Origin of the sequence: Actinoplanes palleronii (assembly GCF_016862315.1) — a bacterium.
GTDB lineage: Bacteria > Actinomycetota > Actinomycetes > Mycobacteriales > Micromonosporaceae > Actinoplanes > Actinoplanes palleronii.
The window spans coordinates 1-41661 of sequence record NZ_BOMS01000125.1 but is presented as its reverse complement, the minus strand read 5'-3'; the positions used below and the strand labels follow the sequence as shown (position 1 = coordinate 41661).

36 protein-coding genes are annotated in these 41661 nt (G+C 72.7%); 17 read left to right on the top strand and 19 right to left on the bottom strand.

Annotated features, from left to right (window positions below):
* Positions 1–48: 48 nt before the first annotated feature.
* Positions 49–924: an STM4014 family protein gene (locus Apa02nite_RS37600; RefSeq protein ID WP_307872021.1), complete on the top strand. Its 876-nt coding sequence runs from the start codon at positions 49–51 to the stop codon at positions 922–924.
* A 753-nt stretch (positions 925–1677) separates the two neighbouring features.
* On the opposite strand, the gene Apa02nite_RS37595 is transcribed toward Apa02nite_RS37600, so the two are convergent.
* The 3 genes from Apa02nite_RS37595 to Apa02nite_RS37585 all read right to left on the bottom strand — a co-directional run bounded on the left by Apa02nite_RS37595 (position 1678) and on the right by Apa02nite_RS37585 (position 5651).
* Positions 1678–2835 (bottom strand): DUF6745 domain-containing protein, encoded by a 1158-nt coding sequence (locus Apa02nite_RS37595; protein WP_203829295.1) that lies wholly within the window; start codon positions 2833–2835, stop codon positions 1678–1680.
* A gap of 607 nt (positions 2836–3442) precedes the next feature.
* Positions 3443–3760 (bottom strand): DUF8820 family protein, encoded by a 318-nt coding sequence (locus Apa02nite_RS37590; protein ID WP_203829294.1) that lies wholly within the window; start codon positions 3758–3760, stop codon positions 3443–3445.
* Between the two features lie 40 nt (positions 3761–3800).
* Positions 3801–5651 carry an NAD-binding protein gene (locus Apa02nite_RS37585; protein ID WP_203829293.1) on the bottom strand — a complete coding sequence of 617 codons (1851 nt, stop codon included), beginning with the start codon at positions 5649–5651 and terminating at the stop codon, positions 3801–3803.
* A 135-nt stretch (positions 5652–5786) separates the two neighbouring features.
* Here Apa02nite_RS37585 and Apa02nite_RS37580 point away from each other — a divergent pair, with 135 nt between their 5' ends.
* On the top strand, positions 5787–6887 hold the full coding sequence (locus tag Apa02nite_RS37580) for a sigma-70 family RNA polymerase sigma factor (RefSeq protein ID WP_239164814.1): 1101 nt from the start codon (positions 5787–5789) through the stop codon (positions 6885–6887).
* 158 nt (positions 6888–7045) lie between these two features.
* Positions 7046–7405, top strand: a complete 360-nt coding sequence (locus Apa02nite_RS37575) for an anti-sigma factor antagonist (protein ID WP_203829291.1) — start codon at positions 7046–7048, stop codon at positions 7403–7405.
* A gap of 45 nt (positions 7406–7450) precedes the next feature.
* On the opposite strand, the gene Apa02nite_RS37570 is transcribed toward Apa02nite_RS37575, so the two are convergent.
* Positions 7451–8188, bottom strand: coding sequence for an STAS domain-containing protein (locus tag Apa02nite_RS37570; RefSeq protein ID WP_203829290.1), 738 nt, complete (start codon positions 8186–8188; stop codon positions 7451–7453).
* A gap of 154 nt (positions 8189–8342) precedes the next feature.
* Between Apa02nite_RS37570 and Apa02nite_RS37565 the strand changes: the two genes are divergently transcribed.
* Complete coding sequence (locus tag Apa02nite_RS37565; protein WP_203829289.1) at positions 8343–9335, top strand: NAD(P)H-dependent flavin oxidoreductase; 993 nt, start codon at positions 8343–8345, stop codon at positions 9333–9335.
* Between the two features lie 115 nt (positions 9336–9450).
* Entirely contained in the window at positions 9451–9954 is a 504-nt protein-coding gene (locus Apa02nite_RS37560) for a hemerythrin domain-containing protein (RefSeq protein ID WP_239164813.1), read from the top strand.
* Positions 9955–10004: 50 nt separating this feature from the next.
* Here Apa02nite_RS37560 and Apa02nite_RS37555 read toward each other — a convergent pair whose 3' ends face one another.
* The 3 genes from Apa02nite_RS37555 to Apa02nite_RS37545 all read right to left on the bottom strand — a co-directional run bounded on the left by Apa02nite_RS37555 (position 10005) and on the right by Apa02nite_RS37545 (position 11736).
* Positions 10005–10187 (bottom strand): hypothetical protein, encoded by a 183-nt coding sequence (locus Apa02nite_RS37555; RefSeq protein ID WP_203829288.1) that lies wholly within the window; start codon positions 10185–10187, stop codon positions 10005–10007.
* 33 nt (positions 10188–10220) lie between these two features.
* Entirely contained in the window at positions 10221–10604 is a 384-nt protein-coding gene (locus Apa02nite_RS37550; protein ID WP_203829287.1) for a hypothetical protein, read from the bottom strand.
* Between the two features lie 100 nt (positions 10605–10704).
* On the bottom strand, positions 10705–11736 hold the full coding sequence (locus Apa02nite_RS37545; protein ID WP_203829286.1) for an alpha/beta hydrolase: 1032 nt from the start codon (positions 11734–11736) through the stop codon (positions 10705–10707).
* Between the two features lie 78 nt (positions 11737–11814).
* On the opposite strand from Apa02nite_RS37545, the gene Apa02nite_RS37540 reads away from it, so the two are divergent.
* The gene (locus tag Apa02nite_RS37540; protein ID WP_239164812.1) at positions 11815–13227 is read left to right on the top strand and encodes a protein adenylyltransferase SelO; all 1413 of its coding nucleotides are present in this window, start codon (positions 11815–11817) and stop codon (positions 13225–13227) included.
* A gap of 107 nt (positions 13228–13334) precedes the next feature.
* Here Apa02nite_RS37540 and Apa02nite_RS37535 read toward each other — a convergent pair whose 3' ends face one another.
* From Apa02nite_RS37535 to sigK, 4 genes are all read right to left on the bottom strand, one after another.
* Positions 13335–14909, bottom strand: coding sequence for a molybdopterin-dependent oxidoreductase (locus Apa02nite_RS37535; protein ID WP_203829285.1), 1575 nt, complete (start codon positions 14907–14909; stop codon positions 13335–13337).
* On the bottom strand, positions 14909–15553 hold the full coding sequence (locus Apa02nite_RS37530) for a fasciclin domain-containing protein (RefSeq protein WP_203829284.1): 645 nt from the start codon (positions 15551–15553) through the stop codon (positions 14909–14911). Before Apa02nite_RS37530 ends, Apa02nite_RS37535 begins: the two co-directional genes overlap by 1 nt.
* 92 nt (positions 15554–15645) lie before the next feature.
* On the bottom strand, positions 15646–16407 hold the full coding sequence (locus Apa02nite_RS37525; RefSeq protein WP_203829283.1) for an anti-sigma factor: 762 nt from the start codon (positions 16405–16407) through the stop codon (positions 15646–15648).
* Positions 16404–17030, bottom strand: a complete 627-nt coding sequence (gene sigK, locus Apa02nite_RS37520; protein ID WP_203829282.1) for an ECF RNA polymerase sigma factor SigK — start codon at positions 17028–17030, stop codon at positions 16404–16406. The genes Apa02nite_RS37525 and sigK overlap by 4 nt, the downstream gene beginning before the upstream one ends.
* 452 nt (positions 17031–17482) lie before the next feature.
* On the opposite strand from sigK, the gene Apa02nite_RS37515 reads away from it, so the two are divergent.
* On the top strand, positions 17483–17845 hold the full coding sequence (locus tag Apa02nite_RS37515; RefSeq protein WP_203829281.1) for a DUF1304 domain-containing protein: 363 nt from the start codon (positions 17483–17485) through the stop codon (positions 17843–17845).
* A gap of 3 nt (positions 17846–17848) precedes the next feature.
* On the opposite strand, the gene dhaK is transcribed toward Apa02nite_RS37515, so the two are convergent.
* From dhaK to Apa02nite_RS37490, 5 genes are all read right to left on the bottom strand, one after another.
* Positions 17849–18844, bottom strand: coding sequence for a dihydroxyacetone kinase subunit DhaK (gene dhaK / locus Apa02nite_RS37510; protein WP_203829280.1), 996 nt, complete (start codon positions 18842–18844; stop codon positions 17849–17851).
* Positions 18841–19446, bottom strand: coding sequence for a dihydroxyacetone kinase subunit DhaL (gene dhaL / locus Apa02nite_RS37505; RefSeq protein ID WP_203829279.1), 606 nt, complete (start codon positions 19444–19446; stop codon positions 18841–18843). Before dhaL ends, dhaK begins: the two co-directional genes overlap by 4 nt.
* Positions 19443–20201 carry an HAD-IA family hydrolase gene (locus tag Apa02nite_RS37500; protein ID WP_203829278.1) on the bottom strand — a complete coding sequence of 253 codons (759 nt, stop codon included), beginning with the start codon at positions 20199–20201 and terminating at the stop codon, positions 19443–19445. The genes dhaL and Apa02nite_RS37500 overlap by 4 nt, the downstream gene beginning before the upstream one ends.
* Positions 20198–21058: a class II fructose-bisphosphate aldolase gene (locus Apa02nite_RS37495; RefSeq protein ID WP_203829277.1), complete on the bottom strand. Its 861-nt coding sequence runs from the start codon at positions 21056–21058 to the stop codon at positions 20198–20200. The genes Apa02nite_RS37500 and Apa02nite_RS37495 overlap by 4 nt, the downstream gene beginning before the upstream one ends.
* A gap of 66 nt (positions 21059–21124) precedes the next feature.
* Positions 21125–22411 (bottom strand): tetratricopeptide repeat protein, encoded by a 1287-nt coding sequence (locus Apa02nite_RS37490; RefSeq protein ID WP_203829276.1) that lies wholly within the window; start codon positions 22409–22411, stop codon positions 21125–21127.
* 218 nt (positions 22412–22629) lie between these two features.
* Here Apa02nite_RS37490 and Apa02nite_RS37485 point away from each other — a divergent pair, with 218 nt between their 5' ends.
* From Apa02nite_RS37485 to Apa02nite_RS37475, 3 genes are all read left to right on the top strand, one after another.
* On the top strand, positions 22630–24039 hold the full coding sequence (locus Apa02nite_RS37485; RefSeq protein ID WP_203829275.1) for a DUF4331 domain-containing protein: 1410 nt from the start codon (positions 22630–22632) through the stop codon (positions 24037–24039).
* A 92-nt stretch (positions 24040–24131) separates the two neighbouring features.
* On the top strand, positions 24132–24737 hold the full coding sequence (locus Apa02nite_RS37480) for a sigma-70 family RNA polymerase sigma factor (RefSeq protein ID WP_203829274.1): 606 nt from the start codon (positions 24132–24134) through the stop codon (positions 24735–24737).
* On the top strand, positions 24734–25756 hold the full coding sequence (locus Apa02nite_RS37475) for a maleylpyruvate isomerase family mycothiol-dependent enzyme (protein ID WP_203829273.1): 1023 nt from the start codon (positions 24734–24736) through the stop codon (positions 25754–25756). Before Apa02nite_RS37480 ends, Apa02nite_RS37475 begins: the two co-directional genes overlap by 4 nt.
* Positions 25757–25759: 3 nt before the next feature.
* On the opposite strand, the gene Apa02nite_RS37470 is transcribed toward Apa02nite_RS37475, so the two are convergent.
* The gene (locus tag Apa02nite_RS37470; RefSeq protein ID WP_203829272.1) at positions 25760–26458 is read right to left on the bottom strand and encodes a helix-turn-helix transcriptional regulator; all 699 of its coding nucleotides are present in this window, start codon (positions 26456–26458) and stop codon (positions 25760–25762) included.
* 244 nt (positions 26459–26702) lie between these two features.
* Between Apa02nite_RS37470 and helR the strand changes: the two genes are divergently transcribed.
* The 7 genes from helR (at position 26703) to Apa02nite_RS37435 (ending at position 39351) form a co-directional block, all read left to right on the top strand.
* Positions 26703–28841 carry an RNA polymerase recycling motor ATPase HelR gene (gene helR, locus Apa02nite_RS37465; protein ID WP_203829271.1) on the top strand — a complete coding sequence of 713 codons (2139 nt, stop codon included), beginning with the start codon at positions 26703–26705 and terminating at the stop codon, positions 28839–28841.
* Between the two features lie 319 nt (positions 28842–29160).
* Positions 29161–30039, top strand: coding sequence for an ABC transporter ATP-binding protein (locus Apa02nite_RS37460; RefSeq protein WP_067698789.1), 879 nt, complete (start codon positions 29161–29163; stop codon positions 30037–30039).
* Positions 30036–30704 (top strand): ABC transporter ATP-binding protein, encoded by a 669-nt coding sequence (locus tag Apa02nite_RS37455; protein WP_067698787.1) that lies wholly within the window; start codon positions 30036–30038, stop codon positions 30702–30704. The genes Apa02nite_RS37460 and Apa02nite_RS37455 overlap by 4 nt, the downstream gene beginning before the upstream one ends.
* Entirely contained in the window at positions 30701–33826 is a 3126-nt protein-coding gene (locus Apa02nite_RS37450) for an FtsX-like permease family protein (RefSeq protein ID WP_203829270.1), read from the top strand. Before Apa02nite_RS37455 ends, Apa02nite_RS37450 begins: the two co-directional genes overlap by 4 nt.
* A complete protein-coding gene (locus tag Apa02nite_RS37445; protein WP_203829269.1) occupies positions 33823–36510 on the top strand; it encodes an FtsX-like permease family protein in 2688 nt (895 codons plus the stop codon). Before Apa02nite_RS37450 ends, Apa02nite_RS37445 begins: the two co-directional genes overlap by 4 nt.
* 385 nt (positions 36511–36895) lie before the next feature.
* Positions 36896–38842 (top strand): elongation factor G, encoded by a 1947-nt coding sequence (locus tag Apa02nite_RS37440; RefSeq protein WP_203829268.1) that lies wholly within the window; start codon positions 36896–36898, stop codon positions 38840–38842.
* Positions 38839–39351, top strand: a complete 513-nt coding sequence (locus Apa02nite_RS37435; RefSeq protein WP_203829267.1) for a hypothetical protein — start codon at positions 38839–38841, stop codon at positions 39349–39351. Before Apa02nite_RS37440 ends, Apa02nite_RS37435 begins: the two co-directional genes overlap by 4 nt.
* 35 nt (positions 39352–39386) lie before the next feature.
* Here Apa02nite_RS37435 and Apa02nite_RS37430 read toward each other — a convergent pair whose 3' ends face one another.
* Positions 39387–40826, bottom strand: a complete 1440-nt coding sequence (locus tag Apa02nite_RS37430; protein WP_203829266.1) for a hypothetical protein — start codon at positions 40824–40826, stop codon at positions 39387–39389.
* Complete coding sequence (locus tag Apa02nite_RS37425) at positions 40826–41101, bottom strand: hypothetical protein (RefSeq protein ID WP_203829265.1); 276 nt, start codon at positions 41099–41101, stop codon at positions 40826–40828. The genes Apa02nite_RS37430 and Apa02nite_RS37425 overlap by 1 nt, the downstream gene beginning before the upstream one ends.
* Between the last annotated feature and the right edge of the window lie 560 nt (positions 41102–41661).

Here is a 41661-nt window from a genome sequence, read left to right as displayed (position 1 = left end):
CGGGCCGATCGCGGGCCTCGGGCCGATCGCGGGCCTCGGGCCGATGAACTGGATCTGCTTGCCGGTGGCGACGGGCGGGGCGTTCGGGAGGCTGAGCATGGGGAGATCCTGGGTGGCGCGGCCGCGTTCGCGGGTCTCCGAGAGGCTCTCGGGATCGTCGCGGCCGGCGGTGGGACGCTGCTGAACCAGCCGGCTGACATCCTGACCATGACGGCGAAGCCCGAGTGTCACGCCGCGCTGACCGCGGCCGGCGTTCCGGTGCCACCGGCGCTCGGACCGGTCGACGGTTACGCGTCGCTGCGCGCGGCGATGACGTCGGCCGGGTGGAACCGGGTCTTCGTGAAACCGGCCTACGGCTCCTCGGCCTCCGGGGTCCTGGCCCTGGCCGTCGGCGGGCCGCGGATCATGGCGGTCACCTCGGTAGAACTGAGCCAGGGCCGCCTCTTCAACAACCTGCGGGTGCGCCGCTACGACGACGAGGCCTCGATCGCCACGATCGTGGACCGGCTCGCCCCGGACGGCCTGCACGTCGAACGCTGGTATCCGAAGGCCTCCCTCGGCAACCGGGTCCTCGACCTGCGGGTGGTCGTGATCGCCGGACAGGCCCGGCACGTCGTCGTCCGGACCAGCCGATCCCCGATGACGAACCTGCACCTCGGCAACGCCCGCGGCGACGTCACAGCGATCCGCGCCGCGGCGGGCGAGCAGGCCTGGTCGGCCGCGATGCGCTCATGCGTCCGCGCCGCCGCCTGCTTCCCGGACACCCTGCACGCCGGAGTCGACCTGATGTTCCGAGCCGGCTGGCAGGACCACGCGATCGCCGAGGTGAACGCGTTCGGCGACCTCCTCCCGAACGTCCTCACGGAGGACGGCCTGGACACCTACGGCGCCCAGGTAGCCGCAGTCCTCCCCCGTCTCCGCTAGGCCTCATCTCGGCGAACCCGGGCCACCCTGCCGGATGATCGAGACAGGCTCTCCACCAGCAAAGATCCAACGGCGGGCATCACCATCCTGATGTACCCAACCGCGTCCCCGGCCGGACCGCCCCCCATGCCGCTCAGCGTTCAACCTTCGGCCGGCGGGAGCACCCCATCGGTGCCTGCGGGGCGCCAGGGAACCACGACCGGCCCCGGGCGAGGCGACCCGGCGGGCCGTTGGGACGGCCATCGCGACCGCCGAGGCGGCCAGAGCACGCCATCGCAACCACCAGGGCGGCCAGAGCAAGCCATCGCAACCGCCGGGGCGGCCACGCGACCGCCGGGGCGGACAGAGCACGCGATCATCGCCGACCCTGCGGTGCGGAACACGATCACCCGCACGCGACCGGCGGCAGCACCCGATCGGGTTGCGTCTGCGCCTACCGGCCACGCGAACGGGGCGGCAGACGCACGCAAACCCAGACCGCGTGCGCCCACCGCCCACCCAAGGGCGGTAGGCGCACGCAAACCCGCACCGCGGACACCTACCGCCCACCCGCGGGGCGGTAGGTGCACGCAAACCCAGACCGCGGACACCCACCGCCCACCCAAGGGCGGCAGGCACACACAAACCCGCACCGCGGACACCCACCGCCCACCCAAGGGCGGTGGGCGGGCGCGCCCGGCGGCCGGGAGCTGTTCCGCCCACTCGGCGGCTGGCTGGAAGGGACAGCTCCTGGCCGCCGGGCGCGGCTGTGGGTCAGGTCTGGACCATGGGGTGGTATTCCTCGGCGGTCAGGGCGAAGGTCCAGGCGACGCCCTCCCGGGCGGTCCTCGTCTGCGGCGGGACGCGGAGCCAGTAGACGCGGCTGGTGCCGTCGGGCTCCGGGGTGGCGTTGATGACCTCGACCATGACCAGGGGCTCGTCGCCGGGGAGGTCGAGAAACCACAGGGTGCCGGTCTCGTCGGCGTTCAGCTGGCGAGCGCCGGCGTCGCGGAGGTAGCGCTCGTAGCCGTAGTGCTCCAGCATCACCCGGCGGATCTCGGCGTTGTCCTCACGCTGGATGCGGTCGACGGTGAGCGACGGCAACTCGGCGGCCAGGGTGGCCGGGATCGGCATGCCGCGCCAGGCCCACAGGCCCCAGCCGTCGGGGAACTCCATGGCGGCACCCTCGCCGCGGTGCAGCCGGCCGACGTTGTCGCGGGCCAGCAGACCCGGCCGCTCGGTCAGCACGGCGGCCAGCTCGTTCGCCCACCACCAGCCGGTGTGCCGGGCCACCTGGGCCAGACCGGTCAGGCCGCGGGTCAGGCCGGCCTCCGGGAGCAGCCGGTCGGCGGCCTCGAACGTGCTCAGCCAGGTGCCGTCGTGCTGACCGTAGATGGCGTCGAGCACCGGGCGGCGGACCGCCCGGCCGGTCTCGCCCGGGAACTCGGTGGCGATGTCCTCGCCGAGCCGCAGCCGCAGCCGACCGGCGATCAGGTCCATCACCAGCGCCCACGAACGGCGGCCGGCGGCGGCGCTGAGCTGGGCCCAGCCGTCAGCGCCCAGTGCCTCGACCGCCGCCTGGCGCGCGGCCGCCCACGGCTCGGTCCGCACCCGGCGGCGCAGCGACCGGCCGGCGGTCTCGCCCGGTGTCCAGCCCTGGCGGCGCAGCTCGGCGTGCGCCTCGGCGAACCAGGCCGGGTCGTCCGGGCCGGGCCCGGGCGCGCCGGCGAGCAGCGCCACAGCCGCCGCGCCCGCGCGCGGCGACCCGAACCAGTAGATCCGCTCGGGCGGGGTCGCGCCGGCCAGCCGGTATGCCTCGCGGACCCCGGCCTCCGCCTCGGCCCGCACGGCCGGAGCGGTCTCCACGGCCGCGGCCAGCCACTGGTCCTCGACGGCCGCGGCCATCGCCTCCTGCTCGTGAGTCAGCTTCATCGCGAACCTTTCAGGGAACCCCGGCCTCAGCCGCGGAGCGGAAACGAAACCTTGCAGAGCGGATCAGCGACCAGACGCCGCCAACGAACGGAACCCTGGCGGAGCGGGCCAGCGACAGCCCACTCGCCGTCGAGGCCGAGCGGATGTCGCCCGGAGCGCAGGAGCCCGACGCGCGAGGGCGAAGACGACCCGAGCACAGGAGCCCGACGCGCGAGGGCGAAGACGACCCAAGCGCAGGAGCCCGACGCACAAGGGCGAAGACGACCCGAGCACAGGAGCCCGACGCGCAAGGGCGACCGGGGCGCAGGAGCCCGACGCGGCGGCGCGGGTCCGTGTCATTGCTGCCGGATTCAGCCGCAGGGAACTGGCAACGCGTTGGCCCGGGCACCCGGCGGCCGGCCGGAGAACTCGTAACCCTCGTGGTCCATCGGCCGGAACCCGGCCGGAAGCGCCACCCCCACCCGGCCGGCGAACGGCCCTGCCACCCGGCGGCCAGGGGGAAACCCGAATCCGTCGTGGGCCGGCACCCGACGGCCTGGCGGAAGCCCGAACCCGTCGGCCTCCACGATCCCGCGGCTGCGGAGAAGGCGGTCGGTGAGCGTGGCCATCAGTCGGCGACCGGACGGAACGCGCCAGGAATGTACTCCCGCTGGCGGACGACCCGGTAGTGCCCGGCGGGGAGCGCGATCGGACCGTGCTCCTCGTGCGAGACCCGGCCGTGCGTCGGCACCTCGACGAACATCCGCTCCGGGTCGTCCAGATCGGCGACCAGGCGCAGGCCGGGACCGCCGACCACGTGGGCGTGCCCGGTCGCCTCGCCGCGCGCCAGCACCATCCGGCCGCGGCGGTCGTGGGGCACCGGCGCGCACGCGGGCACCTCGGCCTGGTCCACCGGGATGATCAGCACATCGCCCTGCCGGTACATCGGGACCTCCAGAAAGAGCTCGTCTCGGACAGGAGAGAAGCTATCGCCGGGGTACGACATTTTCGGAGCCGACCGCAGCGGAGCCGCCCGGCACCGGACCGCTGCCGCCCGGCGCCAGGCCGCTGGTCGACAACGCGTCCCTCCGCAGCACCTGCAGCAACTCCTCGTAGGGCCCGATCAGATAGGCCTCGTCCCCGGCCGCGAACCGGGTGTCCCTCCGTGGTGGATGCTCCAGCACTCCGCGATCGGCGACCCGGCGGATCGCCACCACCCGGGTACGCGCCGACAAATCCTGCATGGCCAGCCCGTCCAGCCCGCCACCCGGCGCCACCGTCAGCCGCCCGACCAGCATCAGCTGCGCGCCGACGTAGAACGTGGCGAGCACGTCCAGCCCGAGCGCCGCCCCGACGAACCATGGCGCGGCCAGCGCCGCCGTGGACCGGGCCAGCCCCAGGCCGAAGGTGCGTTCGACGGTGGCCGCGAGCGTACGGTCGAAGAGTCGCAGCACCACCGGGACCTCGCCCCACCGCTCGCCGAGCCGGTCCCGCACGGCCAGGCCGGTCTCCAGGTTGACCAGGTCGTCGTTGGTGAGCACGGCGACCGCGCGGGCCGAGCCGAGCTGGACCCGGTCGAGGGTCCGGGTCAGCGTGGCGTCCGCGATGATCACCGGTACGCCGCTGTCGCGCACCTGGTCGACGTAGCGGTTGTGCTCGTCGGACTCGATCACCACGACCTCGGTGCCGGTCGCGCGCAGGCGTTCCACCACGCGGACGCCGACCGAGCCGATGCCGATCACCACGACGTGGTCGGTGAGCCGGTCGAGCAGGCGGTCGCCCAGCGCCTCTTGGATCTTGATGGAGACCAGGACGTTGGTGAGCAGGGCGATGAACGTGGCGGCGAAACACGCCCCGAGCACCATCAGGGCGATCGCGAAGCAGCGCAGCCAGGGCTCCTGGTCGCGGAAGTTGAAGTCGCCGTAGCCGACCGTGGCGATCGACTCGACCGAGAAGTACACCGCGTCGAGCAGGGACATCCGCGTGCCGTCCGGCTCCCGGTAGCCGAGCTGCAGGATCAGGATCGACGTGTTCAGCAGCAGGATCAGTGCGATCAGGGCGTACAGGAATCGCCGGTCCAGCGCGCGCCAGACGGACCCGATCAGATTCAGCCCTCGTGCCCACCGACCGGGTCCGGCGTCAGCCGGGTCCTCGCCGCCGTCGATCACGCCGGCCGCGGTGAGTTCGTCCGGGGAGGCCAGCAGGGTGACCAGGTCACCGGGCCGCACCGGGTGGTCGCGGCCGGGACAGATCACCACGTCGGCGCCGGTCGCCGGGGTGACCGCGAGCGGGGCGAGCGAGCCGTAGCGGGAGCGCAGCGTGCCGGTGAAGTCCGCGGTGACCTGGGCCGCGACGAACGGGTGGCCGTCCAGGTCGAGTTCGTGGGTGCCGGTCCGCAGGCAGGCCTCGACGACCGACGGCGCGGACAGCCCGGCCACGTCGAGGACGCTGATCTGCATCGCCGACATAGCCCGGCCGACCGCCGGATTGCGCAGCTGGACCACCACCCGCACGTCCGGGCGCCGCTCGCGCATCAGCAGCGCGGCCTCCAGGGTGTGCAGGTCGTCGGCGAGCACGCAGATCACCGCGACCGCGCCGGGCAGGCCGGCCTCGTCGAGGGTCTCCTGCAGGCGCGGGCTGCCGACCACGACCGGCACGCCCCAGCCGCGGACCACCCGGACCAGCCGCGGGTCCGCGTCGTCCTCGACCACGACGACGCGGACGCCGGCGTGGTAGAGCTGCTCGACGGTCCGCAGGCCGACGTCGTCGAGACCGCAGACGATGATGTGCCCGGACCAGTCCGCGGCGCCGGTGTCCGTCTCCGCTTCGCCGGCCATGCCGATCACGCTATCCAGGCGCTATCGGTCGCATGCCGGAATCGCGGTGAACGTCGAACCTGTGCCAGAATTGCCGGAATTCCGTAGGTTTGCCCCGCCGGTAAGGGGGCACAGCCCTGCAACGGGGGTGATGTGGTGCCGGACGTGTACGAGGACCTGGACGTCCTCGCGGACCGTTATGCCCGCGCCGTGCTCGTGGCGGATCCACCGGCCCGGCGGCGGCTGCGCGACCGGTTCGTCCGGGCGGCCCTGCCCTTCGCCGGGCGGCTGGCCCGCCGGTACCGCGGTCGCGGCGAGCCGGCCGACGATCTGGAGCAGGTGGCCCGGCTGGCGCTGGTGAAGACCGTGGACCGGTTCGATCCGGGGCGCGGCTCGTTCACGGCGTACGCGATCACGACGATCACCGGGGAGATCAAGCGGCACTTCCGGGACCACACCTGGGGGGTCCACGTGCCCCGCGGCCAGCAGGACCGGGTGCTCGAGTTCATCCACGCCCGTACCGTGCTGACCGCCGAACTGGCCCGCACCCCGACCGTCGCCGAGCTGGCCGGTCACCTGGGTCTCGAGGAGGCCGAGGTGGTCGGCGCGCAGACCTCGGCGGCCGCGCACAGCACCGAGTCGCTCAACGCGCCGCTCGGTGACGCCGACGGCGCCGAGGTGGGTGACCTCTTCGGTGACCTGGACGGCAAGCTGTCCCTGGTCGACGATCGGACCACCGTGGCGGGGCTGCTGTGCGAGCTGCCGGGCCGCGAACGGCGGCTGCTGGCCCTGCGGTTCTGGGGCAACCTGAGCCAGGCGGAGATCGCCGACGAGCTGGGCATCTCGCAGATGCACGTGTCCCGGCTGCTCGGGCGCACCCTGACCTGGCTGCGCGAGGCGATGCTGTCGGACACCCCGCCACCGTGGACCGGCGCCGGCGGGCCGGAGCACCGGGTGCTGGTCAAGGCCCGGTCCGGTGGCGTCCGGGCGGCGGTGCACGGCGAGATCGACCGGGACAACGCCGACCAGGTGCGCCGGGCGCTGGTCGCCGCGACCGTCGGCTGCGTCCGGGGGCGGCGGCTGACAGTGGACCTGTCCCGGGTGCCGCTGCTGAGCGCGGCCGGGATCGGGATGCTGGTCGCGGTGCGTGCGGTGGCCCGTGGCCGGGGCGTGCCGATGGTCCTCACCGGAGTGCAGCCGGCCGTCGCCCGGGTCCTCGTCATCGCCGGCCTGCGCGAGCTGCTGACCGAGGCGTAGCGGGCCGTCCGGTGTCCGGATTCCCTCGGACAGCCGACCGGAACGCCGACCCTGTGCGGATCGGGCCCGCCACGGTTAGGGTGACAAGTCCACGCCGTCGGTCCACACCGGGCCGTCGCCTGCGGGGACCCTGGCACAGCATTCCGGGCGGGGGAAAGATGACGGGCTCGTTCGCGGTGAGCAAGCACGACGACGGCGCGGGGGTCATCCGCCTCGCGGTCCGCGGTGAGATCGACGACGAGGTCAGCGACGCGCTGGCCGAGATAGTCGCCAACGCTGCCGCGCAGCCCGGCGTGACGATGCTGGTCATCGACTTGGAGAAGGTGCGGTTCCTGGCCGCGGCGGGCATCCGGGCGCTGCTGGAGGGCCGGGCCGCGGCGCTGCAGCACGGCCGGGCGTACCAGGTGGTCAATCCGCGGGGCGTGGTGCACGGGGTGCTCGCGACCACCGGGCTGCTCAGCCTCTTCCAGACCGCGGTCCGCCGCGCACCGGCCTCACGGGCGCGACTCGGCTCGTAGCCTACGGACGGACGCCCGATTGTTCGTACCGATAAAAATCGGTCGTCAGCGGGCTGGATCCGCACGTGCGAGGGTGGCCCAGACGACCTTGCCGCCCTCGGCCGGGACCGTGCCCCAACGCCTGGCGAATTGCTCCACCAGGAGAAGCCCGCGCGGCGCGGTCGTTGTCAGGGAAAACCCCTCTTCGGTACGGGGTGCAGCGCTCGACCCGTCCCGCACCGCGATGAGCAGACAGCGGCGCCCGAGCGAGAACCGCAGGTCGATCATCGTGCCGGCGTGCACCGCCGCGTTCGTGACCAGCTCCCCCGCCACGATCCGGGCCGGGTCGCTCAGATGCGGCAGATCCCACCGGGCGCACGCCTCCCCGGCCAGCCAGCGGGCGTGCGCGGCCGCGCCGGAGACCGGCAGCAGGCTGTCGGCCAGCCACGGCATCTGATCGCGGTGCTCGACCCGCAGCGCCTCGGTGGTGCTGGCGAGCACCGGCAGCCGGCCGTAGCGACCGGTGGCGAAGTGCTCGGCGATCTCGTCGCCCGGGTCGCTGAGCAGCAGCGGAGTGCCCGGCCACATGGCTGCCTGGCGGGCCACCGAGCCGAAGACGGCAAGCGCCACCGGCTCGCGCACCTCCAGGCCGGACAGCTCGGCGATCACCGCGTCGGGCTGCTCGACAAGGCATTTCAGCAGCGTGGCACGGATCTGCGGCGCGGTCTGCGCGCACAGGTCACCGGCGAGCCGGACCACGGTCCGGGTGCCCACCTGGCTGACCGTGCAGCTGATCCCCGCCATATCGCCATTCTCGCCGAGGTACCGGCAAATCCCGCATACGATTTGCCACCTGTCTTCCTGCCATCCGGCAGTATGCCCACTGGATGAGTTTCTACACCCGGCTCTGTCCTTCGGCTGACAGGATCACGCGGCCGGTCGTGCCATCGTCGGTCGGATGGAGCTGCGAACCAGGTTCACCGCGGAATTCGGACTGACCACACCGATCGCGCAGGCCGGCATGGCGTTCGTCGCCATGACGCCGGAGTTGCCGGTCGCGGTCAGCAACGCCGGAGCGCTCGGCGCGCTGGGCGTCGGCATGCTGCCCGCGCCGGCGCTCACCCAGGTCATCGCCGGGATCAAGGCGGGCACCGATCGGCCGTTCAACGTCAACTTCATCACCGGGTTCACTCAGGACGACCAGATCGACGCGGTGTGCGCGGCGGGTGTGCCGGTCGCGTCGTTCCACTGGGGACACCCGCCACGGGCCTGGATCGACCGGCTGCAGATGGCCGGGGTGCGGGTGTTCGAGCAGGTCGGAACGGTCGACGCGGCGAAGCGGGCGGTGGACGCCGGCGTGGACGTGGTGGTCGCGCAGGGCCTGGAGGCCGGCGGGCACAACTATGCGACGTTGCCGACGTTCGTGCTGGTGCCGCTGGTGGTGGACGCGGTCGCGCCGGCCCTGGTGCTCGCGGCCGGCGGGATCGCCGACGGGCGCGGGCTGGCGGCGGCGCTGATGCTCGGGGCGGACGGCGCGTGGATCGGGACCCGGCTGGTCGCCACCGACGAGTCCGGCGCGCACGAGGGGTACAAGGAGCGGCTGGTGGCGGCGGAGGCGACCGAGACGGTACGGACGTCGCTGTTCGGCCCGGAGACCCCGGAGTTCAACCCGATGCGGATCCTGCGGAACCGGGTGACCGAGCAGCCCCCGGCGGCCGACGCGGCCCGGCCGGTGATCGGGCGGACCAGCCTGGGCGGGCCGGAGATCGAGATCCCGCGGTTCTCGAACCTGGTGCCGACCCGCGCGACCAGCGGCGATCTCGAGGAGATGCCGCTGCTGGCCGGGCAGGGGGTCGGTCTGGTCGACGGGGTGAAGGGCGCGTCCTCGGTGATCGCCGACATCACCGCGCAGGCGGTGGACGTGCTGGGCCGCTACCGGCCGGTGATGTAGCCGTCCGGGGCAGCGTTACCTGGTGATGTGCGCGGCCCGGCTGGGCCGGCAGTGGGCCGGGGGAACCACGCTGTCCTGCCGGGCGGGGCCGGGCGATCGGTCGTACCCTGCTGGGATGGACGACATCACGGCACTGATCATGGAGGATCACCACACGTTTCGGGTGGGGTTCGCTCGGCTTGACGATGCCAAGGGTGCGGAGCAGCTGAAGGCTGTCTGGGAGCCGCTGGCACTGCATCTCGACATTCACGCGGACGCCGAGGAGGAGATCCTCTACCCGCACCTGCTCACCGACAGCGGTGGTGACGAGGCGGAAGAGGAGACCGACGACGCGATCAAGGACCACAACAAGATCCGCGACGGGATCGCCGAGGCGGGCAAGCACCCGGTCGGCTCGGACCCGTGGTGGGCCGGGGTGTGGCAGGCGCGCACCGAGAACAGTGAGCACCTGGCCGAGGAGGAGGACGAGGTGCTGCCGGACTTCCGCAAGCACGCGACTCCGGAACTGCGGGCCGAGCTGGGCGCGAAGTGGCTGAAGTTCTTCGCCGACCACCCGCAGGGCAAGGGTCTGGACTTCCACAACAAGGACCCGGAGAAGTACATCGAAGAGCACAGCTGACCGGTGCGGAACGGGGGCTGCCGACCGGGCGACCGGCAGCCCCGGCGAGGTCAGTTGTGGGTGGCCGCGAAGACGATCAGGCCGATGACGGCGATCGGGATCAGCAGGCCGAGCCAGGTCAGCGGGCGTTCCATCAGGCCCGGGCCGGGGTCCATCGGCGGGCGGCTGGGCGCGTACGGGTTCGGCTGCGGGGCCGGCAGGTTGGCGACCTTGCCACGGCGGAACAGGTTCATCAGCACCGTGAACGGGGTGATGATGAACGAGGCTTAGCCGTACCAGCCCTGCACCAGGGTGCGCGAGGTCATGTGGCGGAACACGCCGAGGCCGCAGTCCCGGCAGAACGGGCCCTCGTTGCTGAGGAACCGCATCACGATCAGCATTCCCTGGTGGCCGCGGAACTTGGCCTGGGCGGCCGGGATCGAGCCGCAGAACCGGCAGGCCAGCACCCCTTGCGGAGCGAACGTGGACTGCGGCGCCTGGTACTGGCCCGGCGAGGTGTACCCGGACGGGCCCGGCTGACCGGAGTACGGCGCCGGGATCTCCTGCGCGAGAGGCGCCGGCTGGCCCGGCTGCCCCTGGTAGGCCCCAGGGCCCGGGTAGGCACCCGGAGCGGGAAATCCGGGGGCGGACGGCGGCTGGGACATGGTCACCTCGTAGCGGTAAAGAACCTGTGAGCGCGTCAGGGTAACCGTTGATCAACCGCCGCCGCTGCCCCGCCCAGGTCTCGGTACCGCAACGTAAAACCAGTGGTCAGCGGGCCAGCCAGTCGGTCATCAGGTCCACGGTGCGCAGACCGGCGGCGGTGAACGGATCGTTCAGGGTGCCGTGCGGCGCGCCCGGGAGCAAGTGCACGGTCGTCTCGACGCCGGCCGCGCGCAGCTGCTCGGCGTAGAGCTCGCCGGAGCGGCGCAGGGTGTCCGCCTCGCAGTTGACGATCAGGGTGGGCGGGGTGCCTGCCTGGTCGCCGACGCCGGGGAACGCGTACGGGTCCGCCGTCCCCGCGGCACCCGCGTAGTGCACGCTCAGCTCCCGGATCCACTCCGGCGAGAAGTACACCGCGCTCGGCTCGTCCCGGATCGCGGCCAGCCCGGCCTCGTCCCAGCCGGACAGTTCCGGGTGCACCGCCGGGTACGCCAGCAGCACCGACGCCGGCGGCCGCCCCTGACCGTCCCGCAGCCGTTTCGCCACCCCGGCGGCCAGGCTGCCGCCCGCGCTCGCCCCGCCCAGGTGCATCTTCGCGGCCGGCACCCCGAGCTGCTCGGGATGGTTCACCGCCCACGCCCAGCCGGCCAGCACGTCGTCGGACGGCGCCGGATAGGACACACCGTGCAGCGCCTTGCGGTAGTCCAGCGACAGCACCGGCACCCCCCGCGCGGCGAGCATCAGCCCGGTCCAGTGCGCCTCGGGCATGGCCAGGTCACCCCAGACGAACGCCCCGCCGTGCACCCAGACCAGCGCGCACTCCGCGTCGCGGCCCGGCGCGCGGTAGAGCCGGGCCGGCACGCCCTCGATCGGCGGCGTGCTGACCTCGACCGTGGCCAGCTCGGGGAACCGGGCGAGCAGCTCGGCGTGGTTCGGACCGGAGTTCGGCATGTTGCCGGCGATCTCCAGCATCCGTACGAAGTCGGGCACCGGCGGCAACTCGCCCGCCGCGGCGCCACCGAGCACCGCCCGCTGCACCGGGCGCGGCAGGGTGCGCAGGGCCTTCATGGCATACCCGAGGAAGGTCGCCCGGGCGCGCGCCTGGCGCGGCAAAGCATCGCTGAGCTGGCTGTGAGTCACGGCCCCATCTTCCCCGGCGCCCGCCGCACGGTCGAGCCACGGCGTGTCGATCACGAAGCGGCGGGCTACCGTCGACGGGTGGACGTAACCTCTCCGGCCCTGACCCTCACCCATCGTTTCGCGGACGCGCTGCCGGAGATGGCGGTTCCGTGGCAGGCCGAGGACGCCCCCGCGCCCCGCCTGCTGGTCGTCGATCTCGAGCTGGCGGCCGAGCTCGGGCTCGACGCCGAGCAGCTCACCGTCGGCCTGCTCACCGGCACCGAGCCGCCCTCGGGCGCGACGCCGGTGGCGCAGGCCTACGCCGGGCACCAGTTCGGCGGCTACTCCCCTCGCCTCGGCGACGGCCGCGCCCTGCTGCTGGGCGAGATCGACGGACGAGACCTGCACCTCAAAGGCTCCGGCCGCACCCCGTTCGCCCGCGGTGGCGACGGTCTCGCCGCCGTCGGGCCGATGCTGCGCGAATATGTGATCAGCCGCGCCCTGCACGCCCTCGGCATCCCCACCACCCGCTCACTCGCGGTGACCGCCACCGGCCGCACCATCCGCCGCGAGGAGTTGCTGCCCGGCGCGGTGCTGGCCCGGGTCGCGGCCAGTCACCTGCGGGTCGGCAGTTTCCAGTTCGCCCGGGCGACCGACGACCTCGACCTGCTCAAACGGCTCGCCGACCACGCGATCAGCCGGCACTACCCGGCCGCCGAAGGCGACTACGTGGCCTTCTTCGACGCCGTGGTGGCCGCACAGGCGGCGCTGATCGCGCAGTGGATGCTCGTCGGGTTCGTGCACGGCGTGATGAACACCGACAACATGACCATCTCCGGCGAGACCATCGACTATGGACCGTGCGCGTTCATGGAGGCGGTCGACCCGGCCACGGTCTACAGCTCCATCGACACCGCCGGGCGGTATGCCTACGGGAACCAGCCCGGGATCGCCCAGTGGAACCTGGCGCGCCTCGCCGAGTCGCTGCTCCCGCTGTTCCACGACGAGCAGGAGCAGGCGGTCACCCTCGCGGTGGCGTCGCTGGAGCGTTTCGGGCCACACTTCGACACGGCGTGGACCGCCGGCATGCGGGCGAAGCTGGGGCTCACGACCGATCCGGATCGGCCGCTGCTGGATGATCTCGCGACGCTGCTGCGGGCCGCGCGGGTCGATTACACAAGCTTTTTCCGTACGTTGTCAGCAGCGGCCCGGGGCGAAACCGAGCCGGCCCGGGCCCTCTTCCTCGACCCGTCCGGTTTTGACTCCTGGGCGGAGCGCTGGCTGTCGCTGGCCCCGGACGCCGACGCGATGGACCGGGTCAACCCGGTCTACATCCCGCGCAACCACCTCGTGGAGGAGGCCCTGGCCGCCGCGACCGCCGGCGACCTGGAGCCCTTCCACCGACTGGTCGAGGCGGTGTCCGATCCGTATCAGGAGCGCCCCGGCCTGGCCCGCTACGCCGAGCCCGCGCCCGGCGACTTCGGTCCCTACCAGACGTTCTGTGGCACCTGAGTTTCCTCCGGCAGGTTCTGCGGCGGCTGAGCTTCCTCCGGCAGATTCTGCGGCGGCTGAGCTTCCTCCGGCAGATTCTGCCGCGGCTGAGCAGAACCGGACCGCGATCATCCGACGGTGACCGTGACGGTGTGCCATCCGGTCGCACCGTCCGGGAACGGGGTCGCCCGCTGCTCCGGCTGCACCGCACCGGTCTTGTCGGTGGCGCGCACCGCCAGGGAGTGCGGCCCCGCGCTCGCCTTCCAGCTGTAGCGCCACTGCACCCACGTGTCGATCGAGGCCGTGGGCAGCAGTTCCGCCTCCGACCAGGCGCCGCCGTCGACGCTGACCTCGACCTTGCCGATCCCTCGCTGCTGGGCCCAGGCGACGCCGGCGACGGTCACCGGGCCGGCCGCCATCCGGGCGAACGGTTTCGGCTTGTCGATCCGGGACGCGGTCTTCACCGTGCCCTCGGCACCCCAGCCACGCTCGACCCAGTACGCGTCGAACCGATCAAAAGTGGTCAGCTCGAGCTCGGTGACCCACTTGCAGGCGCCGGCGTATCCGTACAGTCCGGGGGTCAGCATCCGGACCGGGAAGCCGTGCTCGAGCGGCAGCGGCTCGCCGTTCATGCCGACCGCGAGCATGGTGTCCCGGCCGTCCAGGGCGGTCACCACCGGCGTGCCGATCGTCATGCCCTCGACCGAGCGGGCCACGATCTGATCCGCGCCGGCCTGCACGCCGGCCTCCCGCAGCAGCGCCGCGAGCGGCACACCGAGCCAGCGGGCGGTGCCGATGTACGGGCCACCGACCTCGTTGGACACGCAGTTCACCGTGATGTCCCGCTCGATCAGCGGTCGTCTCAGCAGGTCGGCGAGGGAGAGTTCGATCTCCCGGTCGACCATGCCGTGGATCCGCAGCGACCAGGTGGCCGGATCGATCCGGGGCACCGTGAGCGCGGTGTCGACCCGGTAGAACGTGCTGTTCGCGGTCGTGAAGCCGGGTGCGATCCCGCCCGGCAGCGGCGGCGCCGGGTCGGCCGCCGCGGGGAGCTCGAGCGCCTCGCGGGAGTTGCCGAGAGCCTTGTCGCGTTGACCGGTGATGCCCAGTGCGCCGAACTCGGCGACACCGGCGCCGGCCGCGAGCATACCGAGGCGCAACACCAGCCGACGATCAAAACCAGTCTCCGGTACGACAGGTGCCGCGACCGGTACTTCTGTCTCGGCGACCGGTGCTTTTGTCGCGGCGACCGGTGCTTCCGGCGCGGCCGCCTTCGCTACGGTTCGAGGGCGGAGCAGCCACCACAGGGTCGCCCCCGCCACCACCGCTCCGGCCAGGGCCGGGATACCGTCCCACACCACCGCCGCCGGCCGGGACAGCGCCGCGGCGACTCCCACCACTCCCAGCACCCCGGTGCCGACCGGGATCGCCCGGCGCCGGCGTGCCCCGAGCATCCCGGTCACCACCGCGAGCAGGAGCAGGACCAGGGAGATCACCGACAGCAGGACCGGCTTGTCGTTGGTGCCCAGCTCCCGTACGGCGAATTCTTTGACCGGTGTCGGCGTCGCGTCGATGACCGCACCGCCGACGACGACCAGCGGTCCGGCGCCGGGCCGGGCCGCGGCCGCGATGAGTTCCGCGACCGCGATCCCGAAGCCCGCGGCGACCATCCCGCAGACCGCACCGCGTAGTCGGCCCGTCATCAGCTCTTCGGCATCAGGACGGAGTCGATGATGTAGACGTTGGCGTTCGCGGTCTGCACGTTGCCGCAGATCACCGACGCCGTGCCGCCGACCATGAAGTTCTCGCCGCTGCCGGTGACCGTCAGGTCGTCACCCTGCAGGGTCTTGTGGGTGCCGGCCAGGTCCGCCGGGGTCAGCTTGCCGGGCACCACGTGGTAGGTGAGGATGCTGGTCAGGGTCTTCTTGTCGGCCAGCACCTTCTTCAGGTCCGCGGCCGGGATCTTGCCGAACGCGTCGTTGGTCGGCGCGAAGACGGTGATCCCGTCGGCGGAGTTCAGCGAGTCGACCAGGCCGGCCTGCTTGACCGCGGTGACCAGGGTGGACAGCAGCGGGTTGCCGGACGCCGCGGTCGCGACCGGGACCTGGGCCATCGCCTGGAAGCTGCCCTTGTTCGACGCGTCGGTCGGCACCGCGGCGCAGCCCGCACCGAAGTTGACCATCGAGTCGGTCGCCATGCTCGGTGCCATGCTGGGCGCCGCCGTGGTCATCGTCGGCGCCGCAGCGGCAGTGTCGTCCTTGGTGCTGTCCGAGTCGCTGCCACAGGCACTCAGGGAGATCGCGAAGAGCGTGGCGGCGGTCAGAGCGGTGAACTTGATGGCGCGCATTGGTCGTTCCTCCAAATATCGGGTTTTTTCACCCTTGTTCCGGGACCTTCACCCTTTATTCGGAGCGACCCATCTGCCGGATTGGTGGAACCTCAGAGAAGTTTCACGGCGGCCACCATCGGGACGGTGGGCGTGACCGAACCACCCGGCGGCTCGATCGTCACGCCCACATCGGACGCCGACGCGATGCCCTCGACCACCTTCACCACCTGGGACTGACCGACGGCGAGAGCGCCCTCGGAAATCGGGGTCGAGGACCGGACCGTCCACAGCTGGAAGACGTGCCCGTCCGCCGGGGCGGCGTCCGCGTCCAGCAGGATCACACCCGCGTTGTCCTGCTTGGAGAACGCCACGGTGACCCGGCCGCCGTCACGCAGCTGCTCGCCGCGGACCTCGACGTCGGGCGAGCCGAGGATGCCACGCACCCGGGACTCCTGATCACGAACAGCCTGGGCGGTGGCCTGCTCACGGCGTACGCGATCGTCTTGCACTTGATAGGCGATCGTTCCCGCGGCAGTCGCCGCGACCACGACGGCGGCCGCGGCCGACAGCAGGTGACGGCGGGTCATCCGGCGGCGCTCCCCCGCCGCGGCGGCCGCGACGACAGTGGGCGCGGGTGCCTGCGGGGGCAGCTGCCGGGTTGTCTTGATCTCGGCGAGGACGTTCTCGCGCATCCTCGGCGACGGCACCGACCAGGTGCCACCGGCCAGCATGGCGGCGGTCTCGCGGAACTCGTCGACCTCGGTGCGGCACGTCTCACACTCGGCGAGGTGGCGATCAAAAGCGGCCCGCTCGATGTCGTCGACAGCGTCCAGAACATAGGCGCCGGCCAGTGAGTGTATGTCGGCGATCATGCGGTCACCTCCGCGCCCAGGCAGTCACGGAGCCTGATCAGCCCGTCCCGCATCCTCGTCTTGATGGTTGCCAGTGGTGACCCGAGCAGCTCCGCGACCTGCGGATACGAGTATCCCTGGTAGTAGGCCAGGTTGACCGATTGGCGTTGCAGCTCGGTGAGGCCCTCCAGGCACGACCGCACGTGGCGCCGCTCCAACCGCCCGGACACCTCGTCCTCCACCGAGTCGTAGGGGGTGTCGATCGCCGCCGCGCCGGCCTTCATCGTGCGATCGGTAGCGGACTGCTCGGAACGCACCCGGTCAACCGCCCGCCGGTGCGCGATGGTGAACATCCACGAGGTCGCCGAGCCGCGCGCCGGATCGAAGCGGGCCGCGTTGCGCCACACCTCGACCAGCACCTCCTGGGCGACCTCCTCGGCCTGCCCGGGGTCTCGCAGCACTCGCCGGACCAGGCCGTATACCCGCGGCGCGACCAGGTCGTAGAGCCGGGTGAACGCTTTCTCATCACCGCGAGCCACCGCCCGCAGCAGTTCGTCGGGACCCGCCTTCTCCGGATCAGGCTGATCCGGATCGGGCACCGGGGTGAGATGCTCCGCCCGGCGGCCCCTGCCGCGCTCCACCATGAATGTCCGCCCTTCGCCGCATACAGTCCTTCGACGCGGATTCGGAGCCGAGTCGCCACCGGATGGGTCCGGGCGCATCTCAATCTCACCACGCTACGCGGTACGGGCCGTCCGGACTGACCAGGTCACCCCAGACGCTGCGTGTGAAGTTCAGGCGCGCAGCGCACCGAAACTCCCCACACAACCAGCAACCCACCGCTACGTGTGAAGTTCACGCGCGCACCGCACCGAAACTCCCCACACAACCAGCAACCCACCGCTACGTGTGAAGTTCAGGCGCGCACCGCACCAAAAGTCCCCACACAACCAGCAACCCACCGCTACGTGTGAAGTTCAGGCGCGCAGCGCACCAAAAGTCCCCAGGCAGGCAGCAACCCACCGCTGCGTGGGGAGTTTGGGCGGGTAGTGCACCGGGACGGGGCGCTCAGCACGGGTTAGGTAGCCTCACCGCCATGATCGTTGTTGGGAACGTCCTGGTCGGGCTGGTCGCGCTGATCCACGTCTACATCCTCGTGCTGGAGATGTTCCTGTGGACCAAGCCGCGGGGGTACAAGGCGTTCGGCCTCACCCCCGAGTTCGCCGAGCAGACCAAGACGCTCGGGCTGAACCAGGGGCTCTACAACGGGTTCCTGGCGGCCGGCCTGATCGCGGGTCTGATCGCCGGCGGTGACACCGGGTTCGCCGCGAAGGTGTTCTTCCTGGTCTGCGTCGCGATCGCCGGCGTGGTCGGCGCGCTGACGGCGAGCAAGCGGATCCTCTACGTGCAGACCGTGCCCGCCGTCCTCGCACTGCTCTTCGTGATCTTGGGACATTAAGCCCTAGAACGGATTCACCGGGGCATCCGCCGGAGCAGCGAGCAGGGTCTCGATCTCGTCGTCCAGCCGGACCAGGGTCAGCGAGGCGCCGGCCATGTCGAGTGACGTGCAGTACTCGTTCACGTAGCTGCGCCCGACCCGGATCCCCCGCTCGGCCAGGCGCTGGTGGGCGTGCCGGTAGAGCAGGTACAACTCGCTCACCGGCGTGCCACCCAACCCGTTGATCATCAGGGCGACCCGGTCACCGCTCTGGTAGGGCAGGTCCGGGACCACCGCGTCGAGCAGCGCGTCCACGATCGCGTCCGCGTCGGTCAGCCGGCGGCGCTCCCGGCCCGGCTCGCCGTGGATGCCGACCCCGAACTCGATCTCGTCGGCGCCCAGCTCGAACAGCGGTGAGCCCTTGGCCGGCGGGGTGCACGCGGTCAGCCCGACCCCCATGGTCCGGGTCACGTCGTTGACCTTGCGGCCGATCCGGATCAGGTCGTCCAACTCGGCGCCCTGCTCGGCGGCCGCGCCGACCGCCTTGATCACGAAGAAGTTGCCGGCCACGCCGCGCCGGCCGACGGTGTAGAGCGAATCGGTCACCGCCACGTCGTCGTTGACGGTCAGGATCTCGGTGCGCAGACCGTCGGCGTCGGCCATCTCCTTGCCCATGTCGAACGCCATCCGGTCCCCGGTGTAGTTGTTGACCAGCAGCAGCACGCCTTTCGGGGTGGCCAGCAGCTTGGTCGTCTCGTAGACGTAGTCCATCGGCGGGGCGGCGAACACGTCGCCGGGGCAGGCCGCGTCCAGCAGTCCCCGGCCGACCACCATGACGTGCGCCGGTTCGTGGCCGGACCCGGAGCCCTGCACGATCGACACCTTGTCGGTCCGGGGCGCGTCGGCCCGCATGATCAGGTTGTAGGCCGGGACGTACCTGAGGGTGTCCGGGTGGGCGAGCGCGAGGCCCTCCAGCATCTCGGGCACGAAGTTCTTGGGGTCGTTGACGAACTTCTTCATGATCCGGTTACCTCCGGTTGCCACACGTCACTGATGCGTTCGGCGATGACCGCCACCGCCATCGCCCCCGCGTCCACCGATCCCCGGCTGCGTTCGCCGGTGTAGGCCGCCCGGCCGCGTTTCGCGACCATCGCGCTGGTCGCCTCGGCCGCCTCCCGCGCGGCCCTGGCCGCCGTGGCCAAATCGCCCGACTTCTCGAGAGAGTCGGTGAACGGCACCAGCGCGTCGAGCAGCGTCTTGTCGCCGACGTCGGACTGCCCGCGCGCCTTGATCCCGTCGATCGCCGCGCGCAGCATGGCCGCCACGCGCGCCCGGTCGAGCGGTTCGCCCGCCGCCGCCCCCGCACGCAGGAACGCGGTCCCCCAGATCGGCCCGGACGTGCCACCGATCCGCGACGCGATGGTCATGCCGCAGCGTTTCAGGAAAGACCCGGCATTCGTACGATCGAGGTCCGCCCATCCGTCCAGGAGCTTCTCGAAACCGCGCGCCAGCGAATAACCGAAGTCGCCGTCGCCGACCACCGAGTCCAGGTCGCCGAAGTACTTCTCGTTGGCGATGGCCGTTTCCGCGATGGTCCGCACCACCAGTTCCGTGCCGTTCACGCCGGCCCTCCCAGGCACGCTCGCACGTCGTCGAGGGTCAGGAAGTCACCCGGCGTGGCCGCACTGCGGTTCACCAGGACCTCGATCGGTGGCAGCCCCGGGTCGCCGAGCCCCGAGACGACCAGCGCCGCCGTGCCGAAGTCCTCGTCCCGGGTGTAGTCGTTCACGGTCACCAGGCAGCGCAGCCCGGCGCCGGTCGCGGCCCGCAGCCCGATGGCCGAGTCCTCGATCACCAGGGTGTCCGCCGGGTCCAGGCCGAGCCGTTCGACGGTCAGCGCGTAGATCGCCGGGTCGGGCTTCTTGGCCGCCACCACGTCACCCGCGAAGACCGGCACCCGGGAGGCGACGTCGTAGCCGGCCGCGCGGGCCAGCACCGCGCGTACCGACGCTTCTGCCGAAGTGGAGGCGACCGCGACGGTCCAGCCGGCGGTGAGCGCCGCGGACATGATCCGGGCGACGCCCGGCCGGGCCGGTATCCGGCCGGCGGCCACCAGGTCGGTGAATATCTCCGTCTTGGTGCGGTGCCAGGCCACGACCATTCGGGTACGGTCACCGTCCACCTTGACCGCCCCGTCCGCGAACAGGCTCGCCAGCCGCTCCTTGCCGCCGCCGATCCGCAGCTTCTCGCGGTATTCACTCTCGGACCACCGCACCGGCAACCCGTAGTGCTCGAAGGTCGCGTTGAAGGCCGGCAGGTGTCCGTGCCGTTCGGTGTCGGCGAGCACGCCGTCGCAGTCCAGGATCAGCGCGGTCACCGGGCCCGCCCCGTGCTCCCGAACAGCCGGATGTGCCGCCGCGCCATCGCCGTCACGGCGGCCCGCTGATGGGCGAAGAGCGACGGTGGATCCCATTTCCCGCGTACCGCGGCCGCTTGCAGGAATTCCGCTCCCGACTTCATGAAGCTCTCCTTCAGCGCCGTGGAGATGTTCACCTTGGCGCAGCCGCGCGCGATCAGGTCGGTGAACTGCGCGTCGGACAGCCCGGTCCCGCCGTGCAGGGCCATCGGCACCCCGGTCGCCGCGACCAGGTCACTGACCCGTTGCGCGTCCAGGTCCGGCGCCCTGCGGTACTGACCGTGGGCGTTGCCGATGGCCGGTGCGAAACAGTCGACACCGGTGTGCCGGATGAACTCGATCGCCACGTCCAGCGGGTACACCGCCGGGGCGGCGTCCGAGCCGACGCCGTCCTCGACGCCCTGGATGCCCTCGATCTCGCCTTCGACGTGTGCGCCGGTCTTGCGCGCCTCGGCCACCACCTCGGTGGTCTGCCGCAGGTTCTCCTCGACGTCCAGCTCGTGCGCGTCGAAGAGCACCGAGTTCCAGCCGCCGGCCAGGCACTCCGAGATCAGCTCCCGGTCCGGGCAGTGATCCAGGTGCAGGGCGACCGGCACCGGGACGTCGGCGGCCAGCGCGCGGAAGATGCCGGACAGGGGCTCCCGCCCGTACCAAAGGACGGTTTTGACCGAGGTTTGCAGGATGACCGGGGCGCGCTCGGCGACGGCGGCGGCCAGCACGGCCTCGATGGTCAGGTCGTTGACGATGTTGAAGGCACCGACCGCATACCGGCCGGCCAGGGCGCGATCGAGCAGCTCTTTCATCGATACGACGGGCACGCACCCAGTCAAACCGGGCCAGTGCCGCCCGCGGTATGGGGGATTTCCCGCAACCGCGGGCGGTCGTCACGGTGTCGCGCCGAGCGCGGTCAGGGTCGCGCGGGCGAGCGGGGCGTGCCGGACCGAGAAGTGCGGGTTGAGGCCCAGCGCCGTGGTCAATTCCTTGCGCGCGTCCGCCGGGCGATCGAGATCGGACAGGATCATGCCGCGGTGGTAGTGCAGCAGCGCGCTGCGGGTGCCCAGCCGGAGCGCCTGGTCGGCATAGCGGAGCGCCTCCGCCGGACGGCCCGCGGCGCGCAGCGCCCAACCCATCGCGTCGGCGCCGGTGACACCGGGCTGCCGGGTGTGGAGCCGGCGGGCGGCGTCGAGCGCGCCCGGGTCCCGGTGGTCGGCGGCGAACAGCACCGGGTCGGGTTCCGGCGGGTGACCGTTCTTGGCCTCGGTGGCCCAGGCCTGCCGCGCCCGGGTCCACTCCTGCTCCGCGGCCTCGGGCTGCCCGGTCGCGGCCAGCAGGTCACCGAGTTCGGCGGCGTACGCGGGTTCCAGCACCGTGGTCAGCACGGCCCGGAACTCGGTGATGGCGGCCGTGGTGTCACCGCGGGCCGCGTGCACCCGGGCCAGGCCTGCGCGCAGCGGCGGGTGTCCCGGCAGCGCCCGCAGACCCGCGGTGAACTGCTCCGACGCGCCGTCCAGGTCGCCGGTGCCGAAGGCCAGCTGACCCAGGTGCAGCCGCGCGAACGCCTCGTCGGCGGGCAGCGGAGCCGCGTCCAGGGCCCGGCGCATGGCGTCGGTCGCACGCGCGACGTCCCCGCGCAACTCCCAGGTGTACGACGCCCTGGCGTACGAGGCGGCGTCCGGCCGCAGGTCCACCATCCGCTGGACGGTCGCGAACGCCTCGTCGTAGCGTCCGAGTTCGGTCAGCGCGTCACCGACCACGCCGAGCGCTGCGGCCTTGTACGGATCCACTTTGAGCGCCGCCTGCCCGTGGCGCAGCGCAGCGGGGAAGTCGTGCCGGGCCGCGGCCAGCGCGCCCCGGCCGGTCAGCGCGAGCGCGTTGTCGTCGGGCCGGATCCTCAGCGACCGGTCGAGGGCCTGCTCGGCGCGGGGATAGTCGGCCAGGTCACCGGTCGTCCGGGCCCGCTGCACGTAGGCCATGCCGAGCTGTGCCCAGGTCCGCCAGTCGTTCGGCAGGCGTTGCAGCCGGCGCTCGGCGGCGGCGATCGGGTCGGTGTCGCGGGCCGCCTCGCGGCCGGCCGGAGCCCGGTCGCCGGACGGGCCGAGCAGCACACCGGCCACCACCACCAGCGTCACGCCGAGCACGGTCACGGCGATGAGCGTCATCAGACGGCGCATGGTCCTCTCCTCGATGCGGCGGGATGTCGTCGATGGGTTCGCACCCGGCCGCGTTCCGGATGATGCGAAGTCGCGAACGCGACTCGGCTCATCCGCGCCGGGCCGGCACGCGAACGTGCTCCGACAGCCATCGCGGGCCGGCTCCGGGCCGCACCGGCTCTTTTCGACAGCCATCGCGGCCGATGCCGGGCCGCACCGGCGCTGAGGAGGAAGATCAGATGCTGCAACGTCCCCGCCGCAGACCGGCCTTCGCCGCGACAGCCGCCCTCGCCGCCGTGGCCTGCGTGGCCTCGCTGGCCCCGGCGGTCTCGAGCGCGTCAAGCCACCGCGAAGCGCCGCTGGTCGCCGGCGAACCCCAGCTCGACAACACCGATGTGTACGCGTTCGTCAGCCCGGACGCGCCGGACACCGTCACCATGATCGCCAACTGGGTGCCGTTCGAGGAGCCCAACGGCGGGCCGAACTTCTACCCGTTCGCCGACGACGCGGCGTACGACATCAACATCGACAACGACGGTGACGCCCGGCCCGACCTGACGTACCGCTGGACCTTCGACGACAGCTACCGCAACCCGAACACGTTCCTCTACAACACCGGCGTGGTGACCTCGCTCGACGACCCGGACCTCAACTTCCGGCAGACCTACCGGCTGGAGGCGATCACCGAGACCGGCCGGACCACGCTGATCAGCAACGGCAAGGTCGCACCGTCCCGGGTCGGCCCGGCCTCGATGCCGGACTACGGCACGCTGTCCAACGCGGCGATCACGAACCTGCCGGGTGGCGGGCGCACGTTCGCCGGACAGGGCGACGACCCGTTCTTCATCGACCTGCACATCTTCGACATGCTCTACGGCGGCGACCTCTCCGAGGTCGGCCAGGACACCGTCCGTGGCTACAACACCAACACGATCGCCATCCAGGTGCCCAAGAAGGCCCTCGCGGTGAAGGGCGACGCGGCCCGCAACCCGGTCGTCGGCGTCTGGTCCACCACGTCCCGGCGGCGCATCGACGTGGTGAACGCGCAGAACGAGCGGATCCGGACCGGACCGTTCCAGCAGGTGTCGCGGCTCGGCATGCCGCTGGTGAACGAGGTGGTCATCCCGGTCGGGCGCAAGGACGAGTTCAACGCGACAGCGCCGCGCAACGACGCCAAGTTCGGCCAGTTCGTGACGAACCCGGAGGTGCCGCGCCTGGTCGAGGCGATCTACAAGATCCCGGCGCCGGCCACGCCCCGCCAGGACCTGGCCGAGGTGTTCCTCACCGGGCTGTGCAAGGCCTGCGGACCAGTGGCCGTGGACCTGAACTCGCAACGGCTCAACAAGGACGTCGACCCGGCCGCGTTCGTGCCCAGCGAACAGCTGCGGCTGAACATGTCGATCCCGCCGGCCGCCACGCCGAACCCGCTCGGTGTGCTCGGCGGCGACAACGCCGGGTTCCCGAACGGGCGGCGCCTCGCCGACGACGTCACCGACGCCACCCTGCGCGTGGCCGAGGGTGTGCTGCTGCCGAACCACCCGGCCGCGGTCGACACGCTCGGCGACAAGGTGGACGCGAACGCGCTGATGTTCCGCGGGACGTTCCCGTACGTCGCGCTGCCCAACAACGTCGCCGTGAACCAGAGCTGAGACGAGTTCGGGGCGCCGCACCCGCGGCGCCCCGTCACATCCTGGCGCTCCCGGAAAGGCGCCCACGACCGTAAAGTGAGGCCGAGGTGGAGGTGAGCACCTTGTTCGAGCAGCGTTCCACCGGTACGGCTCACGACGACGCGAGGCTGCGCGACCGGCTCGTGTTCGGCGACGAGACCGCCCTCGTCGACCTGCACGAGCGGTTCAGCGCGCTGGTCTACGCCATCGCCGTCCGGGTCACCCGGGACGGCGCCGCCGCGGAGGACGTCACCCAGGAGGTCTTCCTGGCCGTCTGGCAGCGGCCGCTCGCGTTCGAGCCGGCCAAGGGCAGTCTGCGCGGCTGGCTGGCGATGCTGGCCCACCGCCGCGCGGTCGACCTGGTGCGCCGGGAGGAGACGCACCGCCGGGCGACCCGGGACGGGCGGCTGGACGTCGCGGCGCTCGGCCACGGCGACCCGGTCGGCGACCAGGTCTCCGACTCCGACGCGGCCGAACGGCTCGGCACCGCGATGCGCGCGCTGCCGGAGAACCTGCACCGGGCGATCGCGCTGGCGTATCTGGAAGGCCGCACCTACCGTGAGGTGGCGGTCGATCTGGGTGTGCCGGAGGGCACCGCGAAATCCTGGCTGCGCGAGGGGCTGCGGCGACTGGCCGTGGCGATGCACGGCATCCACGCTCATGCTGGGGAGCAGTCATGACCGACACGGCGAGCCACCAGACGATCGTCCCGCTGATCGGGGCGTGGGCACTCAACGCCTGCTCCGCCGAGGAGGAGGCCCTCGTCGAGGCACACCTGGACACCTGCGCCGCCTGCGCGCGGGAGGCCCGCCTGCTGCGCGAGACGGCCGCCGACCTCGCCGGTCCGCCGCTGCGCCGGCCGGCCGGGTCACTCACCCGGCTGCTCACCGCCGCGCACGGCAGGCGCCCGCCGGCGGCGGTCACCCCGACCTACGCCGCGCCGTACGCCGCGCAGGTCGCCGCCCTGGACCTGCTGCTGTCCGACCTCGGCGCCGGGGACTGGGAGCGGATCGCGGCCGAGGAGATGTCGGTGCGGGACCTGGTCGCGCACCTGGCCGCGACCGACGGGCTGGTGGCCGCCGCGCTCGGCGTGCCGGTGCAGCCGCCGTCCGAGCCGGGCGAGAAACCGGCCGACCGGACCGCTGCCGTGCTGCGCCTCGAACGGGGCCGGCCGGCCGAGCAGACCCGGCGGGCCTGGCGCGACCAGGCCGACGCGGTGTGCCGCTCGCTGGTGCGGCACCCGTCCACCGCGACGGTGTACCTGGGCCTGTCGCTCGCGCTGGCCGACGCGCTCGCGGCCCGGGCCTTCGAGACGTGGATCCACGGGGAGGACATCGCCGGGGCGCTCGGCCGGACGTACGTGCTGCCGCTGCCCGAGCACCTGCGCCCGATGGCGGATCTCGCCGCCCGGGTGTTGCCGGCCGTGGTGTCACGGCGGGTCGCGGCGCCGCACGACCGGTTCGTCCGGCTGCGGCTCACCGGCGACGGCGGGGGTACGTGGACGGTCCCGCTCGACCCGGCGGCGACGGCCGGGACCACCGTCCGGCCGGCCGCGGAGATCACCCTCGGGGTCGTCGAGTTCTGCCGGCTGGCCGCCGCCCGGCGCGACCCGGAGCTGGTCGGCGCCGAGATCCGCGGCGACACCGCACTGGCCCGGGAGTTCCTGGCCGCCGCGCCCGCGATGGCACCGGTCCCGTGACCGTCACCGGGCCGTCCAGCCGTTGTCCAGGGCGGTGAGCACCGCGGCCGTACGGTTGCCGGTCCCGGTCTTGCGCCGGATCGCCGCGACATGTTTCTCGATCGTCTTCGGCGACAGCGTCAGGCAGACGGCGATCTCCCGGTCGGTACGCCCGGACCGCAGCAACGCGAGCACCTCGGCCTCGCGCGGCGTGAACGGGTGCTGCCCGGCCGGCGCGCCGGCATCCGGCGACCGGCGGCGGGACTCGACGATCGCGGCGGCCGCCGACTGGGTGAAGGCCTCCAGCTCGTCCACGTCGAGGCCGACCGGGGTGGCGAAGACCACGGTGACCGCGATGACCTCGCCGCGCCACCAGATCGGGACCGCCACCACGGGTCCGCGCCGGGCCGGGTCGGCGCCGGCCAGGTGACCGGAGCGCAGCCGGCCGTAGTCGGCGATCACCACCGGGCGGCGCAGGGCGAACGCCCGGCCGGTGGCGCCCTCGTCGAGCGGGAAGGTCTGGCCCAGGCGGCAGGACGCGCCGTACTCTGCGGCTTTGAGGTAGCGGCCGTGCCCGGCGTCGATCAGCGAGACGGTGGCGGCCATCGAGCCGGTCAGGCGATGGGTGTGCCGGAGCAGGCGGCGCAGCACCGGGGTGAGGCGCAGGTCGCCGTAGACGTCGGCGAGCGCCTGATCGAACCGGAACCGGGGCCCGGTGGCCATGGCTCGAACCTACGGCCTGAGCTGGGCACGAATCAACAGTGCCATCCACCGCGATGAATCAAGGGGACGGAAAGGGAAAACCCACCTCTTTCCACCTCCAACATATAGCAGACCCCCGCCCTTGCGGCAAGGCCCGGGTCGTCCTGCACAATCCCCTCATCAACGCGATGAGCAGCGACAATGGGGGAATCCAGGTGCGTGTGGTGCTGGCGACGGACGACATCGAGCCGATGGAGATGACCGCGTGAGCGTGTTCGCCCTGCCCGAGAACCTCGCGGCCAAGGACGACCCGGCGCTGATCGCCGCGGACGGGAAGCACTTCGCGGTGATGGCCGCGACCCTGGAGAAGACGTTCGCCGACCTGACCGCCCGCCTCGAGGTCGCCCGCAAGGCGCCGATCGGCGAGCTCGGGCACGCCGTCGAACGCGACAACGAGGTGCACCGGCTCAGTGCCCGGCTGCGCACCATGCGCCGGTTCGGGCTGGACCTGTGCCTCGGCCACATGATCCCGGCGGACGGCGGCGAGCCGGTCTACATCGGGCGGCTCGGCCTGACCGACGGCGAGGGCGGGCGGCTGCTGCTGGACTGGCGTTCGCCGGCCGCCGAGCCGTTCTTCGGCGCCACCCACGCCAACCCGATGGGCCTGGTCAGCCGGCGCCGCTACCGGTGGACCCGGGGGCAGATCACCGACTACTGGGACGAGGTGTTCACCGCCGACGAGTTCGCCGGGCACCACGCGTCGCTCGACGACCAGTCCGCGTTCATCGCCAGCCTGGGCAGCAACCGGTCACCGAAGATGCGCGACGTGCTCGGCACCATCCAGGCCGACCAGGACGCGATCATCCGGGCCGGGTCGCAGGGCGCGCTGATCGTCGACGGCGGGCCGGGCACCGGCAAGACCGTGGTCGCGCTGCACCGGACCGCGTACATGCTCTATCACGACCCGCGGCTCGGGCAGCGCCGTGGCGGGGTGCTGTTCGTCGGGCCGCACCAGCCGTACCTGAACTACGTCGGCGACGTGCTGCCCAACCTGGGCGAGGAGGACGTGCAGACCTGCACGCTGCGTGACCTGATCGCCGAGGGCGCCGCGGCCCGGCCGGAGAGCGACCCTTCGGTGGCCCGGCTCAAGGCGTCGGCCGGGCTGGTGAAGGCGGTCGAGACCGCGGTCCGGTTCTACGAGGAGCCCCCGGCCAAGACCGTGACCGTCACCGTCGGCGAGGAACAGATCCGGCTCAACGTCCGGGACTGGGCCGAGGTGTTCGACGCGGCCGAGCCCGGCACCCCGCACAACGAGGGCCGCGAGCTGGTCTGGCAGGAGCTGCTCACCCGGCTGGTCGAGAAGTACCGCGGCGACGAGCCGGAACCCTCGCTGCGCCGGAACCTGCTGCGCAACCGGGACCTGCGGACCGTGTTCAACCGCGCGTGGCCGCTGCTGGAGGCCGCCGACGTGGTCGGCGATCTGTGGTCGGTGCCCGCTTATCTGCGCAAGGCCGCGCCATGGCTGACCGCCGAAGAGATCACCACCTTGCAGCGTACGGACGTGCAGGCGTGGACCGTCGCCGACCTGCCCATCCTCGACGCCGCACGGCAGCGGATCGGCGACCCGGAGGCGGCACAGCGCCAGGTCCGGCACAACGCGGCCGTCGCACACGAGCGCGAGCGCAAGATGCAGGTGGTCGACGACCTGCTCGAGAACGCCGACGACGAGTACGGCATGGGCCTGATGAGCATGCTGCGCGGCGAGGACTTCCAGGACGTGCTGGTCGACGAGGCGGCGCTCGGCGGCGTCGACCCGGACCTGCTGGCCGGGCCGTTCGCGCACATCGTGGTGGACGAGGCGCAGGAGCTGACCGACGCGGAGTGGCAGATGCTGCTGCTGCGCTGCCCGTCGCGCAGCTTCACCATCGTCGGGGACCGCGCCCAGGCCCGGCACGGCTTCACCGAGTCGTGGCACGAGCGGCTGAAGCGGGTCGGCTTCGACCGGATCGGCTTGGCCACGCTGAGCATCAACTACCGGACGCCCGAGGAGGTCATGGCCGAGGCGGAACCGGTGATCCGGGCCGCGCTGCCGGACGCCAACGTGCCGACGTCGATCCGCAGCAGCGGGCTCCCCGTCGTACGGGACAATGTTGGTGCATTGCGCCGCATCCTTGACGACTGGCTGGCGGCGAACGCCGAAGGCGTCGCGTGCGTGATCGGCGACCCGGACTTCCCCGCGGAGCCGCGGGTGCGGTCGCTGAGCCCGGTGCTGTCCAAGGGCCTGGAGTTCGACCTGGTGATCCTCGTCGACCCGGAGCGTTTCGGGGACGGGGTGGAGGGCGCGGTCGACCGCTACGTGGCGATGACCCGAGCCACCCAGCGCCTGGTCATCCTCACCACCTGACCGCTCCCGATCAGCGTCACCGAGGTTGCCGGGCGCGGCCGTCCGCACGGTGGGCGGCCGGTCCCGGCAGGCAGCGCGCGTCACCACCCCGGCTGGTCCTCACGGCCGTATCCGGCCGGCGGTAGCGGCCCTCAGCACCAGCCGGGCCCGGCGAGCGGCCATCGTGCCGTCGCGGTCGCTTTGACAACCAGGGCTGGGGCGCGTTCATCGAAGGTGTTCCGGACGGTTTTCGGCACCACACCCGGGTGGTATCGAGACGGTTAACAAGCATGGTAGAAAGGCACGCCCAAGATCGTGGTGACGGCGGCCGGGGGAAACGGTGTCCGAGGAAGAGCTGATCGTCTGCGAGAGCCTGGTCCGGATCTACCAGACCGGATCGATCGAGGTGCAGGCGCTGCAGGGGCTCGACCTGGTGGTGAACCGGGGCGAGATGGTCGCCGTGGTGGGCGCCTCCGGGTCCGGCAAGTCGACGATGCTGTCCATCCTGGCCGGGATCGACGCGCCGACCGCCGGCAAGGCCCGGGTCGAGCAGTGGGACCTGCTGGCCATGTCGCGCGCCGACCGGGTGCGCTACCGCCGGCACACGGTCGGGTTCGTCCGGCAGCAGACGGCCAGCAACCTGGTGCCGTACCTGACCTCGCGGCAGGTGATCGACCTGCCGATGGTGGCCGCGCGCAAGCCGCCCAAGGAGCGCCGGGACCGCGTCGACGAGCTGCTCGAGGCGCTCGGTGTCACCGACTGCGCGGACCGTAAACCCGGGCAGATGTCCGGCGGGCAGCAGCAGCGGGTGGCGATCGCGGTCGCGCTGGCCAACCGGCCGCACGTGCTGTTCGCCGACGAACCCACCGGTGAGCTCGACACCGCCACCTCGGCCGAGGTGTTCGGCGCGCTGCGCGACGTCAACCAGCGCTACGGCGTGACCGTCGTCGTCGTCACCCACGACCCCGAGGTCAGCGGCCAGGTGGAACGGACCGTCGCGATCCGGGACGGGCGCACCAGCAGCGAGGTGCTGCGGCGTACCGCCACCAACGCCGACGGCGACACCCACGTGATCGCCGAGGAGTACGCGGTGATGGACCGGGCCGGACGGGTCCAGGTCCCCCGCGAGTACCGCGAGGCGCTGGAGCTCACCAACCGGGTGCGGCTCGCGCTGGAAGCCGACCACGTGCAGATCCACCCGGACAGGAACGGCCGATGATTCTCTCCGTACGAGGTCTGCACCGCACGTTCGGCGCCGGCCCGGCCGCCGTGCACGCTCTGCGCGACATCACCTTCGACATCGAGCCGGGCACCATGGTCGCCCTGGTCGGCCGCTCCGGCTCGGGCAAGACCACCCTGCTCAACGTGATCGGCGGGCTGGACCGCCCGGACGCCGGCACCGTGCACATCGACGGCAACGACGTCACCGCGCTCGACGAGGACGGCCTGTCGCAGTTGCGGCGCGACACCGTGTCGTACATCTTCCAGACGTTCGGCCTGATCCCGGTGCTGTCCGCGGCCGAGAACGTCGGCGCGCCGCTGCGTCTGGTCCGCACGCCGGCCGCCGACCGGGAGAAGCGGGTCCGGCTGCTGCTGGACCTGGTCGGGCTGAGCGACCACGCCGAGCAGCGCCCCGGCGAGCTCTCCGGCGGCCAGCAGCAGCGGGTGGCGATCGCCCGGGCCCTGGCCGCCTCGCCCCGGCTGCTGATCGCCGACGAGCCGACCGGTCAGCTCGACGCGGAGACCGGCCGGTCGGTGATGGCGCTGCTGCGCGGCGTCGTCGAGTCCGAGGGCGTCACCGCGCTGGTCTCGACGCACGACCCGGTGATGATGGCGCTCGCCGACCGGGTGATCCGGATCAGCGACGGGCAGATCGTCGCATGATCGCCCTGCTCGGCCGGCGGGCCCGCGCCCAGTGGCCGGTGCTGGCGGCCCTGCTCGCCGTGGTCACCCTCGGCGCCACCCTGCTCGGGGTGTGCGCGCTGCTGGTGACCCGCAGTGCGTCGCTGGCGCTCGGGGTCGCGGCGGCACAGGCCGAGCCGGACCGGACCACGGTCACCGCGTACACCGCGAACATCGACGGCAAGGACGCCGCGGCGGTCACCGACGCCACCCGGGCCGTGCTGACCTCGGCGATCACCCCGTTCGGCGCGACCACGGCGGCGCGCGCCTCGTCGGTGACCCGCGAGCTGCCCGGCCGTACCGACGACGCCCGCACCTACCTGTCCGGCGTCGAGGACCTGCCGGAGAAGGCCGCGCTGGTCACCGGGCGCTGGCCGCGCGCCGCCGGGCACCCGGCACGCGCCGAGACCGTGCTGCTCGAGTCGACCGCGAAGCTGCTCGGGCTGCGGGTCGGCAGCCGGGTACGCCTGGCCGCCAAACCCCCGGACTCCCCCGCCCCCGCCGTGCTGCTCACCGTGGTCGGCATCGCCCGTCCCCTGCCCGGCGCCGGCTGGGACCGCGACCCGCTGGACGGGGCCGGCTACGAGGCCGACCACAACGACGGCGACAGCATGCTGACGTTTCCGGCGTACGGGCCGTTCCTGGTCGCCCTGCCGGACCTGCTCGACGGCGGCTCGTCGCTGAGCCGGATGGAGATCGCCGCCTACCCGGACCTGTCGCACGCCACCCCGGCCACGCTGAACACCCTGGTCGCGAACGTGCTCGACGCCGACCCGCGGCTCACCGGCACGGTCGGTGAACGGGCGCAGTTCACCCGGATCGCGTCCGGGCTGACCGGCACCCTGATCGCCGCCCGGCACCAGCAGGACGTCACCGAGGCCGCGGTGCTGGCCGTGGCCCTGCTCGGCACCGTGCTCACCGCGGCCGCGCTGGCCCTGGCCGGCCGGCTCACCGCCGGGCTGCGCGCCGGGGAGACCGCGCTGCTGTCCGCGCTGGGCACCAGCCGGGCCCAGCTCGCGGTCACCGCGGTGCTGGAGGCCGGGCTGATCGCGCTGGCCGCGGTGGCGCTGGGCGTACCGCTGTCGTCGCTCCTGCACGCCGGGCTCAGCCACCTGGCGCCGATGTCCGGTGCCGGGCTGGCCACCGCGCCGCAGGTCAGCGGCGGGCAGGTGCTCGCGGTGGCGGCCGGCGCGCTGGCGCTCACCGTGATCCTGACCCTGATGGCGATCCGGTCCGAGGCCGCGCCGGGCGAACGCGGCCGCCGGGAGCTGCTCGCCCGTTCCGGCGCCGACCTGCTGCTCGTGGTGTTCGCCGGGCTCGGCTGGTGGCAGCTGCACGCCCGGTCGGCCACCCCGGACCTGCTGCAGACGCTCGCGCCGGCGCTGCTGCTGACCGCCGGCGCCGCCCTCGCGCTGCGGCTGGTCCCGCCCGCGCTGCGGGTCGCCGACCGGCTCGCCCGGCGGGCCGACGGGCTGCCGCTGCCGCTGGCCGCGTTCGAGGCGGCGCGCCGCCCGCAGGCCGCCGCGGCCGGGCTGCTGATCTGCCTGGCCGCCGCGACCGGCACGTTCGGGATCGCGCTCGACGCCACCTGGAACCGGTCCCAGCACGACCAGGCCGACCTGGCCGTCGGCACCGACCTCACGGTCACCCTGGCCACCCCGCCGACCCCCGGGCAGGGCGGGGCGATCGCCGCGGCCACCGGCGCCGGCGTGGTCAGCCCGGCCAGCAAGCAGGGCCTGGCGATCGGTCAGTGGCTCGGCGCCGGCGACCCGCCCCAGCTGGTCACGACCGACACCACGCACGCCGCGCAGCTGCTGCGCGGGCGGCTGCCGGACGGCGACGACTGGGCCGGGGTGACCCGCGGACTGGCCCCGGCCGCACCCGCCGGTGGCAGCCCGGTGCCGGTCGGCGGCACGTTCGTGCTGGCCGGTAGGGCGACCGGGTCGGTGCCGCTGACCGTGGCGCCGAAGCTGCTGCTGCAGGACCCGAGCGGGCTGCGCACCCTGTGCACCGCCGCGCCGATCACGCTGGACGGGACCCGGCACCGGATCGCCGGGTGTGCGCCCGCCGACGGGATGCGGCTGGTCGCGGTGGCGCTGCCGGTGGAGTACGACCCGTACGACCTGGTCGCGCCGGGCCAGAGCAAGATCGCGGTCACCCTCGTCGCCCCCGGGCCGGTCGGTGACATCACCGGGTGGACCACCCTGTCCGCCGAGCCGATGGCCGGTCAGATCGCCTTCCCTGCCGCCCGTGCCGCCGGCAACCGGCTGCGGCTGACCGGCACGGTGCAGGTCGGCGCGTCCGAGGGCGGTGCGCTGACGCTGGTCACGATGGCGTTCCCGGCGCCCGAGGTGGTGCCCGCGGTGGTCTCGCGCAGGCTCGCGGACGGGCTCGGCGTGCACGTCGGCTCGCCGTTGGAGGTGGCGGTCGGCACTACCGCCGTACCGATAAAAATCGCCGGAATCGTGCCTGACGTGCCCGCCGCGCCCGGAGCGGCGGCCGTCCTCGTTGATCTCGACACGCTGTCGCGGGTGCTGACCGCCCGCGGTGACCTGGAATATCCGGTGGATTCCTGGTGGGTCGGCGAACCCACCCGCACCGACCTCGAGGGCCTGCACCTGGGCACGGTCCTGACCCGGGCCGGCGAGACCGCGCGGCTGACCGCCGGACCGCTCAACGCCGGACTGCCCGCCGTGCTGCTGCTGCTCGTCCCGGCCGCCGTGCTGCTGCTGCTCGCCGGGGTGCTGCTGCACGTCACGCACGACCTGCGGGACCGGGCCGGCGAGGTGGCCCGGCTGCGCGGCATCGGGATGACCGGGCGGGAGATCCGCACCACGCTGCTCGCCCAGCACGCGTTTGTGCTGCTCCCGCTGCTCGCCGCGGGCGCGCTGGTCGGTGCGCTGGGCACGCTGACCGTGGCGCCGCTGCTGGTCCGCGCGGAGACCGGCGCCCCGCCGATCCCGGCGGTGACACCGGCCTGGCCGTGGGGCGCCGAACTGCTGTTGCTCGCCCTGCTCGTCGCCGGATGCACCCTCGCCGTCGGCGTGGTCGCCGGGGTACAGGCCCGCCGCGCCGGTGCGGCCCAGATCCGGGTGGTCTCATGAATCTGCACTGGCCCAGCGTCCGCGGCCGGGCCCGGGCCGACGCCGGTCCGCTGACACTCTCGGCCGTGGTGGTCGCGGTGGTCGCGGTGCTGGCCGGGTCGGTGCCGGTCCTGCTGCGCAGCACCGCCGACGAGGCGGTCCGGCAGGCGGTCAGCGTGGCCGGGGACGACGCGGACGTGAAGGTCGAGGCACGCTGGGAATACGACGACGGCTCCAGCGGCGGCCGGGTCCGCAGCCCGCGCTCCACCGAGGCCCTCGACGAGCTGCGCGACCGTTCCCTGGATCAGCTCGGCTCGCTGCGGGACTCGCTGCTGCCGCCGATCGAGTTCACCGACAGCCCGTACCTGAAACTGCTCAACAACACCGAGCCGCGCAGCTTCCGGCTCAACTACCTGGCCGGCGCGACCGGACCCGCGGTCACCTGGCTCTCCGGCGGCGCGCCGAAGCCCGCCGCCGAGCAGCCGGACGTCGAAGCGCCGTGGAACGGTCCGCCGTGGCCGGTGCAGGTCGGCGTCTCCGAGAAGACCGCGACGCGGCTGGGACTCCGGGCAGGCGATCGCCTCACGATCGAGGACGAGCAGCGCAACCCCAAGGATGTACGGGTGAGCGGCGTGTTCCGCGCCACCGACCCGGCCGACCCGGCCTGGCAGGTCGCCCCGTGGCTGCTCGACCCGGCGCCCGGCATGGACGGCGCCGGCAACACCCGGTACGGCGGCCTGCTCTCCGCGGAGTCACTACCGGACGCCCGCCTCGCGTTCGGCCTCGACGAGATCAGCAAGACCGTGCGGTTCCGCCCCGATCCGGCCGTACTGACCCTGGACACCGCGGAACAACTCGCGGCGACAGTGGTGGCACTCAAGGCGTCCTCCGGGTCGTCGGCCAGCCGGGGCTACGCCTCGCAGTGGGCGACCCAGCTCGACGCGGTCCTGCACGACGTCCGCGACGAGATCGACGCGGCCCAGGCTCAGGCGTCGGTGCTGCTCGCCGCGGTGTCCGTGGTCGCCGTGCTGATCCTGCTGCTGGCCGCCGACCTGCTCGTCGCCCGGCGCTCGGCGGCACTGGCCGTGGCCCGCCAGCGCGGCGCGTCGCTGATCGCGCTCGGCGCGGAGCTGCTGCTCGAGTCGGTACTTGTCACCGCCGGGGCGGCGGCGCTCGGCGTGCTTCTGGCCGCGCTGGTCGCCGGTGGGGTGGCGTGGGGCTGGCTGCTGCCGGTGTGCCTGGCCGCGGTGCTGGCCGGGCCGGCGTTCGGGCTGGTCGTGGCGTACCGGGCGACCCGCGACCGCCGGGTGCCGGCCAACCGCAGCGCCCGGAAGTGGGCCGGGCGGACGGCGGCGCTGCGCCGGCTGACCGGGGAGGCCACCGTGCTCGCCGCGGCGGTGACCGCGGTGACCGTGCTGCACCAGCGGGGCGTGCTGCCGTCGGCGGGCGGGACCGTGCTGCTGCCGGCCGCCGCGCCCGCGCTCGGGGTGCTGACCGGGGCGCTCGTGCTGCTGCGGGTGCTGCCCGCGCTGACCGGGCTGCGGCTGCGGCAGGCGCTGCGCTCCACCCGGCCCCTGGCCGTGTTCGGGGCGGCCCGGGCGGCGTACGTGGCGGCGCGGGCGCTGCCGGTGCTGGCTCTCGTGAGTGCGGCGGGGCTGGCGACGTTCGCGTTGACGGTGAGCACGACGGTGGACCGGGGGCTGACCGACGGGGCGTGGCGGACGGTGGGCGCGGACGCCCGGCTCGACCTCTCGCCCCGGAAGGCGTCGGCCACCGACGAGATGGTGCGCAAGCTGGTGGGTGCCGCCGGGGTGCGGCACGTGGTGGCGGCGCAGGTCATCGACGTGGCGCCGCTGGTGGTCGGGGACGCGTCCCGGCCGTCGCGGCTGGTGGTGGTGGACAGCGCCGCCTATCGCACGTTGCTGGCCGACACCCCGCTCACCGCCCTGCCTCCGCTGCCCGCCGGGTCCGGTGCCGTCCCGGCACTGGTCCGGTCGGGTGACGGCAAGGTGGGTGTCGGCAGTCAGTTGAAGCTGCCGCGCGACGGTGCGCCGCCGGTCTCGTTCGACGCGGTCGGTGTCGCGCCGGCGATCGGCGGCGGCGAGGACGTGGTGCTCGTCGACGCGGCCGCGATGACCGCCGCCGGGGTGACCGTCGTCCCGAACACGATCTGGGTCACCGGCCCCGGCGCGGCCCAGGCGGCCAAGGCCGCGGCGGGCGACGCGCTCGTCGAGATCCGCACCGACGTGGAACGCGCCCGCCGGGACGCGCCGCTGGTCACCGGGCTGATCCGGCTGGCCTGGGCGTCGGCGGGCACGCTGCTCGCGCTCGGCCTGCTCGGCTTCGCGCTCGGCGCGGCGGCCGGCGCCCCGGAACGCTGGCAGACCCTGAGCCGGCTGCGGACACTGGGCCTGCGCACCCGGGAGGCCCGCCGCGTCGCCACCGCCGAGTTGCTGCCCCTGGCCCTGCTCGCGGCGGCCGGCGGCCCGCTGCTCGGCGCCGGGCTGGCCTGGCTGACCCTCGGCCCGCTCGCGCTGCGCCTGCTCACCGGCCAGCCGGACGACCCAGCGCTGATCCTGCCCTGGGCGGGCCTCGCGCTGATCGTCCTGGCCTTCCCGGTGATGGTCACCCTGGTGGTCCCGGCCGAGGCCGCGACCCGCCGACGACGCCGCCTGAGCGAGGTCCTGCGGGTCGGCGGCGCCTGACCTCCCGCCCCGCGGGGCGGCAGCCGTCCGCGTCGCGACCCCGGCTGGTGCTGAGGGCTGCCTCGCGCCCGTTTTGACAGCCGTGAGGACCAGCCGGGCGGATGTGGCGAGCAGCCATGGTGGTCTCGCGGCCGTCGAGCACGAGTGTGTGAAGTTGCGGTGCGATCCGGACCGCAACTTCACACACTCGGCTGTTCTGGCTGGTGTGTGGGGCTTTTCGGTGCATAGCGCACCGCAACTTCACACGCTCGATATTCGGTTGCCGGGGCTGGGCGGGGCTGATGGGGTGGGCGGGTCAGGGTTCCGAGAGGAAAGAGAACGGCGATGCGAGCTGCGTTCATGTCATTCGTGGAAGGTATTCGGCCCACTTCTGAGGACATGACGCTTGAGCATTCTCAATCTCGGCATTCTGGCGCACGTCGACGCCGGTAAGACCAGCCTCACCGAGCGGCTGCTGCACACCGCCGGTGTCATCGACGAGATCGGCAGCGTCGATCACGGCAGCACGCAGACCGACACCCTGGACCTGGAACGGCGTCGCGGGATCACCATCAAGTCCGCGGTCGTGTCGTTCCGGCTGGGCGAGCGGACCGTCAACCTGATCGACACCCCCGGGCATCCGGACTTCATCGCCGAGGTGGAACGGGCTCTTGCCGTTCTCGACGGGGCGATCCTGGTCGTCTCGGCGGTCGAGGGCGTGCAGGCACAGACCCGGGTGATCGCCCGCACGCTGCACCGGCTGCGGATCCCCACGTTGATCTTCGTGAACAAGGTGGATCGTGGCGGGGCCCGGTTCGGCACGCTGCTCGACGAGATCGCGGCCCGGATCAGTCCGGCGATCGTGCCGATGAGCCGGGTGGACGGTCTCGGCACCCGCGACGCGAAAGTCCGCAGTGCCGCGGATCTGCTGCGGCTGGCCGAGCACGACGACGAGGTGCTCGCCGCGTTCGTGGAGGACCGGCCGGCGCCGCCGATCCGGGTGCGCGAGCGGGTGCATCCGGTCTACTTCGGGTCGGCGATCACCGGGGCCGGCATCGATGATCTTGTGGACGGGATCGTCCGGCTGCTGCCGCCGGCGCCGGTTCGGGCCGCGGGGCCGCCCGCCGGGACGATCTTCAAAGTGGAGCGCGGGCCGGCCGGGGAGAAGCTCGCCTACCTGCGGATGTTCCGCGGTTCGCTGCACGTGCGCGACGTCGCGGGGCCGGACCGGGTGACCGGGATCGCGGTGTTCGCGGACGGTGCCGCCCGCGCCTGCGACGCGATCACCGCGGGTCAGATCGGCAAGGTGCGCGGGCTCGGGTCCGCTCGGGTCGGTGACGCTTTGATCGTACGATCAAAAAACGCCTCGCCGGACTCCCCCGCCGTACCGGAGGAAACGAAGCGGTCGTCCTTCGCGCCGCCCAGCCTGGAGACGGCGGTGATCGCGGCCCGACGCGCGGAGCGCGGAGCATTGCACGCGGCGCTCGCCGAGCTCGCGGAGCAGGACCCCCTGATCAATCTGCGCCAGGACGACGAGCGGCAAGAGGTGTACGTGTCGCTCTACGGCGAGGTGCAGAAGGAGGTCGTCGAGGCGACGCTCGCGGAGCAGTACGGGCTCGCCGTGACATTCCGGGAGACCACCACGCTGCACGTGGAACGGCTCTGCGGGGTCGGCGCGGCGGTCGAGTTCAACAAGGTCGACCCGAACCCGTTCCTCGCGACGATCGGTCTGCGGGTGGCACCGGCGCCCGTGGGAGCAGGTGTCAGTTTCGGTCTCGAGGTGGAGCCCGGATCGATGCCGCCGGCGTTCTTCGCGGCCGTGGAGCAGACCGTGCACGAGACCCTGCGGCAGGGCTTGCACGGCTGGCCGGTGCCGGACTGCGCGGTGGTGATGACGCATTCCGGGTATTCGGCGCGGCAGTCGCATGCGCATGCGGTCTTCGACAAGAGCATGTCGAGCACCGCCGGAGATTTCCGCAGCCTGACGCCGCTGGTGCTGATGGCCGCGGTCCGCCGGGCCGGGACCGTGGTGCTGGAGCCGATCCACGCATTCCGGGCCGAGATGCCCCCGGACACCGTGCCGGCCGTGCTGCCGCTGCTCGGGCGGCTGGGGGCGGTACCACTGGCGACATCACCCTCAGTGGTCAGCGGGGAGATCCCGGCCGCTCGGGTGCACGCGCTGCAACGGCGGCTGCCCGCGCTGACCCGCGGTGAAGGGGTGCTGGAGAGCGCGTTCGACCATCACGCTCCGGTACGAGGTTCGGCGCCAGTGCGGCAGCGGACCGGGCCCGACCCGCGGGACCGGAAGGAGTACCTGCTGCGGGTGCTGCGCCGGGCCGGGTTGCCGCAGTGACCGACGATGGGGTGATGGGCCTGGTGCGGGTAGCGTCATTCGCCGACATTCCGCTGGCCGAGGTGCTGCCCGGTGAGTACCACGCGGTGCTCGGCGACCTGGCCCGGATCGGGTCCGAACTCGACGGACGCGGGGCCTGTCACTGGTTCCCGGACCACGTCGCGCCGCCGGCCACCGCGGAGAGCAACAGCGACCAGCCGCTGATCAGCATCGACGTCAGCTTCGCCGAGCCGGACGACTCGATCGAACTCGGCGTGGTGATCTCCTGGGGCGGTGCGGCGCCGCTGCTCACGGTGTGGGCCTTCGCGGACGTGATGTGCCTGTGCCAGACGTTTCACGGGGTGCACTCGGTCCGGGACGACGAGTGGCAGGCGGTGAACGGGCGGGAGCTGGTGCGCGGGTTCCGGGCGGCCGTGCGGGCGATCTCGCAGCTGGCGCGGACCGGGCCGGCGGCGGCGGGTCCGTGGCGGGTCGAGGCCGGCCTGCCTGGTTCGCCGATGGAGCCTTGAGGCCCGCACCGGGTGGTTTCCCGGTGCGGGCGTGGTCACCTTGCGTTGCGGGGGTGAATGGCGGCGTTCTCGCCATGGTTCGGCGTGAGTTCGGCGTCGGCGGCGCCGCTCTTGTTCGCTGGTTCATTGCTGGGCGCGGGCTTGGCTTCGTTGATCGCGGCGTCGCCGCTCTTGCTCCCCGATTCGCTGCTGGGCGCGGGCTTGGCCTCACTGATCGCGGCATCGCCACTCTTGCTCCCCGATTCACTGGCGTTGTCCGGCGCGGGCTTCGAGTCGTTCGTGGCGGAGTCGCCGTTCTTGCTGATTTCGTTGCTTTCCGGGGTGGGCTTGCTGCCATTCTCGGGTGCCGGTTGGCCGGCGGCGGCTTCGCTGCCCTTGCTCGTCTCGCCGGTGTCGGGGGTCGGCTGGGCATGGTTCGGGGCTGGGGTGAGGCTGCTGTCCTCGCTCGGTGCGTTGTTTTCGCTCAGGCCGGCGGCGGCAGCGGCTGCTCCGGCACCGACGCCCTCGCCGGTCGCGGTGTTGCCAGCGAGGGCGCCGCTTACAGCAGCGGCGCCTGCGCCGACACCGGCACCGACCGAGGCGTTGCCGGCAAGACCACCGGCGACTGTGGCAGCGGCAGCGCCGACACTCGCGCCGAGACCCGCGTTGCCGGCCAGGCCGCCGGCGACTGCGGTGGCGGTTGCGCCGACTGCCGCGCCGAGAGAGCCGCTGCTGGTCGGGGGCGGGGTGGAGGCGTTGCCGGTGAGGCCCGCGGCGGACTGGGCGGCGGCGCCGACTGCCGCGCCGATGGAGACGCTGTTCGGGGAGAGGCGGGAGGCGCTGCCGTTTGCTGCGGCGCCGGCGATGGCACCGGCTGCCACGCCGGCTGCTGACCGGCCGAGGCCGGCTCCGGCGGCGAGGTCGGCGGGCTGGATGATCGGCTGGCGGCGGGAGTCGGTGACTCGCTGCTCGACGGCGCGGCGGTTCTCGTCCATTTCGGCGCGGGCACGGCGTACCTCGGCATCGGCCTCTTGATAGGCAGCCACCTGGCGCTGGTGCGCGGCCAGGGCCACCGTCGCGGAGTTGCGGGCCGCGACCATCGCCGGGGTCGCGGCCGCGGGCAAACCGGGGACCGTGGGCGCGGCGCCCGGCTCGAGGATGAGCTGACCATCGACCGGCAGACCGGCCTCGGCGGCGATCTCGCGCGCGCGAGCCATCCGGCTCTGCGCCGAGGACAGGCCGTCGGCGTAGCGTTTCAGGGCTCCGGCCGTACGAAAGATCTCGTCGTGCAGGACGTCGGCCTTGACCCCGGCGTCGGACATCCGGGTCCGGAACGCGCGGCCGGCCACGCCGTGCCAGCGGTCCGCGGCGTCGGCGCCGACCGTGTGCAGCGCGGTCGCGCCGGCCGAGACCTCCGCGGCCAGGTTGGCGCGCAGCCACTGCGAGGTGGCGTAGATCGTTCCCGGGTCGCCGTCCAGGCGGGTGTCGATCGGCATCACGGCGCCCCGCTGATCTTCAGGGCGGCGGCGCGGTCCTCCGCCTGGTAGAGCAGGCCCGCGTCGGCGACCCGGCCCGCGGCGGTCTGCAGGCCACCGGCCAGGTTGGCGGTGCTCGCCGCGATCGTGGCGAGCAGCTCGGCGGTTGCCGCGGCGGCCTCGCCGGCGTCCAGCGGGGGCGGCTCGCCGATCCCGCCGAGCGCGGCGCCGGCGCGGCGGAGGCGGTCGGCGATGGATTCCAGCAGGGCCGGGTCGACGTGCAGCTGATCGATCATGACGCTTCTTTCTCCCCTCGGCTGATGCTCGTCGGGGTGTACACGTCGGCCGCATGGTCAGTTCGGGTGCGGGCGTGCCAGCCGGGACGGGCGTGGGTCCGCGAACAGCCGAGATCCGGGCAGCATGGGTTCGCAAACGGCCATTTGGGTGGTGGCAGCACCTGATCAAGGTGGTGTGCGGCGGGGCGGCAGCGGGTCGTGATCCCGGCAATGCGTGGCATGGACCGCCCGGCTGAGGGCTGTGGAAGCACGCGATCAGTTGGTCGAGAACCAACATTGCGGCTGGCCCGCCGACATCCCCTCACCACGGGTCGATGGCTTCCGCGACAGGCAGGTTGCTGATCGGCGGTCGCCATAGCCAGCTGCATCCGGTCAGCTGGTGCTGAGGCTGCCACAACAAGCGGGACACACCCCTCACCACCAGCCACGCACCGCCCAATGCCGCTCAGCCTATTTTGATCTCGGTGAGGCTCTGCGGTCTTGGGGTGGTTCCTGATGTGTTCGGGTGCAGGTGGGTAGGGGTGTCGTTGCGGGCCGGGTTGTCCCGTCGCTCGGTGTTG

Coding starts and splice junctions, on each gene's coding strand:
- Apa02nite_RS37595 (WP_203829295.1), bottom strand. CDS start 2,835: ATGAAGCTGACTCACGAGCAGGAGGCGATGGCCGCGGCCGTCGAGGAC.
- Apa02nite_RS37590 (WP_203829294.1), bottom strand. CDS start 3,760: ATGTACCGGCAGGGCGATGTGCTGATCATCCCGGTGGACCAGGCCGAG.
- Apa02nite_RS37585 (WP_203829293.1), bottom strand. CDS start 5,651: ATGGCCGGCGAAGCGGAGACGGACACCGGCGCCGCGGACTGGTCCGGG.
- Apa02nite_RS37575 (WP_203829291.1), top strand. CDS start 7,046: ATGACGGGCTCGTTCGCGGTGAGCAAGCACGACGACGGCGCGGGGGTC.
- Apa02nite_RS37570 (WP_203829290.1), bottom strand. CDS start 8,188: ATGGCGGGGATCAGCTGCACGGTCAGCCAGGTGGGCACCCGGACCGTG.
- Apa02nite_RS37565 (WP_203829289.1), top strand. CDS start 8,343: ATGGAGCTGCGAACCAGGTTCACCGCGGAATTCGGACTGACCACACCG.
- Apa02nite_RS37560 (WP_239164813.1), top strand. CDS start 9,451: ATGGACGACATCACGGCACTGATCATGGAGGATCACCACACGTTTCGG.
- Apa02nite_RS37555 (WP_203829288.1), bottom strand. CDS start 10,187: ATGAACCTGTTCCGCCGTGGCAAGGTCGCCAACCTGCCGGCCCCGCAG.
- Apa02nite_RS37535 (WP_203829285.1), bottom strand. CDS start 14,909: ATGACGGGCCGACTACGCGGTGCGGTCTGCGGGATGGTCGCCGCGGGC.
- Apa02nite_RS37530 (WP_203829284.1), bottom strand. CDS start 15,553: ATGCGCGCCATCAAGTTCACCGCTCTGACCGCCGCCACGCTCTTCGCG.
- Apa02nite_RS37525 (WP_203829283.1), bottom strand. CDS start 16,407: ATGATCGCCGACATACACTCACTGGCCGGCGCCTATGTTCTGGACGCT.
- sigK (WP_203829282.1), bottom strand. CDS start 17,030: ATGGTGGAGCGCGGCAGGGGCCGCCGGGCGGAGCATCTCACCCCGGTG.
- Apa02nite_RS37515 (WP_203829281.1), top strand. CDS start 17,483: ATGATCGTTGTTGGGAACGTCCTGGTCGGGCTGGTCGCGCTGATCCAC.
- dhaK (WP_203829280.1), bottom strand. CDS start 18,844: ATGAAGAAGTTCGTCAACGACCCCAAGAACTTCGTGCCCGAGATGCTG.
- Apa02nite_RS37490 (WP_203829276.1), bottom strand. CDS start 22,411: ATGCGCCGTCTGATGACGCTCATCGCCGTGACCGTGCTCGGCGTGACG.
- Apa02nite_RS37485 (WP_203829275.1), top strand. CDS start 22,630: ATGCTGCAACGTCCCCGCCGCAGACCGGCCTTCGCCGCGACAGCCGCC.
- Apa02nite_RS37475 (WP_203829273.1), top strand. CDS start 24,734: ATGACCGACACGGCGAGCCACCAGACGATCGTCCCGCTGATCGGGGCG.
- Apa02nite_RS37470 (WP_203829272.1), bottom strand. CDS start 26,458: ATGGCCACCGGGCCCCGGTTCCGGTTCGATCAGGCGCTCGCCGACGTC.
- Apa02nite_RS37455 (WP_067698787.1), top strand. CDS start 30,036: ATGATTCTCTCCGTACGAGGTCTGCACCGCACGTTCGGCGCCGGCCCG.
- Apa02nite_RS37450 (WP_203829270.1), top strand. CDS start 30,701: ATGATCGCCCTGCTCGGCCGGCGGGCCCGCGCCCAGTGGCCGGTGCTG.
- Apa02nite_RS37445 (WP_203829269.1), top strand. CDS start 33,823: ATGAATCTGCACTGGCCCAGCGTCCGCGGCCGGGCCCGGGCCGACGCC.
- Apa02nite_RS37430 (WP_203829266.1), bottom strand. CDS start 40,826: ATGCCGATCGACACCCGCCTGGACGGCGACCCGGGAACGATCTACGCC.
- Apa02nite_RS37425 (WP_203829265.1), bottom strand. CDS start 41,101: ATGATCGATCAGCTGCACGTCGACCCGGCCCTGCTGGAATCCATCGCC.